General features: G+C 65.3%; 54 protein-coding genes and 1 pseudogene (1 of these 55 only partly in view). 28 read left to right on the forward strand and 27 right to left on the reverse strand.

What is annotated here, in order from left to right; genetic code table 11:
• The 5 genes and pseudogenes from CT676_RS45330 to CT676_RS23905 all read left to right on the forward strand — a co-directional run.
• Positions 1 to 124: pseudogene (locus CT676_RS45330) on the forward strand (chemotaxis protein CheW); the annotation flags it as partial.
• A gap of 71 nt (positions 125 to 195) precedes the next feature.
• Entirely contained in the window at positions 196 to 561 is a 366-nt protein-coding gene (locus tag CT676_RS23890; protein ID WP_007600538.1) for a response regulator, read from the forward strand.
• Positions 562 to 635: 74 nt separating this feature from the next.
• A complete protein-coding gene (locus tag CT676_RS23895; RefSeq protein WP_085403219.1) occupies positions 636 to 1,829 on the forward strand; it encodes a chemotaxis response regulator protein-glutamate methylesterase in 1,194 nt (397 codons plus the stop codon).
• Positions 1,826 to 2,698: a protein-glutamate O-methyltransferase CheR gene (locus CT676_RS23900; protein ID WP_085403220.1), complete on the forward strand. Its 873-nt coding sequence runs from the start codon at positions 1,826 to 1,828 to the stop codon at positions 2,696 to 2,698. Before CT676_RS23895 ends, CT676_RS23900 begins: the two co-directional genes overlap by 4 nt.
• A gap of 273 nt (positions 2,699 to 2,971) precedes the next feature.
• On the forward strand, positions 2,972 to 3,436 hold the full coding sequence (locus tag CT676_RS23905; RefSeq protein ID WP_244623260.1) for a hypothetical protein: 465 nt from the start codon (positions 2,972 to 2,974) through the stop codon (positions 3,434 to 3,436).
• 56 nt (positions 3,437 to 3,492) lie between these two features.
• Here CT676_RS23905 and CT676_RS23910 read toward each other — a convergent pair whose 3' ends face one another.
• The 4 genes from CT676_RS23910 to CT676_RS23925 all read right to left on the reverse strand — a co-directional run bounded on the left by CT676_RS23910 (position 3,493) and on the right by CT676_RS23925 (position 6,409).
• Complete coding sequence (locus CT676_RS23910) at positions 3,493 to 4,653, reverse strand: glutathionylspermidine synthase family protein (protein WP_085403221.1); 1,161 nt, start codon at positions 4,651 to 4,653, stop codon at positions 3,493 to 3,495.
• Between the two features lie 85 nt (positions 4,654 to 4,738).
• The gene (locus CT676_RS23915) at positions 4,739 to 5,131 is read right to left on the reverse strand and encodes a hypothetical protein (protein ID WP_085403222.1); all 393 of its coding nucleotides are present in this window, start codon (positions 5,129 to 5,131) and stop codon (positions 4,739 to 4,741) included.
• A 1-nt stretch (position 5,132) separates the two neighbouring features.
• Complete coding sequence (locus tag CT676_RS23920) at positions 5,133 to 5,537, reverse strand: DUF350 domain-containing protein (RefSeq protein ID WP_014497691.1); 405 nt, start codon at positions 5,535 to 5,537, stop codon at positions 5,133 to 5,135.
• Positions 5,538 to 5,707: 170 nt separating this feature from the next.
• On the reverse strand, positions 5,708 to 6,409 hold the full coding sequence (locus CT676_RS23925) for a response regulator transcription factor (protein ID WP_008138878.1): 702 nt from the start codon (positions 6,407 to 6,409) through the stop codon (positions 5,708 to 5,710).
• 431 nt (positions 6,410 to 6,840) lie between these two features.
• Between CT676_RS23925 and fliI the strand changes: the two genes are divergently transcribed.
• The 6 genes from fliI (at position 6,841) to CT676_RS23955 (ending at position 13,023) form a co-directional block, all read left to right on the forward strand.
• Positions 6,841 to 8,166, forward strand: a complete 1,326-nt coding sequence (gene fliI, locus CT676_RS23930) for a flagellar protein export ATPase FliI (RefSeq protein ID WP_085403223.1) — start codon at positions 6,841 to 6,843, stop codon at positions 8,164 to 8,166.
• Positions 8,167 to 8,287: 121 nt separating this feature from the next.
• The gene (gene fliJ, locus CT676_RS23935) at positions 8,288 to 8,707 is read left to right on the forward strand and encodes a flagellar export protein FliJ (RefSeq protein ID WP_008138882.1); all 420 of its coding nucleotides are present in this window, start codon (positions 8,288 to 8,290) and stop codon (positions 8,705 to 8,707) included.
• Between the two features lie 180 nt (positions 8,708 to 8,887).
• Positions 8,888 to 9,433 (forward strand): sigma-70 family RNA polymerase sigma factor, encoded by a 546-nt coding sequence (locus CT676_RS23940; RefSeq protein WP_041955015.1) that lies wholly within the window; start codon positions 8,888 to 8,890, stop codon positions 9,431 to 9,433.
• 37 nt (positions 9,434 to 9,470) lie between these two features.
• A complete protein-coding gene (locus CT676_RS23945; RefSeq protein WP_085403224.1) occupies positions 9,471 to 10,532 on the forward strand; it encodes an anti-sigma factor in 1,062 nt (353 codons plus the stop codon).
• A 195-nt stretch (positions 10,533 to 10,727) separates the two neighbouring features.
• On the forward strand, positions 10,728 to 11,687 hold the full coding sequence (locus CT676_RS23950) for an AraC family transcriptional regulator (protein ID WP_135215541.1): 960 nt from the start codon (positions 10,728 to 10,730) through the stop codon (positions 11,685 to 11,687).
• A gap of 115 nt (positions 11,688 to 11,802) precedes the next feature.
• Positions 11,803 to 13,023 carry an NAD(P)/FAD-dependent oxidoreductase gene (locus CT676_RS23955; protein ID WP_135215542.1) on the forward strand — a complete coding sequence of 407 codons (1,221 nt, stop codon included), beginning with the start codon at positions 11,803 to 11,805 and terminating at the stop codon, positions 13,021 to 13,023.
• A gap of 270 nt (positions 13,024 to 13,293) precedes the next feature.
• Here CT676_RS23955 and CT676_RS23960 read toward each other — a convergent pair whose 3' ends face one another.
• The 8 genes from CT676_RS23960 to CT676_RS23995 form a co-directional block, all read right to left on the reverse strand.
• A complete protein-coding gene (locus tag CT676_RS23960) occupies positions 13,294 to 13,497 on the reverse strand; it encodes a hypothetical protein (RefSeq protein WP_014497685.1) in 204 nt (67 codons plus the stop codon).
• A 295-nt stretch (positions 13,498 to 13,792) separates the two neighbouring features.
• The gene (gene flhA, locus CT676_RS23965) at positions 13,793 to 15,934 is read right to left on the reverse strand and encodes a flagellar biosynthesis protein FlhA (protein WP_071916417.1); all 2,142 of its coding nucleotides are present in this window, start codon (positions 15,932 to 15,934) and stop codon (positions 13,793 to 13,795) included.
• A 414-nt stretch (positions 15,935 to 16,348) separates the two neighbouring features.
• On the reverse strand, positions 16,349 to 16,651 hold the full coding sequence (locus CT676_RS23970) for a copper-binding protein (RefSeq protein WP_085403227.1): 303 nt from the start codon (positions 16,649 to 16,651) through the stop codon (positions 16,349 to 16,351).
• Between the two features lie 14 nt (positions 16,652 to 16,665).
• Complete coding sequence (locus CT676_RS23975; protein ID WP_028149531.1) at positions 16,666 to 17,121, reverse strand: cupredoxin family protein; 456 nt, start codon at positions 17,119 to 17,121, stop codon at positions 16,666 to 16,668.
• A gap of 32 nt (positions 17,122 to 17,153) precedes the next feature.
• Positions 17,154 to 18,485 (reverse strand): copper oxidase, encoded by a 1,332-nt coding sequence (locus CT676_RS23980; RefSeq protein WP_085403316.1) that lies wholly within the window; start codon positions 18,483 to 18,485, stop codon positions 17,154 to 17,156.
• A gap of 13 nt (positions 18,486 to 18,498) precedes the next feature.
• Entirely contained in the window at positions 18,499 to 19,923 is a 1,425-nt protein-coding gene (locus CT676_RS23985; protein ID WP_085403228.1) for a TolC family protein, read from the reverse strand.
• Positions 19,924 to 19,932: 9 nt separating this feature from the next.
• Complete coding sequence (locus CT676_RS23990) at positions 19,933 to 20,217, reverse strand: hypothetical protein (RefSeq protein WP_085403229.1); 285 nt, start codon at positions 20,215 to 20,217, stop codon at positions 19,933 to 19,935.
• 79 nt (positions 20,218 to 20,296) lie between these two features.
• The gene (locus CT676_RS23995) at positions 20,297 to 20,734 is read right to left on the reverse strand and encodes a hypothetical protein (RefSeq protein ID WP_167768135.1); all 438 of its coding nucleotides are present in this window, start codon (positions 20,732 to 20,734) and stop codon (positions 20,297 to 20,299) included.
• Positions 20,735 to 20,884: 150 nt separating this feature from the next.
• Here CT676_RS23995 and CT676_RS24000 point away from each other — a divergent pair, with 150 nt between their 5' ends.
• Entirely contained in the window at positions 20,885 to 22,150 is a 1,266-nt protein-coding gene (locus CT676_RS24000; protein ID WP_071916413.1) for an MFS transporter, read from the forward strand.
• On the opposite strand, the gene CT676_RS24005 is transcribed toward CT676_RS24000, so the two are convergent.
• Positions 22,147 to 22,554: a DUF4864 domain-containing protein gene (locus CT676_RS24005; RefSeq protein WP_085403231.1), complete on the reverse strand. Its 408-nt coding sequence runs from the start codon at positions 22,552 to 22,554 to the stop codon at positions 22,147 to 22,149. The two genes, CT676_RS24000 and CT676_RS24005, sit on opposite strands and share 4 nt — an antisense overlap.
• Before the next feature lie 65 nt (positions 22,555 to 22,619).
• Positions 22,620 to 23,270, reverse strand: coding sequence for a TetR/AcrR family transcriptional regulator (locus CT676_RS24010; protein ID WP_193560905.1), 651 nt, complete (start codon positions 23,268 to 23,270; stop codon positions 22,620 to 22,622).
• 252 nt (positions 23,271 to 23,522) lie between these two features.
• On the opposite strand from CT676_RS24010, the gene CT676_RS24015 reads away from it, so the two are divergent.
• The 3 genes from CT676_RS24015 to CT676_RS24025 are packed head-to-tail and all read left to right on the forward strand — an operon-like array spanning position 23,523 to position 27,326.
• The gene (locus CT676_RS24015) at positions 23,523 to 24,020 is read left to right on the forward strand and encodes a 2Fe-2S iron-sulfur cluster-binding protein (protein WP_085403233.1); all 498 of its coding nucleotides are present in this window, start codon (positions 23,523 to 23,525) and stop codon (positions 24,018 to 24,020) included.
• Positions 24,017 to 25,072, forward strand: coding sequence for a xanthine dehydrogenase family protein subunit M (locus CT676_RS24020; protein ID WP_085403234.1), 1,056 nt, complete (start codon positions 24,017 to 24,019; stop codon positions 25,070 to 25,072). The genes CT676_RS24015 and CT676_RS24020 overlap by 4 nt, the downstream gene beginning before the upstream one ends.
• Positions 25,065 to 27,326: a xanthine dehydrogenase family protein molybdopterin-binding subunit gene (locus CT676_RS24025; RefSeq protein ID WP_135215545.1), complete on the forward strand. Its 2,262-nt coding sequence runs from the start codon at positions 25,065 to 25,067 to the stop codon at positions 27,324 to 27,326. Before CT676_RS24020 ends, CT676_RS24025 begins: the two co-directional genes overlap by 8 nt.
• A gap of 43 nt (positions 27,327 to 27,369) precedes the next feature.
• Here CT676_RS24025 and CT676_RS44240 read toward each other — a convergent pair whose 3' ends face one another.
• Entirely contained in the window at positions 27,370 to 27,522 is a 153-nt protein-coding gene (locus CT676_RS44240; RefSeq protein WP_166082130.1) for a hypothetical protein, read from the reverse strand.
• Positions 27,523 to 27,669: 147 nt separating this feature from the next.
• Entirely contained in the window at positions 27,670 to 28,218 is a 549-nt protein-coding gene (locus tag CT676_RS24030; protein WP_014497670.1) for a cupin domain-containing protein, read from the reverse strand.
• A 149-nt stretch (positions 28,219 to 28,367) separates the two neighbouring features.
• On the opposite strand from CT676_RS24030, the gene CT676_RS24035 reads away from it, so the two are divergent.
• Together CT676_RS24035 and CT676_RS24040 are read left to right on the forward strand one after the other, a co-directional pair.
• A complete protein-coding gene (locus CT676_RS24035; RefSeq protein ID WP_085403317.1) occupies positions 28,368 to 29,696 on the forward strand; it encodes an aspartate aminotransferase family protein in 1,329 nt (442 codons plus the stop codon).
• A gap of 70 nt (positions 29,697 to 29,766) precedes the next feature.
• Positions 29,767 to 31,032, forward strand: a complete 1,266-nt coding sequence (locus CT676_RS24040) for a D-amino acid dehydrogenase (RefSeq protein WP_135215546.1) — start codon at positions 29,767 to 29,769, stop codon at positions 31,030 to 31,032.
• 266 nt (positions 31,033 to 31,298) lie between these two features.
• Here the strand turns inward: CT676_RS24040 and CT676_RS24045 are convergent, their stop codons facing one another.
• Positions 31,299 to 31,940, reverse strand: a complete 642-nt coding sequence (locus tag CT676_RS24045; protein ID WP_167768136.1) for an XRE family transcriptional regulator — start codon at positions 31,938 to 31,940, stop codon at positions 31,299 to 31,301.
• Positions 31,941 to 32,119: 179 nt separating this feature from the next.
• On the opposite strand from CT676_RS24045, the gene CT676_RS24050 reads away from it, so the two are divergent.
• The 4 genes from CT676_RS24050 to CT676_RS24065 are packed head-to-tail and all read left to right on the forward strand — an operon-like array spanning position 32,120 to position 35,585.
• A complete protein-coding gene (locus CT676_RS24050) occupies positions 32,120 to 32,878 on the forward strand; it encodes an ABC transporter substrate-binding protein (RefSeq protein WP_085403237.1) in 759 nt (252 codons plus the stop codon).
• 26 nt (positions 32,879 to 32,904) lie between these two features.
• On the forward strand, positions 32,905 to 33,558 hold the full coding sequence (locus tag CT676_RS24055) for an amino acid ABC transporter permease (protein ID WP_014497665.1): 654 nt from the start codon (positions 32,905 to 32,907) through the stop codon (positions 33,556 to 33,558).
• Positions 33,555 to 34,286: an amino acid ABC transporter ATP-binding protein gene (locus CT676_RS24060; RefSeq protein ID WP_085403238.1), complete on the forward strand. Its 732-nt coding sequence runs from the start codon at positions 33,555 to 33,557 to the stop codon at positions 34,284 to 34,286. The genes CT676_RS24055 and CT676_RS24060 overlap by 4 nt, the downstream gene beginning before the upstream one ends.
• 12 nt (positions 34,287 to 34,298) lie before the next feature.
• Positions 34,299 to 35,585: an FAD-binding oxidoreductase gene (locus CT676_RS24065; RefSeq protein ID WP_085403239.1), complete on the forward strand. Its 1,287-nt coding sequence runs from the start codon at positions 34,299 to 34,301 to the stop codon at positions 35,583 to 35,585.
• Between the two features lie 56 nt (positions 35,586 to 35,641).
• Here CT676_RS24065 and CT676_RS24070 read toward each other — a convergent pair whose 3' ends face one another.
• Positions 35,642 to 35,872: a hypothetical protein gene (locus tag CT676_RS24070; RefSeq protein WP_041955033.1), complete on the reverse strand. Its 231-nt coding sequence runs from the start codon at positions 35,870 to 35,872 to the stop codon at positions 35,642 to 35,644.
• A gap of 91 nt (positions 35,873 to 35,963) precedes the next feature.
• Positions 35,964 to 37,553: a gamma-glutamyltransferase gene (locus tag CT676_RS24075; protein WP_085403318.1), complete on the reverse strand. Its 1,590-nt coding sequence runs from the start codon at positions 37,551 to 37,553 to the stop codon at positions 35,964 to 35,966.
• Positions 37,554 to 37,672: 119 nt separating this feature from the next.
• Between CT676_RS24075 and CT676_RS24080 the strand changes: the two genes are divergently transcribed.
• Positions 37,673 to 38,446 carry an enoyl-CoA hydratase-related protein gene (locus tag CT676_RS24080; protein WP_135215548.1) on the forward strand — a complete coding sequence of 258 codons (774 nt, stop codon included), beginning with the start codon at positions 37,673 to 37,675 and terminating at the stop codon, positions 38,444 to 38,446.
• Between the two features lie 21 nt (positions 38,447 to 38,467).
• Here CT676_RS24080 and CT676_RS44245 read toward each other — a convergent pair whose 3' ends face one another.
• Both CT676_RS44245 and CT676_RS24085 read right to left on the reverse strand, forming a co-directional pair.
• Entirely contained in the window at positions 38,468 to 38,644 is a 177-nt protein-coding gene (locus CT676_RS44245) for a hypothetical protein (RefSeq protein WP_167768137.1), read from the reverse strand.
• 9 nt (positions 38,645 to 38,653) lie between these two features.
• Positions 38,654 to 38,887, reverse strand: a complete 234-nt coding sequence (locus CT676_RS24085; protein WP_014497658.1) for a hypothetical protein — start codon at positions 38,885 to 38,887, stop codon at positions 38,654 to 38,656.
• A gap of 207 nt (positions 38,888 to 39,094) precedes the next feature.
• Between CT676_RS24085 and CT676_RS24090 the strand changes: the two genes are divergently transcribed.
• From CT676_RS24090 to CT676_RS24100, 3 genes are all read left to right on the forward strand, one after another.
• Positions 39,095 to 41,161: a PQQ-dependent sugar dehydrogenase gene (locus tag CT676_RS24090; protein ID WP_135215549.1), complete on the forward strand. Its 2,067-nt coding sequence runs from the start codon at positions 39,095 to 39,097 to the stop codon at positions 41,159 to 41,161.
• A complete protein-coding gene (locus CT676_RS24095) occupies positions 41,118 to 42,059 on the forward strand; it encodes an SMP-30/gluconolactonase/LRE family protein (protein WP_085403241.1) in 942 nt (313 codons plus the stop codon). Before CT676_RS24090 ends, CT676_RS24095 begins: the two co-directional genes overlap by 44 nt.
• A gap of 128 nt (positions 42,060 to 42,187) precedes the next feature.
• Positions 42,188 to 43,213 carry a histone deacetylase family protein gene (locus CT676_RS24100; RefSeq protein ID WP_085403242.1) on the forward strand — a complete coding sequence of 342 codons (1,026 nt, stop codon included), beginning with the start codon at positions 42,188 to 42,190 and terminating at the stop codon, positions 43,211 to 43,213.
• A gap of 156 nt (positions 43,214 to 43,369) precedes the next feature.
• On the opposite strand, the gene CT676_RS24105 is transcribed toward CT676_RS24100, so the two are convergent.
• Both CT676_RS24105 and CT676_RS24110 read right to left on the reverse strand, forming a co-directional pair.
• Positions 43,370 to 44,209 (reverse strand): Crp/Fnr family transcriptional regulator, encoded by an 840-nt coding sequence (locus CT676_RS24105; RefSeq protein WP_135215550.1) that lies wholly within the window; start codon positions 44,207 to 44,209, stop codon positions 43,370 to 43,372.
• A gap of 87 nt (positions 44,210 to 44,296) precedes the next feature.
• Positions 44,297 to 44,551, reverse strand: a complete 255-nt coding sequence (locus CT676_RS24110; RefSeq protein ID WP_094184283.1) for a hypothetical protein — start codon at positions 44,549 to 44,551, stop codon at positions 44,297 to 44,299.
• Between the two features lie 19 nt (positions 44,552 to 44,570).
• On the opposite strand from CT676_RS24110, the gene CT676_RS24115 reads away from it, so the two are divergent.
• The 3 genes from CT676_RS24115 to CT676_RS24125 are packed head-to-tail and all read left to right on the forward strand — an operon-like array spanning position 44,571 to position 47,576.
• Positions 44,571 to 45,935, forward strand: coding sequence for an ABC transporter substrate-binding protein (locus CT676_RS24115; RefSeq protein ID WP_094184296.1), 1,365 nt, complete (start codon positions 44,571 to 44,573; stop codon positions 45,933 to 45,935).
• Between the two features lie 4 nt (positions 45,936 to 45,939).
• Entirely contained in the window at positions 45,940 to 46,740 is an 801-nt protein-coding gene (locus CT676_RS24120; RefSeq protein WP_085403243.1) for an ABC transporter permease, read from the forward strand.
• Positions 46,737 to 47,576: an ABC transporter ATP-binding protein gene (locus tag CT676_RS24125; RefSeq protein WP_085403244.1), complete on the forward strand. Its 840-nt coding sequence runs from the start codon at positions 46,737 to 46,739 to the stop codon at positions 47,574 to 47,576. The genes CT676_RS24120 and CT676_RS24125 overlap by 4 nt, the downstream gene beginning before the upstream one ends.
• Here CT676_RS24125 and CT676_RS24130 read toward each other — a convergent pair.
• From CT676_RS24130 to CT676_RS24140, 4 genes are all read right to left on the reverse strand, one after another.
• Positions 47,573 to 48,553 carry an LLM class flavin-dependent oxidoreductase gene (locus tag CT676_RS24130; protein WP_085403245.1) on the reverse strand — a complete coding sequence of 327 codons (981 nt, stop codon included), beginning with the start codon at positions 48,551 to 48,553 and terminating at the stop codon, positions 47,573 to 47,575. The genes CT676_RS24125 and CT676_RS24130 overlap by 4 nt on opposite strands.
• Positions 48,550 to 49,281, reverse strand: coding sequence for a 4'-phosphopantetheinyl transferase superfamily protein (locus CT676_RS24135; RefSeq protein ID WP_085403246.1), 732 nt, complete (start codon positions 49,279 to 49,281; stop codon positions 48,550 to 48,552). The genes CT676_RS24130 and CT676_RS24135 overlap by 4 nt, the downstream gene beginning before the upstream one ends.
• A gap of 233 nt (positions 49,282 to 49,514) precedes the next feature.
• Positions 49,515 to 49,685: a hypothetical protein gene (locus CT676_RS44250; RefSeq protein ID WP_014497648.1), complete on the reverse strand. Its 171-nt coding sequence runs from the start codon at positions 49,683 to 49,685 to the stop codon at positions 49,515 to 49,517.
• A gap of 142 nt (positions 49,686 to 49,827) precedes the next feature.
• On the reverse strand, positions 49,828 to 55,521 hold the 3' portion of the coding sequence (locus tag CT676_RS24140) for a non-ribosomal peptide synthetase (protein ID WP_135215551.1). Its footprint extends 750 nt past the window's final position; only the last 5,694 of its 6,444 coding nucleotides appear in the window; the start codon falls outside the window, past its right edge; its stop codon occupies positions 49,828 to 49,830.

Genomic DNA, 55,521 nt, shown 5'->3' on the forward strand with positions numbered 1-55,521 from the left:
CGTCAACCTCGATCCCCGCATGGCCAAGCTCGCCGGCGGCGTCCACCGCCTCGACGGCCAGCTCATGGTCGTCCTCGACGTCGATCGCGTCCTCGAGCTCGCGCCCGAGATGATGGCGGCCTGATACGGCGGCATCGCCGCCGACGGACTCGCAATGGAAGTACCCCCACAAGGGGGTAGGAAGCAGAGGTTCACATGCGCACTTGTCTCGTCGTTGATGATTCCAGCGTCATCCGCAAGGTTGCGCGCCGGATCCTGGAGGGCCTCGACTTCCAGATTCTCGAAGCCGAGGACGGTGAGAAGGCACTGGAGGCCTGCAAGCGCGGCTTGCCCGATGCCGTGCTGCTCGACTGGAACATGCCGGTCATGGACGGCTACGAATTCCTTGGCCATCTCCGGCGGATGCCCGGCGGTGACCAGCCCAAGGTGGTGTTCTGCACCACCGAGAACGACGTCGCGCACATCGCCCGTGCGCTGCACGCCGGCGCCAACGAATACATCATGAAGCCCTTCGACAAGGACATCGTGACGGCGAAATTTCAGGAAGTCGGACTTATCTGAGCGAACATCCGGAGGCTGAACGGATCCTTCGGCGATTGTTTCAACTGAACCGTTTCAGTCTGAGTTGGTGAGTAATGAGTGTTGCGTTCGCAGGTAATTCGACCACGGGTCCGTCGCGCGACGCCGGGCCGCTGCGGGTGATGGTCGTCGACGACTCGGTCGTCATACGCGGTCTGATCTCGCGCTGGATCGGTGCCGAGCATGACATGGAGGTCGCGGCCTCGCTGCGCACCGGGCTCGAGGCGGTCAACCAGCTCGAACGCATCAATCCCGACGTTGCGGTGCTCGACATCGAAATGCCCGAGCTCGACGGCATCTCGGCGCTGCCGCAACTGCTGGCGAAGAAGCGCGATCTCGTCATCATCATGGCCTCGACGCTGACCCGCCGTAACGCGGAGATCAGCTTCAAGGCGCTGTCGCTCGGTGCGGCGGACTACATTCCGAAGCCGGAGTCGACGCGCGAAGCGTCGGCCGCGGACATCTTTCATCACGATTTGATCCAGAAGATCCGTCACCTCGGCGCGCGGCTGCGCCGCAGGCCCGCAGTCGCGAGCCCGCCGCTGGCGCCCGCGACCCCGGCGCCGGCTGCACGTGCACCGGCTGTCGTGCGGCCCGCCGCGCCCGTACCGGCTCTGCATGCGCCGTCGTCGGGGGCGCTGTCCACGCGCCCGTTCTCGGCCCACGCACCGAAGGTGCTGCTGATCGGCTCCTCGACCGGCGGTCCGCAGGCGCTGATGGCGCTCGTCACCGAGCTCGGCCCGGTGATCGACCGCTTCCCCGTGCTGATCACCCAGCACATGCCGCCGACCTTCACCACCATTCTCGCCGAGCACCTGGCGCGCGCGAGCCGCAAGCCGGCGGCCGAGGCGGTCGACGGCGAGCCGGTGAAGCCGGGACGGATCTACCTCGCGCCCGGCGGCAAGCACATGCGTGTCGTGCGCAGTGGCGCGGACGCGGCGATCGCGCTCGACGACGGTCCTGCCGTCAATTTCTGCAAGCCCGCGGTCGATCCGTTGTTCACCTCCGCCATCGACATCTGGCACGGTAACATCCTCTCGGTGATCCTGACGGGCATGGGCTCGGACGGCATGCGCGGCGGCAAGGACATCGTCGCCGCCGGCGGCAACGTGATCGCGCAGGACGAAGCCTCCAGTGTGGTCTGGGGCATGCCGGGCGCGGCGGCCAATGCCGGCATCTGCGCGGCGATCCTGCCGCTCAACCAGATCGGCGCCAAGGTCAACCGCCTGTTCGCGGGAGACCGCTCGTGACGCCGGTCGACTACGAATATCTGCGCAAGTTCCTGAAAGAGCGCTCCGGCCTCGATCTCTCCGCCGACAAGCAGTATCTCGTCGAGAGCCGGCTGCTGCCGCTTGCCCGCAAGGCGAGCTTGCCCGGCATTCCCGATCTCGTGTTGAAGATCAGGAACGGCGACGGCCGGCTTGCGACCGACGTGGTCGAAGCGATGACCACCAACGAGACCTTCTTCTACCGCGACAAGATCCCGTTCGATCATCTGCGCGAAACCATCCTGCCGGGCCTGCTCCAGGCGCGCGCGGCGCGCAGGTCGCTCCGCATCTGGTCGGCGGCCTCGTCGACCGGGCAGGAGCCCTATTCGATCGCGATGTGCGTGAAGGAGATGGGCGCGGCCTTCGCCGGCTGGCGCATCGAGATCGTCGCCACCGATCTGTCGCAGGAGGTGCTGGAGAAATCCAGGGCTGGCATCTACAGCCAGTTCGAGGTGCAGCGCGGCCTGCCGATCCAGCACCTGATGAAATACTTCACGCAAGTCGGCGAGCTCTGGCAGCTCAATGCCGACATTCGCGCGATGGTGCAGTTCCGCCAGCTCAATCTGTTGCAGGACTTCTCCCATCTCGGCACGTTCGACGTGATCTTCTGCCGCAACGTGCTGATCTATTTCGACCAGGACACCAAGGCCGTGATCTTCGAGCGCATGGCGAAGGGACTGGAAGCCGACGGCACGCTGCTGCTTGGCGCCGCCGAATCCGTCGTCGGCATCACCGACGCGTTCCGCCCGATCACCGAGCGCCGCGGTCTCTATCAGCTCAACCCCGCGCGCTCCGGCCGTCCGATGGGCGGATTGATGCCGCAGCCGCTGAAGGTCGCCGCGGCGAGGTGATTCGCCGAACGACAGGCAATCTCACTGAACGCCGTCGTCGCGAATGATCGGCAACAACTGGCGGATATCGTTCCGTCAGAGTGCGTGACGCTTCACACGCGTTTGAGCATTGCGGATTACTCGACTACCGCGCAATAGAGCTCGTGCCGCGATGCAATGCAATCGCGGCCCTGATCAGCATCTGACGGTTGTGCTATGCTGGCGATGGTCCCGCCGAACCGAGGCGGGATTCCATTCCATCATGAATTGTACTGAGGAGGACATACCATGCGAATGTCTTGTGCCTCGTATTTCTTGTTGGCGGCGCTTTCGTTGCCCGCCACTGCTCTCGCTGGCGAGCAGGTCCTCGAATTCAAGCTTGTCACCAAGCCGATGGACTTAAAGGTCACCGAGGTCGCGAACGTCGAAGGTCAGACGGTCATGTCTGGCAAAATGTTTGGCGTTGCCTTCTTCAAGGACGGCCGCGTTGCGGTGAAGGACTTCGTCCACTCCGCCGACCTGATCAAGGGCTCAGGACCCATCTACGGCTACAGCACCTACACCTTCGACGACGGATCCTCGATCACGGCGCGCTACGCCGGCGCGATCAAGGATGGTCGGGCGAAAGGCGAATACACAATCCTGTCGGGCACCGGGGCGTATGCAAACGCGACGGGCACGGGCGGCTTCGAAAGTGCGCAAGCCGGCTTCAAGGGCGCGGGCCTCTACGACGGGAGATTCATCGTCAAGACACCCTGAGTAAGCACGCAAGTCTCTGCGCTCGCGTCCCGTTCCGATGAGGTCGCGAGCGCATTTCACAAAATCGCGTGCGGCAGAAGCCGCGAGCGGTTTCCCGTGATCGGGCTCTCGTCCTCGCGGATCGACAGGCCGCACGGCTCGTGGTTCACCAGCCAGCTTCCCACCACAACGTAGAAGCCTGAGAAATTCGGCAGCGGTGACAATGCCTGCCGCACGAAGCCTTCTGCGCCGTAAGGTCCTGCCTGCTCGTCGAGCGGCATGCCTCCGGACACCAGCGTGACATTGGCGCCTTCGCGCGACAACAGCGGCTTGCGGACGTAGGAACTGCCGAGCTCGGCTGCCCGCGCGTCGTCCTCGAAGAAGGCCGGCAGCAGATTGGGATGGTTCGGAAACATCTCCCAGAGCAGCGGCAAAATGCCCTTGTTGGAGAGCACCGCCTTCCACGGCGGCTCGATCCAGCGTGTCGGCGCGCTCATCAGCTTGGCGCCGAAGGCGTCGTGGAACATCCATTCCCAGGGATAGAGCTTGAAGGCGAACGCGATGTCGCCGTCGTCGAGATCGACGAAGCCGCCAGGCTCGTCGCGCCAGCCGATCTCCTCGATGTCGAGCATCCTGGTCGAGAGCCCCGCCTGGCGCGCGGTGTCCTCGAGATAAGCGAGCGTGCCGGCGTCTTCCTCGTTGCCGGTGGTGCCGGTGAGATGGACATGGCGGCCTGCGGCAATCTCCTTCCACGCCGCGATCAGCCGCTCGTGGATGGAGTTGAACTGGTCGGCGCGCGCCGGAATGATGCGGCGTTCGATCGCCTGTTCGAGCCAGGTCCATTGAAACACCGCAGCCTCGAAGATCGAGGTCGGCGTATCCGCGTTGTATTCGAGCAGCTTTGCAGGCGACTGTCCGTCGAACTTCAGATCGAGCCGGCCATAGAGGCTGCGATCGTCGCGCTTCCAGCTCTCGGCGATCAAGCTCCAGAACGCCTCCGGAATCTTCAAGCGTCGCAGATAGCGCTCGTCACCGATCACGCGGCCGGCAAGCTCCAGGCACATCGCGTCGATCTCGGCTGTCGGCGTCTCGATGCCGCACTCGATCTCGTCGAGCGTGAAGGCGTAATAGGCACTCTCGTCCCAATAGCGTTCGCCGTCGATGGTGTGGAAGGCGAAGCCGCATTGTTCGGCGGTCTGCCGCCAGTCGTCGCGCTCGGGGCAGACGATGCGTCGCATGTTATTTCCTGCGCATGATCTCCGCGCAAACGCGTTCCGCGTTTGTCGCGAGGGAAAATCGGTGGCCGCTTTTCCGGATCATGCGCTAGCCGCCGCCCGAGAAGCCATGGCCGAACGAGCCGAAGCCGCCACGGCTCACGCTGCTGGAGCCTGAGTCCGAAGAGGTTCCCGATGAGGAATGGCTCGAGGAATCGCTGCTGAAGAAGCTCGATCGCGACGACCAGCGCGAGCTGCTGCCGTCGCTTCCGCCCGATGAACTGCTGCTACTGCTGCACGTCGTGGTCGTCTGGCCCGGCACGGCTCCGGGCGAGGGTTCGCAGTGCTGCCGCGGCATCAGCGTGTAGGCGGTGGTGCCGACCGCGATCGTGCCCATCACCAGCAGCGCGACATGGCCGGAGCGCTTCACAGGCGGACCCGATGGCGGCGCCACGGGCGCCGGCCGGCGCTTGCCGAACTCCTTTTTGGAGGGTTTGGCCATGTCAGTAGATCATGCAGGCGGCGTTCAACAGGCCCGCCGCGAGCGAAGACAGCCCGAGCCAGATCGCCGGCGCAAGCTCGCCTGCGGCAATCCGCGCCGACAGGTTCGGCACCGGGACCTTCACCAGAAAGAGCACGATGATCTGCACGATCAACGCGATGACCGCCCAGATCAGGCAGTCCAGCACATTGGCCGAATGCGCGATCGCGCTGACCAATGGCGCCACGAAGCCGAGCAGGCTGAGGCCGAGCGCGATCGCGGCGGCCGGCTCGTTGTCGCGGATGAGCTGGAACTCGTTGTGCGGGGTGATGCGGGTGTAGACGAACAGATACGCCACGATCGCGATCAGGCCGGTGCAGAAATAAACCAGGAAGGCGGGCAGGCCGGCCAGTGATTGCAGGATCATCGTTCCCCCATCGTGCGGCGACCATTCGTCGGCGGGGGGAGGATAGCGGTTCAATGGCGCAAGGACGATGAGGCCGCGTTGGCGTCCCCAAAAAACAAAACCCCGCCATTTGCGGCGGGGTCCAGGCTGGGAGGAGCGAGCCCCGGGGGCTCGCGACGTAAACTTAGTGATCAGGCGGGAATGCGCTCTTCGTGCTCGTGCGGCTCGCGCAGCACGTAGCCGCGGCCCCACACGGTCTCGATGAAGTTGCGGCCCTCGGAAGCGTTGGCGAGCTTCTTGCGGAGCTTGCAGATGAAGACGTCGATGATCTTCAGCTCGGGCTCGTCCATGCCGCCATAGAGGTGGTTGAGGAACATTTCCTTGGTGAGCGTCGTACCCTTGCGGAGCGAGAGGAGCTCCAGCATCTGGTATTCCTTGCCGGTCAGATGCACGCGCTGGCCGCCGACTTCCACCGTCTTGGTGTCGAGGTTGACGACGAGGTCGCCGGTCTGGATGACCGACTGGGCGTGACCCTTGGAGCGGCGCACGATCGCGTGGATCCGGGCTACCAGCTCGTCCTTGTGGAAGGGCTTGGTCATGTAGTCGTCGGCGCCGACGCCGAGACCCTTGACCTTGTCCTCGATGCCGGCGAGGCCGGAGAGGATCAGAATCGGTGTCTTGATCTTGGAGACCCGAAGCTGCTTGAGCACGTCGTAACCGGACATGTCGGGCAGATTGAGGTCGAGAAGAATAATGTCGTAATCGTATAACTTACCGAGATCGACGCCTTCTTCCCCCAAATCGGTCGTGTAGACGTTGAAGCTCTCAGACTTCAGCATCAGCTCGATCGACTGCGCGACGGCGCTGTCATCTTCAATCAGCAAAACGCGCATGCCAGTTCCCCATAGTCGCCGCTCCTGGGCGTCAGGTCGGCCGCATTCGCGGCACTCAACAAAACGCCTTTGAACAACTGATTCGGATCCTGACAACAGATGGTTAACAAACTCTGATTCTGGAACGCAAGTCCCCCCGGTGCAATTTTTGTCGAATCGCCCTAAGGTCTTGCGCGCGAAGCAGCTTTCGTCACCCCGTACCGTTCAAGTTCCACTTTAAGAGACGGGCCTAACCGACTCCCGCGACTCAGCCTTCTTCTGAAGGGGAGTCACGCTCAGTCACAAAGACAGTGACGCAATGATTAACGATGCGGGTAAACACGAAGTTAAGCGCCGTTCAGAAATATGGCGAAACTTAAGTCTTTCGCCATGAAGCCCGGGATCGGAGGCGATCACCTTATGAAGGTCCTCTTATTAAAGGCGCGCCCCTGATGAAGGCTCTTGCCGAACAGATCGGCGACATCGACGGCGTCAACATCTATGGCCGCGTGGTCGGCGTTCGCGGCCTGATGGTCGAAGTGGCCGGACCCATTCACGCGATGTCGGTCGGTGCGCGGCTCGTGATCGAGACCGGCGCGAACCGTTCCATTCCCTGCGAGGTGATCGGCTTCTCCGGCAACAACGCTGTCGTGATGCCGTTCGCCGGCCTGGACGGGGTGCGCCGCGGCTGCAAGGCCGTCATCGCCAATGCCGCCAATCAAGTGCGTCCGTCGTCGGCCTGGCTCGGCCGCGTCGTCAACGCGCTGGGCGAGCCGATCGATGGCAAGGGGCCATTGCCGCAGGGCCCGGCGCCGATGCCATACCGCAATTCGCCGCCGCCGGCGCATTCGCGCAAGCGCGTCGGCGCCCCGCTCGATCTCGGCGTGCGCGCGATGAACACGTTCCTCACCTGCTGCCGCGGCCAGCGCATGGGCATTTTCGCAGGGTCCGGCGTCGGCAAATCGGTGCTGCTGTCGATGCTCGCGCGCAACGTCGATGCCGCGGTCAGCGTCATCGGGCTGATCGGCGAACGCGGCCGCGAGGTCCAGGAATTCCTGCAGGACGACCTCGGCGAGGAGGGCCTGGCGCGCTCTGTCGTGGTGGTCGCAACCTCGGACGAGCCGGCGCTGATGCGGCGCCAGGCCGCCTATCTGACGCTCGCGGTCGCCGAATACTTTCGCGATGAAGAGAAGGACGTGCTCTGCCTGATGGACTCGGTCACGCGCTTCGCCATGGCCCAGCGCGAGATCGGCCTGTCCGCCGGCGAGCCGCCGACCGCCAAGGGCTATACGCCGACCGTGTTCACCGAGTTGCCGAAGCTTCTGGAGCGCGCGGGGCCGGGCCTCGGTGAGGGCGCGATCACCGCGATCTTCACGGTGCTGGTCGACGGCGACGACCATAACGAGCCGATCGCGGATGCCGTCCGCGGCATCCTCGACGGCCATATCGTGATGCAGCGCTCGATCGCCGAGCGCGGCCGTTACCCCGCCATCAACATCCTCAAATCCGTCTCCCGCACCATGCCGAAATCGGCCGATCCGCAGTTCTGGCCGACCATCCAGCGGGCCCGCCAGGTGATGGCGACCTATGCCGACATGGAGGAATTGATCCGGCTCGGGGCCTACCGGGCCGGCTCCAGCCCCGAGGTGGACGAGGCGATCCGGCTGCACGAGCCGCTGGAGGCGTTCCTGCGCCAGCGCAAGGACGAAAATGCATCACTGGCGGACGGCTACCGCCAGTTGGCGCAAATCCTCGGTGATTTGGAAACGGAACGCTAACTTTGTCAGGTCATCATCCGCTCTCACAGAGTAGCAGAGCCGGTCTTGGCCCTATCAGGGCCTGTGGGGAGACCGGTGACGTCCCACGTGCAGCCAGGGGACTTCTGGGGAGTATGAGTCGATGAAGTCACGTGATACCCTCATCCGCCTGAAGAAATTTCAGGTCGACGAGAAGCGCCGCCGGGTCACCCAGATCGAGACCATGATCGCCGACTTCCAGCGGATGTCGACCGATCTTGAACGCGAGATCACGACCGAGCAGGAGCGTGCCGGGATCAACGATCCCTCGCACTTCGCTTATCCGACCTATGCCAAGGCCGCGATTCAGCGCCGCGAGAACCTGACCCGCTCGGCCGACGAACTGAAGGGCCAGCTCGACGAAGCCAAGGCCGCGCTGGCCGAAGCCTTCGAGGAACTGAAGAAGGTCGAGCTCCTCGACGAGCGTGACCAGGCCCGCGAGCGCGCCGAAGAAAACGCCCGCGAGCAGGCCGACCTCGACAGCATCGGCCTGATGCGCGCCCGCATCGGCGCCGTCGCCTGACGGCGCAGCCAGCGGTCCAACAGCCGAGAATTCGTCGAACCCGGACCCGCAAGGTCCGGGTTTCGCGTTTGCTATCCACAGTGTGGCGCGCCGCCCCTTGGTGATGGGCTTTGCCGCGCGCTATGGTAGCGGAGTGCCAGGGCCTGCGCCGAACGCGACAGGCCGTGCGTGGGGGGCTGAATGCTGACGCCAGCAGAGCTGGTCGGGCTGATTGGGGAGGTCGCCAGGGGCGATCAGGCCGCGTTCGAGCGCCTCTACGTCGCCACGCGCGCGAAACTCTATGGCGTCGTGCTCCGTATCTTGCGTCGACAGGATCTCGCAGAGGAGGTCATTCAGGAGACCTACGTCAAGATCTGGAACGGCGCGGGCCAGTTCAATCCGGCCTTGTCGTCGCCGATCACATGGATGGCATCGATCGCGCGCAACCGCGCCATCGACATCGTGCGCAAGAAGACGGAAGTCTCCATCGAGGAAGAGCCGCAGGCGATGGAAGTCGCTGCCGACAGCCCCGATCCGCTGGCGCGGAGGGAGATGACCGAGGAGTTGAAGCGGCTCCTGGAATGCATCGGCCGGCTCGAGCCGGATCGTCAGAGGCTCGTGCTTCTCGCCTATTACAACGGCTGGAGCCGCGAGCAATTGGCGGAAAAATTCGCCGCGCCCGTCAACACGGTGAAGACGTGGCTCCGGCGCAGCATGTTGGATATCCGCGAGTGCCTCGGACTATGAGGACTTGCATTGTGAGGGTGGTTCTGGACTGGAAGTGATGGCCTACACGGAGGACCATATCGCGCTCGCCGCGGAATATGCGCTCGGTACGCTCGACGCCAGTGAGCGCGCGCAGGTCGAGACCATGATGGCCGTGGACAAGGCGTTCGCCGATGTCGTGCAGGCCTGGGCTTACCGGCTCGGCGTCCTCAACCAGATGGTCGGCTCGGTCGAGCCGCGTCCGATCGTGTGGGAGAACATCCGGTCCGAGCTTGCGCGGACGGACTTTGCGCAGGAGACGCCTGCGCCGGAAGCTTCGCCGCCGCCGCCACCTGTGCCCGAGTCCTCCTCGATCGAAGCTGCACCGCCTGAGCTGGCGCCGGACGCCGTGCCGCAACCGGAGCTGCAGCCTTCCGAAGCAGAGCAGCCCGGGACGGCGCGGCCGGCACCCGATGCGCTTCCCGACATCGCGCCGATATTCATGCCGCAGGTCCATGCACCCGATCCTGACGTCGCGCGCGCGCCGCCGGCGCCGGTTGCCGACAACAGCAATGTCATCCGGCTCGAGGGCCGCGTGAAACGCTGGCGCACGATCGCCTCCGCGGTGGGCGCGCTTGCGGCTGCACTGCTGGTGACGCTGTCGCTTCAGATCTTCCAGCCCGATGCGCTGCCGGGCGGCTTGCGCCCGGCGCCGCGCATCCAGACGGTGGAAGTGAAGACGCCGGCGGCGCCGCTCACGGCTGCTGCGCAGTATGTCGCGCTGTTGCAGGGCCAGGGCGGCGGTCCCGCCTTCATCCTCACCGTCGACGGCGCGACGCGGAATTTCACCGTGCGCAAGGTGGGCGCGACTCCGGAGGCCGGCAAGAGCTTCGAGCTCTGGCTGATCTCCGACAAGCTGCCGCGTCCGCGCTCGCTTGGCGTGATTGGCGCGGGCGATTTCACCGCGCGCCCGGTGCTCGGCTCCTTCGATCCCGAGGTCGTCAACGGTGCGACCTACGCCGTCACCGTCGAGCAGGCCGGCGGCTCGCCCAACGGCCAGCCGACCTCGGCTCCGGTGTTTTCCGGCAAGCTGATCGAGACCGTGCCGCCGTCTCAGCCGCAGGCGCCCGCGAAGAAGTAGGTGTCGTGGCGCCGTAGCCCGGATGGAGCGCACACGGCGCTCGACCGTCGCCAAGGTCCGTCCAGCCGTCGCACCCCGACAAGTCCCGCCGAATCCACTCCCGCGTTGAACCTCCCCGCAATCCACGGCGTCAAATGCCCGGAATTTGCAGTCGGCGCCGCACATCATGGCGCCGGAAAAGGGGCTAGAAGTCAGATGGACGCAGCTAAGACGCCGGGCATCTTCGTCCACCAATATGCGGGCCTTCCGCATGGTCCGGCCTTCGAACATTGGCGCGAGCGGGCCTTCGGTCCCTGCGGCCTCGACGTCGGGCCGAGCCATGGCGACAACATCGATTGCCGGCTCCAGGTCAGCGTGGTCGACAATATCGCGTTGGCCATTCCCGAAGGTGCCTCCGCGCAATACTCGCGCACGCAGAGCCATCTGGCCGACGGCAGCGACGATCTGGTCCTGATCGCCGCGCATGCGGGTCTAGTCCGCGTCGGGCAGAACGGCCACACCGTTGAACTTGCGCCTGCGCAGATGGTGCTTGTCGACATGGGCGTCACCGGCACCGTCGGCCACACCCAGGAAGATCGCTTCACCAGCATCCGCATGCCGCGCCGCGCGCTGCTCGACATCAATCCGCGTGCCGAGGACAAGCTGTCGCAAGTGCTCTCGGACGGCGCGGTGGCCGAGACGATCTTCCGCTACCACGCACTCGCCGCCAACCACGCGCCGCATCTCGACGCCGTCGGCCAGCGCCTGACCGCGCAGCACGTGATCGATCTCGTCGGCCTGCTGCTCGGCACCGATGCGGAGCATGCAAGCCTCGCGCGCGGTCGCGGACATGCGGCGGCCCGTCTCGATCTCATGCGTGCCGACGTGATGGCCGCGCTCGGCCGCAACGATCTCTGTCTGTCCGAGATCGCGACGCGCTCAGGGCTCAGCCCGCGCCAGGCGCAACGCTTGTTCGAGCAGGCCGGCACGACCTTCACCGAATTCGTGCTGGAGCAGCGCCTGGTGCTGGCGCGCAAGCTGCTCGGCGATCCCCGCGCGAGGGCGCGCAAGATCAGCGACATCGCGCATTCCTCGGGCTTCTCCGACCTGTCCTATTTCAACCGCGCCTTCCGCAAGCGTTTTGGCGCGACGCCGTCGGAGCTGCGCGAGGCCTGAGCCGCGATTTTATGCAGCGGAGCGGCGCCGCCGCAGTTGGTCGATCCGGTCGAATGAGCTATATCTGCCTGCGCGGGCAGGCCGCCGGAATTCTTGGACAAAGCAGTAAACGGACATGGCGCGTATCGTCGTGCTCGGCGCGGGGTTTGCGGGTCTATGGGCGGCCATCGGCGCCGCGCGCAGGCGCGACGAGATCGGCGCGGCCGGCCGTGACATCGAGATCCGTGTCGTCGATCGCAATCCCTATCACAACATCCGCGTGCGCAATTACGAGGCCGACCTCAGCGAGGTCGCACTGCCGTTGCCGCAACTGCTCGATCCGATCGGCGTCACTCATGGCATTGGCGAGGTCGAAGCCATCGACCCGGCACGGCGCGAGATTTCGCTCGTCACGAGCGGGGGCGAGGAGACGCTGAGCTACGACCGCCTGGTGCTGGCGCTCGGCAGCGAAGTGATGCGTCCCGCCATCCCCGGCCTTGCCGAGCATGCTTTCGATGTCGATACCTATGCCGCCGCGCTCATCCTCGAAAATCATCTCGTCTCGCTCGGACACAGCGCGCCCTCGCCGGGGCGCTCGACTGTCGTGGTGGTCGGCGCCGGATTCACCGGCATCGAGGTGGCGGCCGAGATGCCGGACAGGCTGGCGCGCGTCGGCATCACCGGCAGCCGCCGCATCGTCCTGGTCGATCCCAACCCTGCGGTCGGCGCCACCATCGGCGCGCATGCGCGTCCCGTCATCGAGACGGCATTGGCCTCGCTCGACGTCGAGACGCGGCTTGGCGTGCGCGTCGTGTCCGTCGAGGCCGCCGGCATGCACCTGAGCTCGGGCGAGTTCATCCCGGCGCAAACCGTGATCTGGTGCGCCGGGATGCGCGCGAGCCGGCTGGCCGAGAGCTTCGCGGGCGCGCGCGATCGCCTCGGCCGCCTGCTGGTCGATCCTTTCATGCGGGTGGCCGATGTGCCGGGCGTGTTCGCCGCCGGCGACGTCGCCTCGAGCGTGGTCGATGGACTGCACCCGACGGTGATGTCCTGCCAGTTCGCCCGTCCCATGGGCCGCTTCGCCGGTCACAACGTCGTAGCCGATCTGGCGGGCCTGCCGATGCTGCCGCTGCGCATCGATTGGTACGTGACCGTGCTCGACCTCGGCGGCTGGGGCGCGCTCTATACCGAAGGGTGGGATCGCGAGGTTCGCACCACTGGCGCGGCCGCAAAGGCGACCAAGCAGACCATCAACTGCAAGCGCATCTACCCGCCGCTCACCGGTAGCAAGGCCGAGCTCTTCGCTGCGGCAGCACCGACGGTCCAGGCGCCGCCGCCGACTTATGGGGCGCGGTAGAATTTGATCGGGGCTGGTTGGAGGATCGCGGCTGTGCCAATTGCTCCGTCATTGCGAGCGTAGCGAAGCAATCCAGAATCTTACCGCGGCGACAGTCTGGATTGCTTCGCTACGCTCGCAATGACGAGGTACCCCAGACATGAGAAAGCGCCCGTGGGGGGCGGGCGCTTTCCGTAGTCGACTTGGGGTTGGGGTCGTCTACATATCCACGTGGCGACTTTGGGGGGCTGGTAAAGAGCCGCGTGAATTCACAAAACTCGTCAAATCTCCTTATCGAACGAGGGATGCGTTCGAGCTGGTGATAACAACCGGCTTGCCGGCCTTGATGACGCGGGCGGTCTGGGTCAGACCTTCGTCCGAACCCGTGCGCGCCGCCGTGATGCCGAAGCCTGCCACCGCGATGCCGGCGACGAGGGCTACGACCACGATTTTCAAGTGGGTCGAGCGATCGGCGCTGTAAATCGAGTGGTTCATGGAAGGCTCCTGCCGCCATCTACCCGAAGTAGTCGCTACCCTGTTGGGGGAGGTTCATGCTTCCGGTCCCCAACAACCTAGTATTGGGGGGATTCGTTCCCAAGGGGCGATCACAAGAGCGTGACAGGACGTGAAAGATCGCGATCGAAAGCGACCCCTCAATCGTTCGATTATATAATTATTTCAAAGGTGTAATGTGCTTGCGAGGCGCCTTGTTTGCATTTGGTCGACAAGGCGCCAGGAACTCAAAAACCATTTGCCTGTGGCCGAAAAACATACGGCTTCTTAAGGCAAATCAGATGCTTCCGACCGTTTTCAATCTCGCCCTGGGGTGGATTTCAGCCTGCGACAGCACCGTCGTCTGGGCCCGGAACCGCTCGACGAGGGAGCGTACGAAGGGACGAATTGCCGCAGACGTGACCAGCACCGGCGCCTCGCCTTCGCGCGCGGCGCGCTCGAAGGCCTCGCGCACGCCGGTCATGAATTCCGACAGCTTCGAGGGCTGCATCGCGAGGCTGCGTTCCTCGCCCTGGCCGATGATGGATTCGGCGAAGGCCTGTTCCCACCGCGCTGACAGCGCGATCAGCGGCAGATAACCGCTGTAGGAGGTGTTTTGCGCGCAGATCTGCCGCGCGAGGCGGGCGCGGACATGCTCGACCATGGTCGCGGGATTGCGCGAGAAGGCGAGCGAGTCGGCGATGCCTTCCAGGATGGTCGAGAGGTCGCGGATCGAGATGCGCTCGGCGAGCAGCAGCTGCAGCACGCGCTGGATGCCGGAGACCGTGACCTGGCCCGGCACGATGTCCTTGACCAGCTCGCCCTGCTCCTTCGGCAGCTCCTTGAGCAGCTTCTGCACCTCGCCGTAGGAGAGCAGGTCCGACATGTTGGCCTTGAGCAGCTCGGTGAGGTGGGTCGAGAGCACGGTCGCGGCGTCGACGACGGTGTAGCCCTTGAGCGAGGCTTCTTCTTTGAGGCTGGCATCGACCCAGGTTGCGGGCAGGCCGAAGGTCGGCTCGGTGGTATGGATGCCGGGCACCTGCACCTGGCTGCCGCCGGGGTCCATGACCATGAACTGGTTCGGCCAGATCTTGCCGGTGCCGGCGTCCACTTCCTTGATCTTGATGATGTAGGTGTTGGCTTCGAGCTGGACGTTATCGAGGATGCGCACGGCGGGCATCACAAAGCCCATCTCGATCGCGAGCGAGCGGCGCAGCGCCTTGATCTGCTCGGTGAGGCGGTCGGTGCCATCAGGGCCGTTGACCAGCGGCAGTAGCGCATAGCCGAGCTCGATCTTGAGATCGTCGATCTTGAGCGCGGCGGAGATCGGCTCTTCGGCCGCAGCGGCGCCAGGTGAACCCGGCGTTCCCGGAGCGGGTGCGGTCTTTGCAACTTCGTCAGCCCTGGCAGTCGCCCGGTTGCGGTTGCGGGCGTGCCAGGCGAGCGCACCGGCGCCGCCGCCGAGCGCCAGGAAGGGGATGGTCGGAATGCCCGGCAGCGCCGCCAGCACCAGCATGACCGCCGCGGACATCGCCAGCGCCTGCGGATAGCCGGAGAACTGTTTCATCAGCGCCTTGTCGGCGGCGCCGGACACGCCGGCCTTGGAGACGAGCAGGCCGGCCGCGGTCGAAACGATCAGCGCCGGCACCTGGGTGACGAGGCCGTCACCGACGGTCAGCAGCGTGTAGCTGCGCCCGGCATCGGCGAAGGAGAGGCCTTGCTGCGCGACACCGATGATCATGCCGCCGACGATGTTGATGAAGACGATCAAAAGGCCCGCGATGGCATCGCCGCGAACGAATTTGGAGGCACCGTCCATGGCGCCGAAGAAGCCGCTCTCGTCCTCCAGATCCTTGCGCCGCTGCTTGGCGACCTTCTCGTCGATCAGGCCGGCGGAGAGATCGGCGTCGATCGCCATCTGCTTGCCGGGCATGGCGTCGAGGTGGAAGCGGGCGGCGACTTCGGCGATACGGCCCGAACCCTTGGTGATGACGACGAAGTTGACGATGATCAGGATGGCGAAGACGATGATACCGATGACGAAATTGCCGCCCATCACGAAGCTGCCGAAGGCTTCGATGACGTGACCGGCGGCATCCGTGCCCTCGTGCCCGTGCGACAGGATCAGGCGGGTCGAGGCCATGTTCAGCGACAGGCGCAGCATCGTCGAGATCAGGAGGACGGTCGGGAAGGCGGAGAATTCCAGCGGCGCCTGGATGAACAGCGACGTCATCAGGATCAGGATCGAGAGCGTGATCGAGATCGCCAGGAACAGGTCGAGCACGATCGCGGGCAGCGGCAGGATCAGCACCACCAGGATGGTGAGGACGCCGAGCGCCAGCGCGATATCGCCGCGCTTGAGGATGTTGCCGATCTCGGTAAGGGTCGGGAAGCCGGCGTTCGTGCTGCCTACGCCCTGTCCCGCGGTGACGTCGACCATGGTAGCTGCTCCCCCGCGCGACTGCCGTCCGCGCGCCCCAAATGTCTGCGCGGCGGCCGAAGGGCCGCCGTTTCGAAAGTGAGGCACCGCACTGGCGTCCACGGGGAACCTCCCGTTCTACGCGGCTGACGACACTCGACTTCACTCGGCAATTCTTGCCGGGTGTATGGTTAGCAAAGGGTTAACGGAGGGTGCGGCAGGAGGTCAGACCGGGGTGTTTCGGGCACCTGGCAGGGACGAAGTCGTCATGCCCGGGCTTGTCCCGCCTGCGCGGCCCAAGCCGCTTCGGCGCGGCGAAGGCCCGGGGATCCCCACGTTCTTCATGTCGCGCCCAAGCCGTGGATGGCCGGGACGAGCCCGGCCATGACGTTGTGGAAGCGTTTGGCGCCGAAATCAGCTGCGGAGGACGTAGCCCTACTGCGCCTTCTGCATCGTCGTTACCGTATACCCCGAGGCCGCCTCCTCGGCCTCGAAGGTCACCTTGTCGCCGACCTTCACCTGCTTGAGCAAAGCGGGGTCCTTGACGCGATAGACCATGGTCATGGGCTCATCCATGCCGAGGCTTTTCGCCGGTCCGTGCTTGAGCGTGATCTTGCCGGCGCCTTCGTCGATCTTCTTGACCTCGCCGCTGATCGCGGCGCCCTGGGCCGCGAAGGCTTCGGCGGCAAGGCCGACGGTCAGCGCCAGCGCTGCGGCGATACGGATGGTGCGGTTCATGGGAGTCTTCCTTGTTACTTCACGGTGACGTGGCCGACCATGCCGTAGTCGCGGTGGTCGGGAATCAGGCAGGAGAATTCGAACGTGCCGGCCTTGCTGAACTTCCAGAGGATCTCGGCCGTCTTGTTCGGTGCGAGCCGGACACCGTTGGGATCGTCGTGCTCCATGTGCGGATGCTTCTTCATCTCCACGGCATGCGCGAGATTCTCCTTCGTCGTGGCGAGCAGGAATTCATGGTCCTCCTTGCCGACATTGCGCAGCACGAAACGAATCTGCTCGCCGCGTTTGACCTCGATCCTGGCGGGCGCGTAGTCCATCTCGTTCAGCAGGATCTCGATCGTGCGCGCGGGCTTCCTGGGATCGCCGGGCTCGCCGGCCGAAAAGGTCCCGTGCCCGTGCTGGTCGTGGGCAAACGCCGGTGCGGTCGAAAGCGCAGCCAGCGCAAGTCCGAGTTTGATCGTCTTCTTCATCTTGTTCTCCAGTTGGTGGTTCATCGAAACGCTCACATCTTCATGTTCTTCATCGGCGCGCCTTGCTGCCGCGCCGGCTCGGCGGACGGCGGCGTGACCTCGTAGGCGACGGTGCCTTGCGGGAATTGGTAGGGGCCGGGATCGCGGTAATCGTCGCGCGCGAGGTCGTCGCGGATCTTCATCACCGTGAACATGCCGCCCATCTCGATCGGCCCGAACTGACCGGTGCCGGTCATCATCGGCAGCGTGTTGTCGGGCGCGGGCATCTCCATGTTGCCCATAGCCATGCCGGTCGAACCCATCGCCATGGCATCGGGCGCGAGCTTGCCGACGGCCCTGGCGAGGTCCTTGCGCGACACGCCAATCAGATTGCGCACCTCGTGCCCCATCGCGTTCATGGTGTGGTGCGACTTGTGGCAGTGGAACGCCCAGTCGCCGGGATTGTCGGCGAGCACGTCGAACACCCGCACCGCGCCCACGGGTACATCGGTGGTCGTCTCCAGATATTGCGCGCTCTCCGGAATCCAGCCGCCATCGGTGCAGGTCACCGCAAAGCTGTGGCCGTGCAGATGGATCGGATGGTTGGTCATGCTGAGATTGCCGATGCGCACGCGCACCTTGTCGCCGAGCCTGACCGGCAAGGGATCGATGCCGGGAAACACCCGCGAATTCCAGGTCCACATGTTGAAGTCGGTCATCTCGTTGACCTGCGGCAGGTATGTGCCGGGATCGACGCGATAGGTGCTCATCACGAAGACGAAGTCGCGGTCGACGGGCCGGAAGCTTTGATCGCGCGGATGCACGACGACCATGCCCATCATGCCCATCGCCATCTGCACCATCTCGTCGGAATGCGGGTGGTACATGAAGGTCCCGCTCTTCTTCATCTCGAACTCGTAGACGAAGGTTTTTCCCGGCTGGATGTGCGGCTGCGTCAGTCCGCCGACACCGTCCATGCCGCTGGGAATGATCATGCCGTGCCAGTGCACGGTGGTGTATTCGGGCAGCCTGTTGGTGACGAAGACACGAATCTTGTCGCCTTCGACCGCCTCGATGGTCGGGCCCGGTGACTGGCCGTTATAGCCCCACAGATTCACTTTCATGCCTTCGGCGAACTCGCGCACCACGGGTTCGGCGACGAGATGGAATTCCTTCCAGTCGCCGTTCATGCGGAACGGCAGTGACCAGCCGTTCAGCGTGACCACGGGGCGGTAGTCCGGGCCGCTGATCGGATGCAGCGGCGGCTGCATCACCACCTTGTCCATGTGAGGCGCTTCCGGAATGGACGCGGCCTGCACACGGCCGCTGACGGCTGACGCGCTGGCAAGCGCGGCGGTGCCCAAAAATCCTCGGCGGGAATACATGTTGGCCTCCATCTCAGTGACCGCCATCGGCAGGCGCTGCCGCGGCGATGGTGGTTGAAGTGTCGCCGCCCGACGCAGGTGCGCCGCCGCCGTTGACGGCAGTCTGGAGGTCGGACTGGGCGAGGAAGAGTTTTTGCTTGGCATCGATCGCGCCGCGCAGCGACGCCAGGCGCTGCCGCGCTTCGGTGAGCAGCGCGAAAATATCGACCTGCATGCTGGAGAAGCGCAGCTGCATCTCCTCGGTGATGATCTTGCGCAGGGGCAGGATCTCGCGCTGATAATGGCTGGCGATGTCGTAGCTGGAGCGATAGGCGCGATAAGCATCGCGCGCCTCGGAGCGAACGTTGACGGCGCGCTCGGTCAGGCGGTTGAAGGCGAGATTGTAGGTCTCCGCCGCTTGCCGCACCCGCACCTCGCCGCCGTCGAAGATCGGGATCTGGAACTGCACGTCAAAACCACGTTCGCGGAACGGCGGGCCCTCGGGATCCTGGGTGCGGCGGGAGATACCGGCGAGGTCGAGCAGCGTGACGAAGCGCGTCGCCTCGGTGAGGTTGAGTGACTTTGCCAGCGCCGTCAGCTCCAGCCGCGCGATCTGAAGATCGATGCGATGGGCCACCGCATCGGCCTCGATCGAGGGCAGTGCCTGCGGCCGGCGCGGCAGCGGCGGCAGTTGATCGGGCAGACGGAAGTCGAGGCCGCCGTCCCACAGCCCCATCAGGCGCGCGAGCCTTTCGCGCGCGCTCGTTGCCGCCTGCCGCGCGGTGGCGAGGTCGGCCGTGGTCTCGGCATAAAACACCTGCTCGCGGGCCTGGTCGAGCTTGTTGATCGAACCGGTGTCGCCGAGTTTGACCGCGAGCTGCGCCGTCGATTCCGCCGTCGCCTTCGCGTCGGTGAGCAGCGCCACCATTTCGTTGCCGGCGACTGCGCGGACATAGGCGCGCCGGACATCCGCGGCCAGCCGCAGCGTCGCCAACGCCGCGCGCAATTGCGCCTGACGGAAACGGTCGCGGGCGATGTCGGAGCGGAACGGCAGGGTGGCCAGCGCGAGGATGTCGCCAACTACCTGACGCTCTATCTCGCTCGCGCCATTGCCTGCGATGCGCGAGATCGAGAACACAGGATTGGGCGGCAGGCTCTGCTCGACCAACTCGGTCTCGGCCAGCGCCAGCTCGTTATAGGTCGCTTGCAATCCCTTGTTGTTGAGCAGCGCGATCTGCACGGCCGTCTCAGTGGTCAGCGTGCGTGCCAGCAAGCGGCGGACGGTCGCGTTGACGGCCTCCGCGCCTTCGGCCGTTCGCACGAAGGCGACGTCCTTGTTGATGGTCTGGCTGGTGAGCTCCGAGACCGTCGTCATGCCTCCGTCCGGAGAGAATGCCATGCAGCCGGAGAGTCCCAGCGCAGTGAGCACGAGCAGGCCCCGCGCAAAATGATGCGTCATGGCGCGCCCCTACCGGTCTTGCTTCGGCTGCGGTGCGACAGCGTCGTTGCGGTCGCGCCATGGCCCCGGCGTCGCGGGCCGCAGGCTGGTATAGGGCGCAATCGTCGATCGATAGCCGACGCGCGCGACCTTCGCCGCCGGATCGGCAGGATCGGCGCCGGCCACGGGCACAGTTGCCGGCATGCAGCCGGACAATATCAATGCGATTGCGGCCAGCAGCGGCCAATTGAATCGAAAGTGTCGTCCACGCGCCGCGGATGCGGCGGCGAACTTCGCCCCGGAAAGCGTAAGCATGAGTCATCCCTGATCTGTCGTAGAGACCACAGGTTCGCGCGCGCGGATGCGCGTGCGGTCCTGACGTCGTCGCGTCAGATCAGGCGATGGGAGGGCGGTAGCGCTGAGGCGGCGCCGCGCTGTGCAGGCTGACCACGATCTCGGGCGCGCAGGCGGAAATCGGCTGCAGCGGCTTGGCGATGCCGGGCAGGTCGGCCGGCAGGGCGGTCACGCACATCATCGCGCAGCACGGGCCAGCCTTGCCGTCATGGTGATGTTGGGCTGGCGCATCCTGTGCGGCAGCCTGGTGATGCGCGTGCAGGCCTGCGTGGTCATGCGACACACCGTCATGCACGTGGCCGGCCTGCATCTCGTGATGCACCGGCACGAGATCGGCGAGGAGCGCGTCGTCGAGGCACGGCGCCGGGCCGCTGCCCCAGGCGAGGGCTGCTGCCGGCGCGAGCACGCAGAACAGATAGGCGAGGGCGATGATCCGCCCCACCCTGATCCGCATCGATCGCGTCAATCGCAACAGCATTCCGCCGATAGGCTCCTCGCGCGGCAATGTTGCACACGCAGATTGCAAACTAATGGCAAAGCGCGGCTTCGCCAAGCATCTTCTTACCGCAGTGCACCGCGCATGCCCAATATCGCGGCACGATGCTTGACCCCAAGGCGGTCAGCGAACATGGTCCGGCCTGTGCACGCGCCAAATCTTCCAGGACAGAGACCGGCCTCATTCACCCCTGATTCGCGTCAGGCTTGGGTGCGGCTGTTGCTTGCGCTGCTGATCGGTTCGATCGGCGGCGTCGGCATGTGGGCGGTCGTCGTGGTGATTCCCGTCGTGCAGACCGAGTTCGCCGCCACGCGAGCAGCGGTGTCGCTGGCCTTCACGCTGATGATGTTCGGCTTCGGCCTCGGCGGCGTGATCGCCGGCAAGATCACCGACAAGTTCGGCATCGTGCCGGCGATGGCGATCAGCATCGCTTTCATTGGCGTTGCCAACGTGCTGGCGGGGCTCTCGACCCAGCTCTGGCAGTTCGTCGCGGCCTATTTCCTGATCGGGCTCGGCACCTCGGCGACCTTCGCGCCTCTGATGGCGGAGGCCTCGCACTGGTTCGAGCGCTATCGCGGACTTGCCGTGACCATCGTCGCGAGCGGCAATTACGTCGCGGGCACGATGTGGCCGCCGCTCATCAGCGAGGGCATGCAGACGATCGGCTGGCGCACCACGCATATCGGCATCGCCCTCGTTTGCGTGGTTTTGATGACGATCCTGGTGCTGGTCCTGCGCGCACAGATGGGCGACGACAAGGTCCGCAATCACGCCAATGCGCGGCCGCCGCAGGTCGATCTCAAGCTTTCGACCAACACGCTGACCGTGCTGCTCTCGATCGCCAGCATCTCCTGCTGCGTCGCCATGGCGATGCCGCAGGTGCACATCGTCGCCTATTGCGGCGATCTCGGTTACGGCGTGGCGCGTGGCGCCGAGATGCTGTCGCTGATGATGGCCTGCGGCATCGTCAGCCGCATCGGCTCGGGTTACCTTGCCGACAAGATCGGCGGCATCCGCACGCTGCTGGTCGGATCGCTGGCGCAGGGCTTTGCGCTGGTGTTCTATCTGTTTTTCGACAGCCTGACTTCGCTCTATCTGATCTCCGCGATGTTCGGCCTGTTTCAGGGCGGCATCGTGCCGAGCTACGCCATCATCGTGCGCGAGGCGATGCCGGCGAGCGAGGCGGCAACCCGCGTCGGCATCGTGATCTTCGCCTCGGTGTTCGGCATGTCCTTCGGCGGCTGGGTGTCGGGCGTCATCTTCGACGCGACGGGCTCCTACGCTGCGGCGTTCGCGAACGGCGTGGCGTGGAATGCCCTCAATGTCGGCATCGTGCTGACGCTGCTGATCCGGTCGCGAATGAACGCGGTCAAGACGGGACCGGGTTTTGCGACCTAGACTTCTCGTCCCACCTTCAGCAGCGAGCAACCGGTGATCTTGTAGCTGCCGTCCGCCTGCTGCTCGAGTGTGTAGAGCGCTTCCCAGGCTTCGCCGTTGGCGTCGATGATGTGGACGTGCTGGGAGATCCAGTTGCCTTCGCTCCTGCTCTCGCCAAACTCAAAGCTCTTGTGCCGGTAGACCGGCGCGTAGCCGTTTTGCACCATGGACATGAAGATGTCAGGGGCGGGGAAGATTTCCCTGATCGCCGGCGCGGCGTGGGAATAGGCCGCGGCCGCATCGTCGCGCGCGAAAGCCTGCTCCTGGGCGCGGATCACGCCCTGTGCCGCAGTAACGTCGGCGGCGCATGCTGGAGCGGCACCAAGGATAATCATAAGGGCGACGAGCAAGGTGGCGATGCGCATGACAGGCTCCGCGTTGAAATCCCGGCGATGCCAATCCTAGCACGCCCTCAGCGAAATACGGCGTGCTATCGCTTCCGTTTCACCGCGGGCTTTGCGGGCTTGGCGGCACGCGCCTTGGCCTTGGTGCCGGACTTGCCGGCCGGCTGCACCCGCAGCCCGTCCACGAACACGTCGAGCATGCGCAGCACCGAGGATTGCCAGCCCGGCTGGTCGTGCATGTAACACATGCCAACGAGTGCCCTGAGCAGATCCTCCGGGCTGACATCGCCGCGCATCTGGCCGGCCGCGACCGCGCGGTCGAGCAGCGAGCCGATCGCCTTGGTGAGCCGGTCCATCGAGAACGCCGCGAGTTCCGACGAGCTCTGGAACGTCAGCGCCAGCGCGGCCGACATGCCCTTTTTTGTGGCAACGAATTCGACATTGGAGCGCAGCCAGCGCCGCAGCGCGTCGACCGGGTCCTTGGCGTTCTTCAATTGCTCAGCGAGCTCGCTGAGCTGCTCGACCTCGCGCCGGTACACCGCCTCGAACAAATCCTCGCGAGTTGGAAAATGCCGATAGAGCGTGCCGATACCGACCCCGGCGCGTTTTGCGACGGCTTCCAGGCTTGCCTCGGGACCGCCCGCGTTGAACACGATTTTCGCCGCCTCGAGCACGCGCTCGCGATTGCGCACGGCATCGGCGCGGGGCTTCCGAATCTGGTCGGTCTGGTCGTCCATGACGGTAATGTAGATCACGAATTGGTTAGATTGAACCCTCGCAATGAACCCTTGCAAGGCTGCATCGCGTTGTCTGCGCATGGGCTTTTGACGAATTCCAAATATTTTTCGGCGACCCTTGTTAAGCGGAGGGTGCCTCCGTATCTTCCTTGAGATGTTGGCTGGGTTCCGCCTGGCCAACGCATATCGACAGCGGCCACGGAGGTGGCGCGCTGGCCGATGACTCATGTCCATATCTGATCGGAGCCTTGTATGAACCACTCCATCAGCCTCACCGTGAACGGTGCGCGGCGCGACTTCGTCCTCGACGATACGCGCGTCACGCTGCTCGATCTCCTGCGTGAGCGCCTCCATCTGACCGGAACCAAGAAGGGATGCGATCGCGGCCAGTGCGGCGCCTGCACCATTCTCGTCGACGGCAAGCGCATCAACTCCTGTCTTGCTCTGGCCATCAGCCATGACGGCGCCGACATCCTCACCATCGAAGGCGTCGCGCGCGGCGACCAGCTTCATCCCGTGCAGGCGGCCTTCATCGCACATGACGGCTTTCAGTGCGGCTTCTGCACGCCCGGCCAGATCATGAGCGCGATCGGCATGATGCAAGAGGCGCAGGCCGGCAACGATCCCGAGCGCATCCGCGAATGCATGAGCGGCAATCTCTGCCGCTGCGGCGCTTATGCCGGCATCGTCGATGCCGTGCTGGAAGCCCAGGCCGGCACGGACGAATCCAATCAGAGGCGCTCCGCATGAAACCGTTCGATTATATCAGGCCGGCCACAGTGGCCGAGGCCGTTGCGGCGGCCGCTAAGCCGGGCACTGCCTATCTCGCCGCCGGCACCAATCTGCTCGATCTGATGAAGGGCGGCGTCAGCCGACCGGATCGGCTGGTCGATGTCACGCATCTCGACGGACTCGATCAGATCGAGACTCTCGCCGACGGATCGTTGCGCATCGGCGCGCTGGTGAGCAACGCCGATCTCGCGCATGACGCAAACTTCGCGAAGTCCTACCCGGCCGTTGCTGAGGCGCTGCTCTCCGGTGCGTCCGCGCAACTGCGCAATGCCGCGACCGTCGGCGGCAATCTGCTGCAGCGGACGCGCTGCGCCTATTTCTACGACACCGCCAGCCGCTGCAACAAGCGCGAGGCGGGCTCTGGCTGCGACGCGCGCGAGGGCGAGAACCGCACGCATGCCGTGCTCGGCTGGAGCGAGAGCTGTATCGCCACGCATCCGTCGGACTTCTGTGTACCTCTGGTCGCGCTCGATGCCGTCGTCGAGATCGAGGGCAGGAACGGCCGCCGCGAGATCGCGCTCGACGCGCTACATCGCCTGCCGGGCAATACGCCCGAGCGTGAAACGGCGCTCGAACCCGGCGACCTCATCGTCGCGGTGCGCCTGCCGCCTGCCGCACGCAGCTTTGCCGCACATGCGCGCTATCTGAAAGTTCGCGAGCGCACGTCTTACGCGTTCGCCGTGGTCTCGACCGCGGCTGCGTTGCGGATCGAGAACGGCAAGATCGCGGAGGCGCGGCTGGCGCTCGGCGGCGTCGCCGCAAAGCCCTGGCGTGCCCGCGCCGCGGAAGATGTGCTCAAGGGCGTCGCGCCGACGAGCGACGCTTTTCAGGAAGCCGCCTGGCGCGCGCTTACCGACGCAAAGCCGTCCGGCGACAACGCCTTCAAGATCGAGCTCGCACGCCGCATCGTCGTGCGCGCGCTGACCCTTGCCGCCGCCGGTACGCCCGCGCGCATCCCCGCGCTGCCGGCCTCTCCCTTTGCCTCGACGTCCGGAGCCATCCATGCCTGAGCTTAATCTGTCCAGCTCTCCCGCCCATCTGCGCCACGGCTCGAACATCGGTCAGCCGCTGACCCGCCGCGACGGCGTCCTCAAGGTCAAGGGGCAGGCGACCTACGCCGCCGACAATCATCCGCCCGGCATGCTGCTTGCCGTGATGGCGGTCGCCAGCATCGCGCATGGCCGCGTCACCTCGCTCGATGTCGCCGCCGCAAAACGCCATCCCGGCGTCGTCGACGTCATGACACCAGACCACAAGCCACAGCTTGCGATCGACCCTGAAATCAAAACCAATCCGTTCGTGTTCCGGATGGAGGTCTTGCAGAGCAATGAGGTCCGCTACGCCAACCAGCCCATCGCCGTCGTGATCGCCGAGACGCTGGAGGCCGCGACTGAAGGCGCGGTGCTGCTGGCGCCGCGCTACGAGACGCTGCCTGCGCTGGTCGGTCTCGATGCCGGCGAGAGTTACGTGCCGCCGGTCGTCGGCGTCGGCAACCCCACCGAAAATCACCTCGGCGATGTCGAGGCCGGCCTTGCCGCGGCCGAGAAGCAGATCGACGCGCTTTACGAAACGCCGCCGCAATATCACAACGCGATGGAGCCGCATGCGATAGTGGCCGCATGGAATGGCGACAATTTGCAGATCGACATGCCGACCCAGGGTCTGATGCTGTCGCTTGCGCGCGTGGCAGAGTTGTTCGGCATCGCGCATGACAAGATCCACATCCGCAGCCCGTTCCTCGGCGGTGGCTTTGGCTCGAAGGGGCTGATGGCCGGTCCGCCGGTCCTCGGCATCATGGCCGCAAAGCTGGTCGGCAAGCCGGTCAAGCTGGTACTGCGCCGTGAGCAGATGTACGGCCCGGTCGGTCACCGTGCACCGACGCGTCAGCGGCTGCGCATTGGCACGGACGGCGAAGGGCGCCTGACTGCGCTCGATCATCACGCCCGGACCGTGTCGAGCACGTTCGACGATTTCTACGAGCCCGCGGCGGACGCCTCGCATACACTCTATGCCAGCCCATCAATCCGCACCTCGCATGACGCCGTGCGCGTCAACACCGGTACACCGCTGTTCATGCGTGCGCCCGGCGAGGCCACCGGCTCGATCGCGCTCGAAAGCGCGATCGACGAAATGGCCTGGGCGTGCGGCATCGATCCGCTGGCTTTCCGCCTGAAGAACTACGCCGAGGTCGAGCCGATCACTGGCAAGCCGTTTTCGTCCAAGGCGCTGCGTGCTTGCTACGAGCAGGGCGCGGCGCGCTTCGGCTGGTCGAAGCGTTCGCTCCAGCCCCGGCAGATGCGTGATGATGCCGGCCTTCTCGTCGGCTGGGGCATGGGCACGGCGACTTTCCCAGCGCTGATGTTCCAGGCCGAAGCGCGCGCGGTCATCCGCCGCGACGGCTCCGGCGCGATGGAAATCGGCGCGCATGACATGGGGCAGGGCGCCTGGACGGCACTCGCCCAGATCGCGGCCGACGAACTCGGGCTCGACATCGACCGTGTCGAGTTCAAGGCTGGTTCATCCGACTTGCCCGACGCCGGCATTGCCGGTGGTTCGGCGCACACCGCGACCGCGGGTGCTGCGATCCATAGCGCCGGTGCGGCCGTGGTCGCAAAGCTCGCCGATCTCGCCACCAGTGACGAGCGCTCGCCGCTGTTCGGTGCCGGCAATGCCGGCGTGATCGCGCGCGACGGCAGGCTGATCCGGCGCGACGACGAGAGCCGCGGCGAGAGCTACGTCGAGATCCTCGCCCGTGCGGGCGTTGCCGAGATCGAGGCCCGCGGCACCGGTGCGCCAAATCCTGCGGCGATGGAGGAGTATGCGATGCACGCCCATGGCGCGGTGTTCGCGGAGGTGAAGGTCGATCCCGAACTCGGCCAGGTCCGTGTCACCCGCATGGTCGGCGCTTTCGCGGCTGGGCGCATCGTCAATCCGCACCTGGTGAAGAGCCAGCTGTTCGGCGGCATGATCTGGGGCATGTCCTTCGCGCTGCATGAGGAAGCCATCACCGACCGCCGCAGCGGCCGGATCATGAATGCCAATCTCGGCGAGTACCACATCCCCGTGAATGCGGACGTGCCGCCGCTCGACGTGATCACGGTCGAGGAGCACGATCCGCATGTGAATGCGCTCGGCATCAAGGGCGTCGGGGAGATCGGCATTACCGGCAGCGCCGGCGCGGTCGCCAACGCGGTGTGGCATGCGACCGGCGTGCGGGTGCGTCGTTTCCCGATCAAGATCGAGGAGTTGCTGACCCAGCGTTGAGGCAAAAAGGCGGGACGAGATCTTCTCGTTCCGCCGCGTCCTGCTAATGCAGTTTCTTGCGGAGCGCCTTCAGCGCTTCTCGCTGCGTCTCGATGTAGTCGGCAATAGCCTTACGCAGCTCCTGCGAATGGAGCTTGTCGGTGTCGCGCTGCACTTCATCGAGCGCAGCCTCTGCATTGGCGAGCGTGATCTTCATCTTCGAGCCCAGTTATGAAGCGGCGCCGGAATGTTTCCTCGGCTTGGGTTCGCAACATATAGAGGATCGACGCGCGGAATTTGAGATGCCTCAAGCTCCGTAAGACACCGGGGCACTCCGTAAGATTCCGGATAATGTCGATGCGCCTCAAAACGTCGGCGGCGTGCAGGCCGAGATCACTTCGCACGGCTTGCCGCCGACGCAGCGGAAGCGATGCGGGCGACGGCTCTCGAAGTAGTAGGCATCGCCGGGATTGAGGATGCGGCGCTCGTCCTCGACGGTGACTTCGAGCTTGCCCGAGATCACGATGCCGCCTTCCTCGCCGTCATGGACGAGGTGAACGCGCCCGGTGTCGCTGCCGGGCTCGTAGCGCTCCTTCAGGATCTGCAGGCTGCGGCCGAACAGATTGTCGCCGATCTGGCGATACGAGATCGGCTTCTTGCCGACCTCGGTCAGCTCCTCCGCACGGTAGAAGATCTTGCGCCGCGACTCCGGCTCCAGCGCGAAGAACTCGGCGAGCCCCATCGGGATGCCGTCGAGGATGCGCTTGAGCGCGCCGACCGACGGGTTCATCTGGTTGGATTCGATCAGCGAGATCGTCGAATTGGTGACCCCGGCGCGCTTGGCGAGCTCGCGCTGCGACAGCTTGTGGTGCGCCCGGATGAATCGCAGCCGTCCACCGATGTCGACGCTCATGCCCCTGGTCCCTGTTGCAGGTGTTGCGGATCGCGCAAATATGGACCGGCAGCCCCAGTGAAATCAATGGCTTGCAGGTGACCAGAAAAGGACTTGTTGCGCTTCCGAAGCCGTGCCTCTGCTATCCGGTCAGCAAAGGAGCGTGGCCCGTGACCCTTCATCAGATTCCGAACACTATCAAGACCGACTCGTTCTGGATGCCGTTCACGGCCAACCGTCAGTTCAAGAAGGCGCCGCGCCTGTTCTCCTCGGCCGAGGGCATGCACTACACCACCGTCGACGGCCGCAAGGTGATCGACGGCTCCGCCGGCCTCTGGTGCGTCAATGCCGGCCACGGCCGCAAGCAGATCGCCGCCGCGGTCGAGCGCCAGCTGATGACGCTGGACTTCGCGCCGTCGTTCCAGATGGGCCATCCGCTGGCATTCGACTTCGCCGAGCGTCTCGCCGAGATCGCGCCGAAGGGCCTCGACCGCATCTTCTTCACCAACTCCGGCTCCGAGTCGGTCGACACTGCGCTGAAGATCGCGCTCGCCTATCACCGCGCCAACGGCCAGGCGAGCCGCACCCGTCTGATCGGCCGCGAGCGCGGCTATCACGGCGTCGGCTTCGGCGGCATGTCGGTCGGCGGCATGGTCGCCAATCGCCGCGCGTTTGCGACCCACCTGCCGGGCGTCGACCACATCCGCCACACCCACGATCTCACCCGCAACGCCTTCGCCAAGGACCAGCCTGAGCATGGCGCCGAGCTCGCCGACGATCTCGAGCGTCTGGTCGGCCTGCATGGCGCCGAGACGATCGCCGCCGTCATCGTAGAGCCGGTGCCGGGCTCGACCGCGGTGCTGCCGCCGCCGAAGGGCTATCTTAAGCGTCTGCGCGAGATCTGCGACAAGCACGGCATCCTGCTCATCTTCGACGAGGTCATCACCGGCTTCGGCCGCCTCGGCACGCCGTTCGCCGCCGACTTCTTCGGCGTCACGCCGGACCTGATGACGACGGCCAAGGGCATCACCAACGGCACCATTCCCTGCGGCGCGGTGTTCGCGAGCCGCAAGGTTCACGACGGCCTGATGGTCGGCCCGGAGAACCAGATGGAGCTGTTCCACGGCTACACCTATTCCGCGCATCCGACCGCCTGTGCCGCCGGCATCGCGACGCTCGACATCTACAAGGACGAGGGTCTGCTCACGCGCGGTGCGTCGATCGCCGGGTACTGGGGCGATGCGCTGCATTCGCTGAAGGGCCTGCCGAACGTCGTCGACATCCGCAATTGCGGCCTGATGGGCGCTGTCGAGCTGTCGTCGCGTGACGGTGCGGTCGGCGCGCGTGGTTACGACGTCATGGTCGATTGCTTCAATCGCGGTCTGTACTTCCGCATGAGCGGCGATAGCTTCGCGCTGTCGCCGCCCCTCATCGTCGAGAAGAGCCATATCGACGATATGGTCTCGATCCTCGGCGACGCCATCAAGCGGGTGGCCTGATAATTGCTCTCGCCGTTGCGGAGTTTGTTCTTGCAGCGGCGAGCGTGATGCCGCGGGAGTTTGACGAAGCGTGAAAGTTCTGATCCTCGGCAGCGGTGTCATCGGTGTCACCTCTGCCTACTACCTTGCGCGTGCCGGACATGAGGTGACGGTCGTCGACCGTCAGCCCGAGCCGGCGCTGGAGACCTCTTTCGCCAACGCGGGCGAGGTGTCGCCCGGCTATTCGTCGCCCTGGGCCGGCCCCGGGGTGCCGGTGAAGGCGATCAAATGGCTGCTGATGAAGCATGGCCCGCTGGTGATCCGGCCGAAGCTCGACCCTGTGATGTGGGTCTGGCTGTCCAAGATGCTGCGCAACTGCACCAGCGCGCGTTACGCGGTCAACAAGAGCCGGATGATCCCGATCGCGGAATACAGCCGCGATTGCCTGCGCGACCTGCGCCGCGACATCGGCATCCAGTATGACGAGCGTTCACAGGGCACGCTGCAGCTGTTCCGTCACCAGGCGCAGCTCGATGGCACCGGTGAGGACATCGCCGTGCTCAAGCAGTATGGCGTTCCTTTCGAGGTGTTGAGCCGGGAGGGCTGCATCGCGGTCGAGCCGGCGCTCGCCGCCGTGAAGGAGAAGTTCGCCGGCGGGCTTCGCTTGCCGCAGGACGAGACCGGCGACTGCCACATGTTCACGCAGGCGCTGGCCAAGCATGCCGAAGCGCTCGGCGTTCGCTTCATGTTCAACACCGGCATCGACCGCATCGTCACGGATGGCGCGCGCGTCAGTGGTGTCGTGACCAGTGCGGGCACGTTGCAGGCCGATGCCTACGTTCTCGCGCTCGGAAGCTGGTCGTCGCGGCTCGTTGCACCGCTTGGCATCTCATTGCCGGTCTATCCGGTGAAGGGCTATTCGATCACGGTGCCGATCAAGGACGCCTCCGGCGCGCCGGAATCGACTGTGATGGACGAGAGCTACAAGGTCGCGATCACCCGCCTCGGCAATCGCATCCGCGTCGGCGGCACCGCCGAGATCTCCGGCTATTCGAGCCAGCTCTACGACGCCCGCCGCGCCACGCTCGATCACTCGCTGACCGATCTGTTCCCGCGCGGCGGCGATCTCTCCAAGGCGACGTTCTGGAGCGGCCTGCGTCCGATGACGCCGGACGGCCCGCCGGTGATCGGCCCGACGCAATACGGCAACCTCCACCTCAACACCGGCCATGGCACGCTCGGCTGGACCATCTCCTGCGGCTCCGGCCGCGTGCTCGCGGACATGCTGTCGGGCAAGAAGCCGGAGGTCGATGTGAGCGCGCTGACGGTGGACCGGTACAAGTATCGGTTCGGCTAAGACTCCATCTGCTCGTCATTGCGAGCGCAGCGAAGCAATCCAGTATCTTTCCGCGGTGGCAGCCTGGATTGCTTCGCTGCGCTCGCAATGACGGTGGAGAGGCATCGCTCACTCACTCCCTCTCCGTCACCCTGAGGTGGCCGCTTCTTCAGCGAGCCTCGAAGGGCGACGGCCCGGCTCTATCGGAGCCGTGCATCCTTCGAGGCTCGCTGCGCGAGCGCCTCAGGATGACAGGACTGGAATTGCGCTCGCGGCGCGAAAAGAAGCTACCCCGCCCCTGTCACGCAATTCACCCACAGCACCACAGCCTTCGCATCCTGTGCCGGATTGGAAAACCGGTGCGGCCTTCGGCTCGCGAACCGAAAACTGTCGCCCGTCTTCAGCGACCACGTCTCGCTGTCCACCGTCAGCATCATCTCGCCTTCGAGCACGAGGCCGGCTTCCTCGCCGTCATGGGTATAGAGTTCGTCGCCCGCGGAGCCGCCGGGATCGATATGCACCAGGAACAGGTTGAGCCGGTTGTCGCTGCCCGCAGCGCTCAGCAATTGCTTCGAAATTCCGCTGCGCCAGAGTTTCAGTTCCGGCCGCTGAAGCCCGCGCGTCACCACCTGGCCGGAGGCGCCGTCGGGACTTGGGCTCGCACCGAACAAAGCGGCCATGCCGACGTCGAGCACGTCGGAGAGCGTTGCCAGCACGCGCAGCGATGGCGACGACAGGCCGCGCTCGATCTGGCTGAGGAAGCCGATCGACAGGTCGGTGCGCGCCGCGACGGTCTCGAGCGAGAATTGTCTGACACGCCTGAGATCGCGGATACGGCGGCCGACCGCGACATCCATCGCGGGCTCGGCCGGCTTGGTGGTAGCCTTGGCTTTCACCTTCGCCGGCTTTGCGGCGGCCGGTTTGCGCATTCTTTTGCCACCGCTCACGTCAAACCGCTTCCTTCATGTGCATGAAAATCGCTTGCATCGCCCGCGAAAGTGTGACCAAATTTTCATATTGGTGAAAATAGGCCGAAACGGCTTGGCCCGCAACGTCTGATCACGACATGCGCGAGCGCCGACATCGGCCAAGCCCAAAGGGGGATGCGATGAAGCGTTTTGGTCTGGCCGCGGTCGCGGCGCTCGCGATTGCAGCGGTGATGCCGGCTTCGGCGCAGCAGGCGTTGAAGGTCGGCTCGACGCCGACAGGCATTCCCTTCACCTTCCTCGACACCAAGACCAACACCATCCAGGGCATCATGGTCGACATCGTCACCGAGATCGGCAAGGACGCCGGCCTCAGCGTGCAGATCGAGCCGATGGCGTTCTCGGCGCTGATCCCGTCGCTCACATCGGGCAAGATCGACATGATTGCGGCGGCGATGTTCATCACCGCGCCGCGCAAGGAGGTCGTCGACTTCTCCGATCCGATCTACACCTACGGCGAAGGCCTGGTGGTCCCGAAGAGCGACACCAAGGCCTATGCCACGCAGGATGATCTGAAGGGCGAGACGGTCGGCGCCCAGGTCGGCACCGCCTTCGTCGATGCGCTGAAGAAGTCCGGCCTGTTCGCCGACGTCAAGGCCTACGACAACATCCCGGACATCCTGCGCGACGTCAACACCGGTCGCCTCAAGGCCGGCTACGCCGACTATCCGATCCTCGCCTACAATCTGAAGCAGGGCGGTTTCCCCGAGGTGCGTCTCGTCGACGGCTACAAGCCCGTCACGGTCGGTTCGGTCGGCATCGGCGTCCGCAAGGGCGAGGCCGCGCTGCTCGGCAAGATCAACGCCTCGCTGGCGAAGCTGAAGGCCAACGGCACCATCGACAAGATCCTCGAGAAGTGGGGTCAGAAGGCGCAGGGTTGATCGACAGAGGCTGGTAAGGCTAACCGATGAAAGGCTTCTGGCACGACGCCGTCGAATTCTTCCCGATCCTGATGAGCGGCGTCGCGCTGACGATCGTCGTCACCATCGGCTCGCTGCTGCTCTCGACGGTGCTGGGTCTGATCTGGGCGATGATGCGGGTCTCCGGCATCAAGGTGCTGTCGATGCTCAGCGCCAGCCTGATCAACGTGATCCGCGGCATCCCGATCATCGTGCTGTTGTTCTATCTCTACTTCGTGATGCCGGATCTCGGCGTCACGCTGTCGGCCTTGCAGGCCGCGATCCTCGGGCTCGGCATCGCCTATTCGGCCTACCAGGCCGAGAATTTCCGCGCGGGCATCGAGGCGATCGACAAGGGCCAGATCGAGGCGGCGCAGTCGATCGGCATGGGCTGGTGGCTGACCATGCGCCGCGTGGTGTTGCCCCAGGCGGTGCGCATCGTGCTGCCGCCCTACGGCAACGTCATGATCATGATGCTGAAGGATTCGTCGCAGGCCTCGACCATCACGGTCGCCGAGCTCGCCCTTCAAGGCAAGCTGATCGCGTCCTCGACCTTCAAGAACACCAACGTGTTCACGCTGGTGGCGCTGATGTATCTCACCATGAGCATCCCGCTGATCCTGCTGGTCCGTCACTTCGAGAAGCGGGCGGGCAAGAAATGATCGAGCTCACCGACGTCCACAAGAGCTTTGGCCAGAACGAGGTGCTCAAGGGCATCACGGCCTCCGTCCAGAAGGGCGAGGTGGTCTGCATCATTGGCCCTTCGGGCTCCGGCAAGTCGACGATCCTGCGCTGTATCAACGGGCTGGAAAGCTACGACCGCGGCGAGATCAACGTCGAGGGACTGAAGGTCGATCGCGATGCGTCCTCCATCGTGAAGGTCCGCACCCAGGTCTCGATGGTGTTCCAGCGCTTCAACCTGTTCCCGCATCGGACCGTGCTGGAGAACGTCGTCGAAGGCCCGCTCTTTGTAAAGAAGGAGCCGCGTGCGCAGGTGCTCGAGCGCGGCCGCGCGCTGCTCGGTCAGGTGGGCCTCGCCGAAAAGGCCGATGCGCATCCGCCGCAGCTCTCCGGCGGCCAGCAGCAGCGCGTCGCCATCGCGCGCGCACTCGCGATGCAGCCAAAGGCGATCCTGTTCGACGAGCCGACCTCGGCGCTCGATCCCGAACTGGTCGGTGACGTGCTCGGCGTGATGCGCAAGCTCGCCGATGACGGCATGACCATGGTCGTCGTCACCCACGAGATGGGCTTTGCCCGCGACGTCGCCGACCGCGTGCTGTTCATCGACGGCGGCGTCATCGTCGAGCAGGGCGCGGCGACGGCCGTCCTCAATCAACCCCAGCACCCGCGCACGCAGGACTTTTTGCGCCGCGTGCTACATCCGCTCTGATCGGTCCTTGTCATGACGACGCGCCTGCCTCTGCCGCCCTCGCTCTATGCCGACACCGCCGTCGCGCCGGTTGCCACGCCGCCGCTCGATGTCGACAAGACCGTCTCCGTTGCTATCGTCGGTGGCGGCTACACCGGGCTGTCCACGGCTTTGCATCTGGCGGAGCAAGGTGTCGAGGCTCTGGTGCTCGAGGCGCAGGAGCCGGGCTGGGGCGCGTCGGGTAACAATGGCGGCCACACCAATCCAGGCCTGAAGCACGACCCCGATCAGATCGAGGCCGATTTCGGCGCCGAGCTCGGCCGCCGCATGATCGACTTCTCCTACGGCACGACCAATTTCACGCACGACCTGATCCGCCGCTACCAGATCCCTTGCGAAGCGCGGCAGAATGGCACGCTGCGCGCGGCCTACAACGAGGCCAGCGCCGCCGCGATCGAGAAGACGGCGGAGCAATGCATCCGCCGCGGCATGCCGGTGCAATATCTGAACCGCGAGCAGTTGCGCGAGATGACCGGCACGGACCGCTACATCGGCGCGATGCTGGACACGCGCGGCGGTGATCTCCATCCGCTCAGCTACGCCCGCGGTCTTGCGCGCGCTGCGATCTCCGCGGGCGCGAAGGTCCATGGCGAGACGCCGGCGCTGTCGCTCCGTCGCGACGGCGCGCGCTGGCGCATCGAGACGCCGCACGCGGTGGTGCATGCCGACAAGGTCCTGCTCGCCACCAACGGCTTCACCGACGATCTCTGGCCGGCGCTCCGCCGTACCATCGTGCCGGTATTCTCCTCGATTGCCGCCACCGCGCCGCTCTCCGACGCGGTCGCCCGCTCGATCATGCCGACACGGCCGGTGCTCTACGAGAGCGGCCACATCACGGTCTATTACCGCATCGATCAGCACAACCGCCTGCTGATGGGCGGCCGCGGCCCGATGCGCTGGATCAAGTCGCCCAACGACGTCGCCTATCTCATGCGTTATGCCGAGCGGCTATGGCCGCAGCTCAAGGGCGCCGCCTGGACGCACGGCTGGAACAGCCGGCTCGCCATCACCAAGGATCATTATCCCCATGTGCACGAGCCGACGGAGAGCGTCCTGATCTCGCTCGGTTGCAACGGCCGCGGCGTCGCGCTCTCGACCGCGATGGGCGCGCAGCTCGCGCGCCGGCTGATCGGCGGTGCCAAGGCCGAGATCGACATGCCGGTCACAGGCATCAAGCCGATCCCGATGCACGCGTTCTGGCCCTTGGGGGTTACGACTGCTGTGATCGCGGGCCGGGTGCGGGATCGGCTGGGCGTTTGAAGAAGAAGGCGCCGCCCCGTCAGGAGCGACGCCTTGCATGACTTGCAGATAGGGCGTCAGCAGCGGCCCTGTTTCCACAGGCCGGGCGGGCAGCCCCTGCCGCGCCAGCCGACCTTGCGCCCGTGATGCCATCCGGGAGGAGTGGCATGGCGATGTCCATGGTATCCGCCATGATGGCCGTGACCATGGCCATGACCATGTCCGTGGCCGCCCCTGGCGAATGCGGCGTTTGGCATGGTGAAGCCGGCCGCGATGATCAGTGTTGCGGCGAGCGCAAGTTTCTTCATCCGAAATCTCTCCTGTTAGGCACGCATCTGTCCGTTCGACGAACGAACATCGATCGCGGTGTCGCGTGCAAATGCGGAGGAGTCGTGACGCTCAGGATTCGGCGACAGCGTCGGCCCAGGGCTGGAAGATCTCGACCGCGCCCGAATTCGTATCGCCCTCGCGCATCACCACGCTGGGGCAGGCGAACTTCTGCGGCACGGCCTGCACTTGCGTCTCTTCATAATCGAAGCGTGCGGCAAGTGTCTTGCGTACGTCCGCCGGCAGTCTGATGTCGCCGATCACGACCGCGCCTTCGCTGGCGTCGATCCGCGGCTGGTGGATGGCTGTATCGAGGTCCATGCCGAAATCCATCGCAAAGGACACGAGCTGCATCACCGACGGCAGGATGCGGCGGCCGCCGGAGGCGCCGACCGCGAGACGCTTGCCGTCCTTCGTTTCGGCGATGACGGGCGTGTAGTTGCAGAGGCAGCGCTTGCCTGGTGCGAGCGAGTTGGTGGTGCCCGGCGTCGGGTCGAACCACATGATGCCGTTGTTCATGGCGATGCCGGTGTGCGGCGTCACGTATTTCGAGCCGAAGGATGAGAGCAGGGTCTGTGTGACCGCTGCGATATTGCCGTGGCGGTCGACCACGGAGAAATGCGTTGTGCAGGCGGGCGCCAGATATTCGGCGCCGAGCGAGCGCTTGCCGTCGGCATCGCCCATGTCCTTGAGCCGCTCGCGGAAGGCCGCTTGCAAGGCGAGCGCATATTCGCTGTAGGTGGTCGCGTCGGGTGCGCTTCCCGGCTTCAGACTCTGCTGCAACAGCCGCAGCGCATGCGCCATTGTCGGTCCGGCCGTGAGCTCCGGCGTCGCATACACCTTGCCGTCGCGATAGGGGATCGCCAGCGGCTCGCGCAGATGGGCGCGAAACGCGGCGAGATCCTCCACCGACAGCGAGCCGCCGTCGGCCTTGATGTCGGATGCGATGCTTTTGGCGAGGTCGCCCTGGTAGAAATCGCGCGGACCGGCAGCGGCGAGGTGTGACAACGTCGCCTTCAACGTGGCCAGTGGCAGCCGCGTCTCGGACTTGATGCCCCACGGCGCGCTCGGCGGCAGGCCATCCTTCAGGAACGCGGCCGCGCTCGCGGGATAGCGCCTGAGATCGGCTGCCGATGCCGCGATCGTCAGCGTGGTCCACCAATCGACCAGCAGGCCTTCGCCGGCGAGCGCGGCAGCCGGTGCGACCAGGTCTTTCCACGGCATCTTGGCGTAGCGGCGATGCGCCTCCTCCATGCCGGCGACGACGCCGGGCACGGCGACCGAGCCGGGGCCGTGGATGTTGCGATCGTCCTTGACCCGCGGCCACGGAAACAGATCGGAGGCCGCGCCTTCGCCGCTGAGCGGGTAGTCGGTGGTGCGCAGGCTCTGTGGCGCGCACATGCCGTAGTCGATCACCTCGGTGCGATTTTCCTTGGCACGGTACAACACCATCGCGCCGCCGCCGCCGATGCCGCTGTTCCAGGGCTCCAGCACGTTCAGCGCAAAGGTGGTCGCGACGATCGCGTCCACGCAGTCGCCCCCTGCCGCCAGCACTTGCGCGCCCACTTCGGCCGCCCGCCGCGATTGCGAAGCGACAATGCCGCCCTTGGATGTGACGGCGGGTTTGCGGACGGCTTGGGCGAGGCTGAACTGATGAGGCATGATGTCGTCTTGATCTCTGGATTCGGTTGTTCTGGCTTCACGCGGAAGCTGCAGCATTGGCGGGGCGCGCGAAGGATGGCACATTGCCGCCAACGAGAAAATCCAAAGGGAGACGCGGCATGGCAGGTGTGAAACAGGCGCGGGATGGCGCGGTTGGGATCTTGACGCTCGACGAGCCGGCGAGTCTGAACGCGATGACGCCGGACCTGCTCGGCGCGCTCGCTGCCGCCGTCGCCGAGATGACTGGGGATGAGGGCATTCGCGCACTGATCCTCACCGGCGCGGGGCGCGGATTTTGCTCAGGACAGAATTTGAAGGCATCGGAAGCGCTGGGCGAGGACATCGCCGCCGGCGTGATGCGGTTCTACTGGCCGGCGTTCAAGGCGTTGCGCGAATGCCGCGTGCCTGTCGTCGTCGCCGTCAACGGCGTCGCGGCCGGCGGCGGCTTCAGCCTTGCGATGGCCGGCGACATGATTGTTGCGGCGCGGTCGGCGAGCTTCATCCAGGTGTTCAGCCGGATCGCCCTGGTGCCTGACCTCGGTTCGACCTGGCTGCTGCCGCGGCTGGTCGGCCGGCAGCGCGCGCTCGAGCTGATGTTGCTGAACGAGCCCCTGACGGCCGAACGCGCGCAGGAGATCGGCTTGGTGCGGCAGGTCGTCGACGATGCGAAGCTGATGGACGAGGCGCTGGCCCTGGCGCGCCGTCTGGCGGACGGCCCGACGCGCGCTTTGGTCGCAACGCGTGCGCTTGTCGAGGAGAGCGAGCATGCGGCTTACGAGGCGCAGTTCCGCCGCGAGATCGAGGTTCAGGCCACGATCCGCAAGAGCGCCGACGCCATCGAAGGCCGCACCGCCTTCGTCGAGAAGCGCAAGGCGAAGTTTACGGGGAGGTAGGGGAGCAGCCGCGGACTGCGCTCAGAGCCTGCGATCCAGCCGGCTGGCCCGATATTTGGCGTGCCATTTCGGGCCAGGCCCGCGCATGTAGTGAAGCTCGGGGCGGTAGGGGTTGCCTGCGATCCGCACCAGCTTCTGCCAATTGGTGGCGACGAGGTTGAGGGGCTGGCAGAGCAGGGTTAATGAAGCGAACAGCACGACATCACCTCAATGCGGCTTGCCGAGCATGGCGGTGAAGGGAAGGTCGAAGATCTCCTCGCCGTCGGAGCCGCTGACATGGATCACCCAGTCGCGCCAGTCTTCGGCACCCGGGGTGTAGATCATCGAATGCATGATCTGGGCCGCACGGTCACGCGCCTCGGTCAGGCTGGCCACCGCGGTGCCGCTGCGATCGATCAGCGTGCCTTCGGTGTTGGAGCAGTGAAAATAGACCTGGACCATATGCGTCTCCTGTCGGGAGCGACTGGGATGGCAAATCGATACCACCCGAGGCCTTTGCGAAACATTCGGGGCGAGCCCGGTAAGGGAATCTACGGAGATTGGTCGCTGCGAAGGCCCGAGCGGGTTTGATCACAGGGGGGTGATGATCAACTGGACGGCGTTCCCATGGCATGGAACAACTTTGGACCGAAAGTCCGGGGGACCGCCGTGAACCAGCTCACATTCTGGCATGAACGCCGAAGCCTGCTTGCGGCGATCGTCGCCGGAGCGCTGTTCGGTCTTGCCCCGGGAGCCTCCTCCGAGCCGGTGAGGAAAAGCGGCTACGCGATCGGCACGGAAACCTGTGGCAGCGGCGATCTCGCCTTTCCCAGAATCCAGATCGACATGAAGGCGGGATTCTGCGCCGGCCTCGTCGCCAGCGAAGAGGATCGCCTGAAATTTCCGCGCTCGATCATCCAGGTGCCGGGCCGTGACCTGTTCGTGGTCGCCGACATGGGCGGCTGGGGCCACACCGATGGACGGCTGCTGCTGCTCGATCCCCGCGCGCCCCAGGGGCAGCGGTTCAAGGAGTTGCTGACCGCCATCGAATATCCGTTCGGCCTCGTCATTGGCCCGGACAAGAAGCTGTACGCCTCGACCGCGGAGACGATCTTCCGGTTCGATCCGCTCGCCGACAATCCCCGCAGCACGGTCGAGACCATCATCCGGCACATGCCCGGCCGCCGGATCACATTGCCCGACGGCACCAGGCTCGACGAGAGCGCGCATCCGCTCAAGCAGTTCGTCTTTGACAGGAACGGGCGGCTGTTCGTCAATGTCGGCTCGCACAGCGACGACTGCATCACGCCGGCGCCGATCACAAGGCCATGCGCGGCGGCCGAGGGCGCGTCCGCGATGGCCTCGATCTGGCTGTTCACACCGCCCGCGGGCGGCACCTTCCCGGCGCTGAAGCCGGCCGATCCCGACCCGCCGCACACCGTCTACGCGCGCGGCCTGCGCAATTCGATGGCGCTGGCGCTGCATCCGAATTTTCCCGATGCCGGCTACGCCTTCCTGCAAGGCGAGAACGGGCGCGACCTGCCCGACATCTTCAAGCCGAACGAGGAGATCAACGCGATCGAGCAGGGCAGGCACTATGGCTGGCCCTATTGCTACGACCTGTCGACGCCGAGCCCCGAATTCAAGCTCGTGCTGCAATCCGGGGTCTACAAATCGCTCTGCACGGCCAATGCGCTCTACAAGGCGCCGTTCTCGCTGATGCCGCCGCACGGCGCGCCGCTCGCGATGCTCTATTATCACGGCGCGAAATTCCCGGAACTGGAAGGCAAGCTGCTGGTCGGCCTGCACGGCTATCGCCCGACCGGCAGCCGCGTCCTCGTCTATGACGTCGACGACCATGGCTTCCCGAAGCCCGCCCCGGCGCCGGTGCGTTACCACGTCAGTTGCGCGGCAGATCCGACCCACAGCTTTCAGACCGACGCCGGCGACGTCGCCGCCGCGCCGTTCGACGAGCTGATCGCAGGCTGGCACCGCGTCAACGGCGCGCGGCCGCAAGGAGCGCCCGTCGGCATGACGGTCGCGGAGGACGGCGCAATCTGGCTGGTCGAGGACAAGAACCAGACGGTAATCCGCATCGATCGCGCTGCTGGCGATCCGCCGCCGTTGCCTTGCGACATGCGCAGCCAGGCGCTGATCGATCAGCTTGCCGCCTTCGTCGCAAAAGACGCGCAGAACAGCATCCGGCTCACCACGCTGCGTAAGGGGCTCGTCGAAAAGCACTGCGTCGGCTGCCATTCGGATTTCGGCCTGAAGGCAGGGCAATCGGATGCGGAAAAGGACGCGACGGTGCTACGCTTCATGCTGTCGCAGGACGGCTGGATCTATCCGGGCGATCCAGGCTCCGGCAAGCTGCGCACGCGGCTGCGCGGTATCGGCGCCGAAAAGCTGATGCCGCCGGGCGGCGAAAGCCTGCCCAGGACCGAACCTGGCTACACGCGCGTGCTCGATACCGCGGACCTGCTGGTTGCGAAAATGGTTCCGGGCACGCGGATGCAGATCAAGTCCGGCCCGCCGCAGCGCAAGTTCTTTGGCAAGACCAATAAGGAATGCGGCGAAATACCGGCCGCCAAGGTCGTTGTCGTGACACAAAGGAGCGCTGTAGACAAACCCGGCTTCAGCCGATTCTTCCGGCCTGCCGATCCCTATCTGAATGGCGAGTGCAGCGACGACGATGGCTATTACATTCGGCAGGAATTTCTGGTGCCTGTGCAGTAGCCTCCTTCTCGTCATCGCGGCATCGCCGGCCCATGCTGAAACAAAGCTGTTCGAAAGCGTGCAGGTGACGCCGTCGGGCGAATACACCTTCGGCATCGAAGGGCCGGCGGCCGATCTCGACGGCAATCTCTTCGTGGTCAACTTTGGCAAGCCCGGCACCATCGGCAAGCTGCCGGTGGGCGGCGCGGCTTCGGAGCAGTTTACGGCACTGCCCGCGGGCAGCGTCGGCAACGCCATCCGCTTTGCGCGTGACGGCACCATGTTCATTGCCGACTACAAGAAGCACAACATCTTCGCTGTCCCGAAGGGCGCGAGCGAGCCCGTCGTCTGGTTTCATTCCGACGAGATGAACCAGCCCAACGACATCACGGTCGCGCGCGACGGCACGATCTATGCGAGCGATCCGAACTGGAAGGGCAGGGAAGGCCACATCTGGCGCATCGCCAAATCTGCGGACGGCACGGTGCAGGGGCAGGTGATGCCCGCGCCGCGCGCGATGGGCACCACCAACGGCATCGACCTCAGCCCTGACGGCAAGACGCTCTATGTCGGGGAATCCAGCAGCGGCGAAATCTGGTCCTACACCGTCCGCGGTAACGAGCTCACCGGCGCAAAACTCGTCAAAGCCTTCCAGCCCGACACCGTCGACGGCCTGCGCACCGACGTCGCCGGCCGTCTCTATGTCGCGCGCATCCTCAAGGGCACCATCGCGCTGATGAAGCCCAATGGTGCTGTCGAGCGGGAGATTGCGCTGAAGGGCAAGGAGCCGACCAATCTCGCCTTCGGCGGCAGCGACGGCAAGACCGTCTTCGTCACCCAGCGTCAGGGCGGCTTCGTCGAGTCCTTCCGCACCGACCAGCAGGGCCGCGAGCACTGCCTCCAGCGCGGGCGCTGCTAGAGCATCACGGGCGGTCTGCCTCCGGCGCAGAGCAGCACCAAAGCGGCGGCATTCTTCTTGCTTGCATCTGGCCGCCGCAGGCATTTAGACATCTGTGGGCACCGTCAACGCGACCACGGAGTGTTTGAGTGAAAGCCGTCCATACCGAACTGCATCGCAGCCACGATCCGCAATTCTTCCTGGTTCGCGGTGTCGTCAAGCGCACCACAGAGCAGCCCGAGCGCGCCGATCGCCTGCTCAAGGGGTTGAAGGACGGCAAGCATCAACTGGTCGAACCGACGACATTCGGACAGGGGCCGCGTGCGCGGATTCACAGCCCGGAATATCTGTCGTTCCTCAGCGAAGCCTGGGACGCCTGGACCGCGCTCGGCGATTCCGGCCCGGAGATGATCGGCAACATCCATCCCGTGCGCCATGCCGCGACCTATCCGACCCACATCGTCGGCAAGCTTGGCTGGCACACCGCCGATACCGCGGCGCCGATCGGTCCCGGCACCTGGGCCGCGGCCTGCGCTGCCACCGATGTTGCGGTCACGGCAGCGCAGATGGTGATGGACGGCGAGGATGCGACCTATGCACTCTGCCGTCCGCCCGGCCATCACGCCTACCGCGACATGGCCGGCGGCTTCTGTTTCCTCAATAACAGCGCGATCGCCGCGGCGCATCTGCGTCTGAAGCACGAGCGCGTCGTGATCCTGGACGTCGACGTCCACCACGGCAACGGTACGCAAGGAATCTTCTACGCACGCCCTGACGTCTACACGGTGTCGATCCACGCCGACCCCATCGCGTACTATCCTTATGTGTGGGGCTACGCGCATGAGCGCGGCGAAGGACCCGGCCTCGGCGCCAATCTCAACGTCCCCCTGGCCATCGGCACCGGCGACGACGGCTACATCCAGGCGATGGATGTCGCGCGCAGGGCGATCGAATCCTTTGCCCCCGGCGCCCTCGTCATCGCACTCGGCTTAGATGCCTCCGAGCATGATCCACTGAAGGGCCTCGCCGTCACCACGCCGGGCTTCCGGCGCATCGGCCAGGCGATCGCGAAGATGGGCCTGCCGACCGTGTTCGTGCAGGAGGGCGGCTATCTCTCGGATATTCTGGGCGCGAACCTGACCTCGGTGCTGGCGGGATTCGAAGAGGCGCGGTGAGCTTCACCTCTCCCCGCGTAGGTCGTCATGCCCGGGCTTGTCCCGGGCATCCACGTTCTTTGCGCCGAGGGGTGAGACGTGGATGGCCGGGACAAGCCCGGCCATGACGCTGAGGGTGCTTCAACGCCCAAAGCGCTGGCGCTGGAGAGGCGAACCTCAGTCCTTGAAAAGGATCTGCTCCAGCAGGTCGATCCGCCTGATCTGGATGGTGCTGCCGTCGATGGCGATGATGCGGCGGTTCTGGAAACGCTTCAGCATCATCGTCACCCATTGCCGGGTCGAGCCCACCATGGCCGCGATCTGGTCATGGGTGATCTTGCGGTTGATGATGATGGTGTCGCCGTCGGCCGTGCCGTGCAACTCCGACAGCGTGAGCAGGAACTGCGCCAGCCGCTCGATCACCGAGCGCGTGCCGAGGATCTGCGCCATCGAGGAGTAGCATTTGCCCTTGGCGATGAGGCCGTCGATCAGCGCCAGCGCGAAGCTCGGCATGCCGGTCAACAGCTTCTCGAGCGCCGGCCCGGAGAGTGTCGTGATCTCGCAGGCCTCGATGGCGATGCCCGACCACATGTGAATGCCACCGCCGGATATCTCGGGGCCTCCGATGAAATGTCCCGGCGTCCAATAGGCGAGCGTGATCTCGCGTCCCGACGGCGCGGTGTAATAGACCCGCACCTGTCCGCGGCGGATGATGAAGATGCCGTCGTGGCCATCGCCCTGGCTGAATACCATTTCGCCCTGCGGCACCGAGATGATGCGGCCGGCCGCGTGCACGCGCGCCTGCTCCGACGCGGACAAACGGTCGAGGAAATGCGCGCCGGCATTCAGCCCGTCGATCGTCTCGCTCATGAACAGCGCCGAGCTTGCGGGCCTTGCACGTGTGCTGCGGACCCGCCGCGTCTTCTTGTGGTCGATCCAGTCGAACGGAACGCCTGCATGAGGCCGGTCGGCGAAAGCGGCAGGCTCGATCGCGGCAGCTTCCTTGAGTATGGTCATCGCAATCCGTCAGCTCTCCAGGGGCCTGCGAATAGGTAAGTGCGGCGATGGTGCGATGTCCATCTCTTTGCGATCGTTCCAAATCACTTAGCAAAGCTTGATACGCGCGGCGATCGGCAGTGGAATGATTCCTCTGTCCATGGCTCCGTCCTGAGAAAATCCTTTGCGTCGTTGCGCGACGGAATCATGGCGCGAACGTCCTGCGACAGCGATGCAAGTAATTGCTTCAAGCGTTGCGCCGCGCCTTCGATAGTGCCGGCCAGCGTTGTCGCCGGCACGCGCCCGGCCTCCCGAGGACAGTTCGATGATCGAATTCAGCTCTTTGAGATTCAGTGTGGCCATTGTGGCCATCACCGTTGCGATGTTCGCGCCGGCCCAGGCGGAGACGATCCGTGTGGCGGTCGGGACGCAGGACACGACGATCAATTGCGCGACCGGCGGACTGCTCATCCGCGAGCTCAAGCTGCTTGAGAAATTTTTGCCCCATGATGGCAAGTACAAGGATGTCACCTACGACATCCAGTGGAAGAATTTTACGAGCGGCGCGCCGCTCACCAACGAGATGGTCGCAGGCAAGCTCGATTTCGGCGCGATGGCTGACTTTCCGGGCTCGCTGAACGGCGTGGCGTTCCAGAAGGCCGGACGCCGCAGCCTCTTCATCAGCGTGCTGTCCGGCAGCACCAAGGGCAGCGGCAACGGCATCGTGGTGCCGTCGAGCTCGCCGGTGCAATCGCTCGATGAGCTCAAAGGCAAGACCATCTCGGTTCCCTTCGCCTCGACCTCGCACGGCATGCTGCTCCGCGCGATCGAGGCCAAGGGCTGGAATCCCGAGACCGACGTCAACATCATCACGCAGGCGCCGGAGGTTGCGGGGCCGGCCTTGCAGGCAGGCAAGGTCGAGGCGCATGCCGACTTCGTTCCGTTCGCCGAACTGTTTCCGTGGCGCGGCTTCGCGCGCAAGATCTTTGACGGCGCGCAGGCCAATGCCCCGACATTCCACGGTGGGTTGGTCGACGCGGAATACGCCGAGAAATATCCCGAGATCGTCGTCGCCTATCTGCGCGCAGCGCTGGAAGCGGATCGCCTGATCGCTGAAGAGCCGGAGAAGTACAGCGAGCTGATCGCGAAGGTGACCGGCATCGAGGCGGAGGTCGATTACCTCTTTCACGGACCGCTCGGTCTCCAGACCCGCGATGTGACCTGGAAGCCGGAGTACCGCCAGGCGGTCGCAACCTCGATCAAGACGCTGAAGCTGCTCAAGCGCGCGGACAGCGATCTCGATATCAACCAGTTCGTCACCGACAAGTTCATCCGTATCGCGGCGGCGCAGGCGGGGCGCGATTACGACTCCGAACTGAAGAACTATGCGCAGCTTCCGCTTCGCGCCAAGGACGCTGCGACGGGCGCCGAGATCAACGACTACAGCCGCGTCGCGCAGATCTGGGTCAAGGACGAGGCTCATGTACGCCACTATGCCTCGCCCGAGAACGCGCTGAAGGCGCTCGCCGGCCTCGAGAAGGACGGCAAGACCATCCGCGTCGTCTACGCTCAGGATCGCGAGAGCGGCATCAAGCTGTTCGCAAACCAGGCCTGGTTCGTGCGGTCATCCAAGGGCGAGCTGAGCGCGTTCCTGCTCAAGCAGGCGGCCGAGGGCTGGTCGAAGAAGAACGGTGGCGCGGTGCTCGACTTCGCGGCCGCGCGCGAGTCCCTCGTCGCGAGCCGGTGAGGCGATGGCCACCGCTATCAAGGCGCGGCCTGCGGGCATCCGCTGGATGGTCCGCGGCCTTTCGATCCTGGCCTGCATTGCCCTTTGGCAGGTCGCTTCGACCACGCATCTCAATCTGGGGATCGTGACCTTCCGCAACGTGCCGCCGCCGGTCGAGGTCGTTCAATCCGCGCTCGCCCTGTTTCGTTCGCCGAAATTGACGGCACATATCACCAGTAGCCTCTGGCGGGTGTTCGCGGGCTACGGGGCGGCGGTCGTGATCGGCGTGATCCTTGGTTTTGCCATCGGCCGGTCACGCGCCGCGAGCGATCTTTTGCTGCCGCCGCTGGAATTGCTGCGGCCGATACCGGCGGTGGCATGGATACCGCTGTCGATCCTGATCTTTCCGTCGTCCGAACTCTCGATGATCTACATCACCTTCATCGGTGCCTTGTTTCCGATCGTGCTGAACACCGTCCACGGTGTCGCGAATGTCGACCGCCGGCTGGTTGCCTCCGCCCGCAGCCTCGGCGCGGGGGAGTTGGCGATCCTGAGGGAGGTCGTGCTGCCGGACGCCGCGCCCAGCATCGTCACCGGGCTTGCAATCGGCATGGGCACCTCGTGGTTCTGCCTCGTCACCGCGGAGATGATCTCAGGCCAGTTCGGCATCGGCTATTACACCTGGGAAGCCTACACGCTCCAGAACTACGCCGACATCATCGTCGGCATGCTGATCATCGGTCTGCTCGGCATGGGATCCAGCTGGCTGCTGACGACGGCCGGGCGGCTTCTGATGCCCTGGCGGAGCCCGAAGGTGGCGCGATGAACATTCGGGTCGCGGATATCGGCACGAAGAGCGTCGGTCGGATCGACTTCGCCGATGTCTCGATCTCGCTCGGAGCGGGCGGTGATGCATTCGAAGCGGTCAGCGGTCTCGATGTCGCGATTGCGCCGGGCGAGCTCGTCTGCGTCCTCGGTCCCTCCGGCTGCGGCAAATCCACGCTGCTCGGCGCGCTGGCCGGGCATTTGCCGATCACGGCTGGACGTCTCACGGTCGACGGCCAGCAGGTCCAGAGTCCGAGCCCGGACCGGGGCATGGTGTTTCAGCAGCACACGCTGTTTCCCTGGAAGCGGGTGCGTGACAATGTCGCCTTCGGCCCGAAGATGCGGGGTCTCGCGAGGAGGGAGCGCGACCGCGCCGCCGACGCGATCCTGAAGCTGGTCGGCCTTTCCGGCTTCGAGGCGTTCTATCCGACGCAATTGTCGGGCGGTATGCAGCAGCGCGTGGAAATTGCGAGGGTCCTGATCAACCAGCCGCGGGTGCTGCTGATGGACGAGCCCTTCAGCGCGCTCGACGCGCAGACGCGCGGCATGATGCAGGAGGTCCTGCTCGACATCTGGAGCAAGATCCCGACCACAACCGTCTTCGTCACCCACGACATCGACGAGGCATTGTTCCTCGCCGATCGTATCGTCGTGATGAGCGCAAGACCCGGCCGGGTGATCGAGGATGTCGTGCTGCCTTTCGCGCGGCCACGCAGCCACGATCTCGTGACCGAACCCGAGTTCGTACGCCTGAAGCGTCATGTCATGCAGCTTTTGCGACGGCCGGAGGGCAGCGAGCCGTTGGCACGGCTCAGTCCGCTCGGCGTGACGTCCTAGAACATCCCGCTCGCCGCGAGCGCCTTGCGGACGTGCTGCATCTCGGCCTCGTCGGCGACCATGTCGAGCATGATCGTGGTCAGGCCCTTCGCCGCAAAATCCTTCAGCTTTGCGCCGATCTCGATGTAGTTGCCGACGAGATAGGGGCAGTCGGCCTGGAAGGTGAGGTACGGCAGCAGCCAGTAGCCATTGTCAGCGAGCTCGCCGCTCTGGCCTTCATACAGCCGCCGCTTCCACACGGAATCGCTGTTCTCCACGGTGAGCGCGAGCAGCTCGCGGTCATCGGCATTGTCACGGAAACGCGCCGTTGCCGCCTGCCGTGCCTCGTCGCGTCCCTCGCGGGCGAAGATGCCAAAGTTCATTCCGGGCGCATCGAGGCCGCGATCGAGATCGGGCGGCAGCATCTGCATCTTGATGCAGCCGGTCTCCTTCGCCACGCGCTGCGCGGCCTCCGACTGGCCCGCGACCAGGAATTCCGGCATCAGCTCCGCCGGCAGGCGCGGGCGAAGTTGCAGATTGCTCGCGCGGTAGAACCGGCCCTCGAAATTCACCGGGCGAGGGCTTTCCAGCAATTGGCGCATCAGCGCGACGAATTCGCCGAGCCGGACGTAGCGGTCGGCATGCGACTGCTCGTCGCCCAGCCCCTGCAAATCGCTGACCGCGGTCCCCGTGATCATGTTGAGATAGACCTTGCGGCCGTGGAGCTGCGCAAAGGACGAGACGAATTTTGCCGCGGTGAACGGGTGCATGTAGACCGGATTGACCGCGATCAGCGGCGAGCTTCGCGCGGTCTCACCCATGATGTGTTGGGCCATCGCCCAGGGCTCGACGAACACGTCGTTGCCTTCGAACAGCAGGATGCCTTCGAAGCCGTTACGGTCGGCGAACTGTGCCACCCGCATCAGCTCGCCGACATATTTCTTGGGATCGCGGTTGCGCGAGATCGCGGGAAAGACGCGCAGCCGCGGGGGCGTCATTCAGCCGCTTCCTGGAACGGCCAGGAATTGCGGGTGATGGGAAGGCCGCCGTCCGCGCGGGAGCCGTCGGCGATCGCGAGGCGATGCGAGGGCGACGGCGAGCACAGCGAGAAGCGCCATGCATGCGGATCGTCGGCGATATCGGGCTTGAAGCTGATCTCGATGGCCTCCCGGGACACCTGCATCGCGAAAGCGTCGAGCGGCAGATTGAGCCCAAACCCCCTTGCCTTCAGATAGGCCTCCTTGAGCGTCCAATAGTCGAAAAAGCGCTCGATCGCGGCGGGCTCCGGCAGTCCGCGCAACGTTTCGACCTCCTCCGGCGCAAAGAAGCGAAGCGCAGTGGACAGGGGCGCGACACGCCGTGACACGGTTTCGACGTCGACGCCGACGGTCTCATGCCCGGACACGACGCAGGCAACGCAGCCATCGGCATGGGACAGGCTGAAATGCAGCGCGGTCGAGGTCGCGGGCGCCGCGACAAACGGCCGCCCGTAGCGACCGGCCCCGAAGGACCAATCGGTGGGTGCGACGTCCGGCGCGGCCTGCGACAGCGCCAGGCGCAGCATCGCGTGCGCGAAGATATACTGCCGCCGATGCCGCTCGAACATGAAGCGATCGGCGCGGATCCGTTCGTCGACCGAGAGCAGGCGCCGGCACGCATCGACTGCGCCCGGAGCGTCAATGGTCTCGATCAGTCCGACAAACAGTTCAATTCTGTCGTCTGCCATCAATAAGGCCCATGGCGTCAGGCGGAGGCCAAGTCTCCGGCCCTGACGGAAGAATCAACTGAGCAAGAATCAACTGAGCGGACCGCTTCTAACGGTCCACCCGGGCAATTTCTTGTCGATTTGCAGGCCGGTTTACAGGCGCAAGCTTGTGCGAGACCCCAACTCGACAAGCGAGCGGCCCATATCCGGAAAATGAAGCCTGAGGATTCGTGCGGCGTCCCGGCCGACGATCCTTACTTCTTCTTCTTCTTGGCTTTCTTCGCTCCGCCCAGCATCGAAAGGCTGGCGTCGACATCCTTGAGCGCGGACTGGAGCTTCTTCTTCTCGGCGCCCAGCAGCTTTTGCAGGGCCTTGCGGTCCTTGTCGCTCAACGAGGTACCCTTGGTAAATTTGATGAAACCCATAACATACTCCCCCGGTTGAAAATAATCGTCCAAATCAAATCGAGGGAATAATCTTGCGCGCTGGCGCCAAATAATCAAGATGCAACTTGGTCATTCACAGCTTTGGCGAGTGAACCTGTGTTCTCCCGTCCCGTACAGCCGGTCATGCCGCCCTGCGAGCGAGTAATCGGCCGAGCGGCGTGTTGGGGTGGGCGACGGCCGCATCCAGCAGCGCGACGAGATTCGCCATCCACTCACGGACCCTGCGGCCATCAAGCAGCTCGCCCTTGTAATTGCATGAGCCGGTGATTCCGGTGGGGCGCTCCTTGAGCATCAGCGACAGCCAGGTCTGGTCGATCGGCAGCACCGGCTGGCCTTCGCGCGCGACGTTGCCGATCGATTCGATCGTGACGTCAGCCAGATCGAGCGGCTGGCGCAGCGGATTTTGCAGGGTGAAATAGACCTGCAGCAGCGAGGCCGGTTCGATCCCCTCCTGCTCCAGATGGTCGGCAAGGATGTTGAACGGCAGCTCCTGGCGCGCATGCGCGTCGAGCACGCTCTGGCGTACCCGGGCCAGGGCTTGCGCGAACGACAGCTCCGGCGTGATTCGGGTACGGACGATCACCGTGTTCTCGAACGGACCGACGACCCGGTCGGTATCCGGCTGGGCGCGATTGGCCATGGCGGTGGCGACCGAAATGTCGCTGCGGCCGCTCTGCGCCAGCAACAGGGCTTTCAGGCCGGTGAGAAGGCACATGAACAGCGTGCTGTTATGCCGGCCGGCGAACGCCGTGAGCCGGCCGATCAGCTCGCGCTCGAGGCTGACGGGGTGATGCCCGGTGGACGCGCCGGGGCTTGCTTCGCCGTCGAAGACGGGGGCCGCGCCGCGCAGATTCTCCGTCCAGTCGGCGGCCTGGCGGCGGGCGGCGTCGGTGCCGCACCACCAGCGCTGCCAGCGGGCGACGTCCGAAAAGGCGAGCGGCAATTTCGGCAGCGGCACGGACGGACGTCCGGCCAGCGCCGCATAGCGGTTGGACAGCTCCTCGAACAGCACGCCGATCGACCAGCCGTCGGCAATGGCATGATGCAGCGTCAGCAGCAGCACATGATCGTCGGCATGGAGCCGCAACAGCCGCGCCCGCAACAGCGGCGGCCGCGCAGTGTCGAACGGGGCGTAGGTCTCCTGCTCGATCAGGAGATCGATCTTCCTGAGTTCGAGGGCTTTGCGCCGCTTGTTGTCGTGGGGACGTCCGTCGCCGATGACCTCGATCGTGAGGGCCGGTCCGAGTTCACCGGGTGTCGCGATGCGGCTGACGGGCTCTTCGCCGCTCCGGCCGAACCCGGTCCGCAGTGATTCGTGGCGGCGCACGATGTCGCCGAACGCCTGCGCGAGGGTGGTCGGATCGAGCGGGCCCTGGAGGCGGAAGGCAAAGGGCAGGTTGAACAGCGGCAGGCCCGGCAGGTTCTGCTCGATCCGCATCATCTGGTCCTGTGCGATCGAGAGCGTTGGGAGCCCGCTTTCAGCAGGCCGCAACATGCCTGTTGCCGGCTTGCGCGGCTTTGCTGCCACGGCCTCGTCAACCCGCCGGGCGAGTTCTTCGATCGTCGGAGCCTCGAAGATGGTCTTGATCGGTAAGGACACGCCGAGCGCACGGGCGACGCGCGCCATCGCCTGGCCCGCCAGCAGCGAATGGCCGCCGAGATCGAAGAAATTATCGGTCACGCCGAGGCTCTCGACCTTCAGCAGGTCGACCCAGATGTCCGAGAGCACTTTTTCGGTGAAGTGCCGCGCCGGCACGGCGGCGTCCGGTGGGGAGATGTCCTGCTGCGCGGGCGCCAGCAGCGCCGACCGGTCGATCTTGCCATGGGCATTGAGCGGTATCTGGTCCAGGAACAGGAATGCGGACGGGATGGCATGGCCCGGCAACCGGCTCTTCAGGAAGTCGCGCAGCGCGCTGGCGCTGCTCTGGCTGCCGGCCCTTGCGACGATATGGGCGATCAGCCTGACATCGCCGCTCGCCTCGCGGCGCGGCTCGACGATTCCGGCGCGCACCGCAGGATGGTCGGCAAGCGCGTTCTCGATCTCCTTGAGCTCGATACGGTAGCCCCGGACCTTGACCTGATGGTCGGCGCGGCCGAGGCATTCGATGGTGCCGTCGGCGCGGCGGCGTGCGAGGTCGCCGGTCCGGTACAGCCGCGCGCCTTCCTGGCGCGAGAACGGATCGGGCAGGAAGCGCTGCCGGCTCTGCGCGGGATCGTTGATGTAGCCGCGGCCGACGCCGGCGCCGCCGATGCAAAGCTCTCCGATCACGCCGACCGGCAGCGGCTGGAGGTTTTGATCGAGCACATGGAGCTGGGTGTTGGGCAGCGGCGCGCCGACCGGGACGTTGCTCGTCGCCGCCGCCGGCGCTTTGTTCAGGCGATGCAGCGAGACGTCGTCGGAACATTCTGATGCGCCATAGGCGTTGATCAGCGACACCTTCGGGCAGCGGGCGAACCAGCTGCGGCAGAGATCGACCGGCAGCGGCTCGCCGGTCGAGATCAGGAGCCTCAATCCCGCAAAGGCGCGCTGGACTTGCGCGTCGTCCATGCGGTCGAGGATCACCCGCAGTAGCGACGGGACGATCTCGAGCACGCTGATCCCTTCACGCTCGATCTCCCGCGCGAGCAGGATCGGGTCCTGCACGATTGCGTTGTCGCAGACATGGACGCGCGCGCCGACCATGGGACCGGCAAGGAACTGCCAGACCGAGATGACAAAGCTCTGCGGCGCAGTCTGGGCGATCACGTCCCTGGCCGTAAGGCCGAGCTCGGAAATGAGCGACGGCAGATGGTTCGACAGCCCGCGCTGCTCGATCATGACGCCCTTCGGCGCGCCGGAGGAGCCGGATGTGTAGATGAGATAGGCGAGGCTCGCGGCCGCGCGCCGCGCCGCGCGGGCCGGCCTGGTCGATCCGGGTGCGATCGCGTCCTCGAGCTCGGCGACATGGATGCGCTCGACCAGCGGCTCGAGCAGCGCCTCGACCATGGCCGACTGGGCGCGCCCGGTCAGCAGCATGCGGGCGCAGCTCGATCCGAGGATGGTCGCAAGCCGCGCCGGCGGCTGGTCGGGATCGAGATTGAGGAAGGCTGCGCCCACGCGCTGCGCGGCGATCATCGCGGCGAGCAGGTCGGGCCCGCGATCTGCAAGCAAGGCGACAACGCTCTCGGCGCCAACACCTTCGCGCGCGAGCCAGCGTGCGGCCGCCTGGCTGCGGCGGGCGAGCTCCCGATAAGTCAGGGAGGTGCGGCCGTCGGAGACGGCGATCGCGTTTGGTGTCTTCTTCGCCTGGCGCTCGAGGCGTTCGCAAAGATTGCCGCGCGTGGTGAAATTGGCCACCACGCCCTGGCCTTTCGCCAGCAACTGCCGGCGTTCGGCCTCCGTCAGGAGCGGCAGGCGCGAGATGCGCTGCTCCGGATTGGTGATCACGGCCTTGAGCAGGGTCTTGAATTGAGCGGCCATGCCTTCGATGGTCGCAGCGTCGAACAGATCGGTGGCGTATTCGAAGAAGCCCGTGAAGCGGCCGTCGGCCTCGACCAGTTCGAGCGTGATGTCGAAGCGCGCGACTTTCGGGTCGACCTCCAGCCGCCGCGTCGACAGGCCGGGGAAACGCGCCGCCTCGATCGAGGCGTTCTGGAGAATGAACATGATCCGGAACAGCGGGTTGCCGTCGCTCCGGCGCGCGATCTGCAGCGCGCGCAGCACTTCCTCGATCGGGAGGTCCTGGTTGCGGTAGGCATCCAGCGTGACCTGCCGCACCCGCCGCAACATTTCGCCAAAACCCGGATCGCCGCCGAAATCGTTGCGCAGGATCAGGGTGTTGGCGAACAGCCCGATCAGTCGCTCGCTCTCGATCTGGTTGCGGTTGGCGATCAGCGATCCCGTCGCGACATCCTCGTGTCCGGTGTGGCGGAACAACAGGCACTGGAAAGCCGCGAGCAGCGTCATGAAAGGCGTGACGCCCTGGTCCTGGCTCAGCGCGCGCAGATCGGCCGACAGTGCCTTGGAGAATTCGAGATAGTGACGGGCGCCGTGACCGCTCCAGACCTCCGGGCGTGGCCGGTCGGTCCGCAGCGGCAGTGTGGTGACACCGTCGAGCTGGGTCCGCCAGTAATCGAGCTGCTCCTTCGCCGCCGGCGTCCGAGCCCAGCTCTGCTGCCATAGCGCAAAGTCGCGATACTGGAAGGCGGGCGAGGGCAACGTCACCGCGCTTGCCTTGCGCGCAGCGGCATAGTGGGCGGCAAGCTCCTCCCAGAACAGCCGTTGCGACCAGCCGTCGGTGACGAGGTGATGGACGTTGACCACCAGCGCGTGGCTGGATTTGTCGAACGACAGCAGGGTGACCTTCAGCGGCGGCTCGCGCGCGAGATCGAACGGATATTGCGCGAGCACGAGCGCCTCGCGCCGGATGATTGCGCCCTGCTTGTCCGCGGCGCAGGGCTTGAGCTTGATCCGCTCGAATCGCGGAGGTGATTGCAGCACCCGCTGCGCCGGCTCGCCCTCGCGTTCGGTGAAGACCGAGCGCAGCGCCTCGTGGCGCGCGCAGATCGAGGCGAGGCTCGCAGAAAGCGCGGCGACGTCGACCAGGCCCTTGAGAACGGCGACTTCGACGACGTTGTAATTGTAGCGGGTCGGATCGAGCCGCGAGAGCACATACATCCGCTGCTGCTGGAACGACAGCGGCGCGTCTGCCGCAGCCGCCTGGCGCCATGCGGGCACCATCGTCTCGCGATGGGTTGTGGCGGTCTCGATCCGGGCCGCAAGCGCTGAGACCGTGGCGCAATCAAAGATATCCTCGAAGGAGAAGTCGACATTGAAGCGTTCGCGCAAGCGCGAGCGCATCTGCGTCGCCGCGAGCGAGTCTGCGCCGAGCGCGAAGACATCCTGGTCGATGCCGACCTGCGGCAGCTCCAACAGACCGGCCCAGATCCCCGCGAGCTGGGTCTCCAGCGCGTTGCGCGGCAATTGCGCTTCGACGCCATGCTCCGCGGTTGCGATCAGATCGGCCAGCGCGTTGCGCTTGACCTTGCCGCTCGCGCCTTTCGGCAGTGCGGCCACGCCGCGGATCAGGCTCGGCACCTTGTAGGCCGCAAGACGTTTGCGCGCGAACTGCCGAAGCTGGTCCGGAGTTGCTTCGGAATTCGGGCGCAGCACCACGACGGCGGCGACGTTTTCGCCGAGCTTCTGGTGCGGGACGGCGAACACGCCGGCCTCCAGCACCGCCGGATGGCTCAGCAGGACCTCTTCGACCTCCAGGGGCGAGATCTTCTGCCCGCCGCGGTTGATGACGTCCTTGATGCGGCCGACGATGAAGAGATAGCCGTCGGCGTCGAGATAGCCGAGGTCGCCGGTCCGGAACCAGCCGTTGCGGAAGGCGGTCCGTGTCGCGGCCTCGTCATTATAATAGCCGCGGCTCATGTTCGGCCCGCGCAGCATGATCTCGCCATGCTCGCCGCTCGCAAGCGTGCGGCCCGCCCCGTCCATGATCGCGATCTCGGGGCCCGCAGCGCGGCCGACCGATCCGACCTTGCGCAGCTCGAACGGATTGGCGGAGATCTGCGAGGCCGCTTCCGTCATGCCGTAGGTCTCGAGCACGGGAACGCCGAACATCGCCTCCAGCCCGTTCAGGATCGCGGGCGCGAGCGAGGATGAGGCCGAGCGGATCACGCGCAGCGACGACGAGCGGGCGCGGTCCGGGTCGGCCTCGGCCGCCGTCAGCAGCGCGCGATGGATGGTCGGCACCGCCGTGTACCAGGTCGGTCGCAGCTCCCGCATCCAGCCGAAGAAGGACAATGCGTCGAAACCGTTGGTGCAGAT

The organism is Bradyrhizobium sp. MOS001, from assembly GCF_004634465.1.
Taxonomy (GTDB): Bacteria; Pseudomonadota; Alphaproteobacteria; order Rhizobiales; family Xanthobacteraceae; genus Bradyrhizobium; species Bradyrhizobium barranii.

What these genes read in the sequence shown, in the direction of transcription:
- CT676_RS24065 (WP_085403239.1), top strand. Translation starts at nt 34,299, where the DNA reads ATGACGACGCGCCTGCCTCTGCCGCCCTCGCTCTATGCCGACACCGCC.
- CT676_RS23950 (WP_135215541.1), top strand. Translation starts at nt 10,728, where the DNA reads ATGGACGCAGCTAAGACGCCGGGCATCTTCGTCCACCAATATGCGGGC.
- CT676_RS24075 (WP_085403318.1), bottom strand. Translation starts at nt 37,553, where the DNA reads ATGCCTCATCAGTTCAGCCTCGCCCAAGCCGTCCGCAAACCCGCCGTC.
- CT676_RS24070 (WP_041955033.1), bottom strand. Translation starts at nt 35,872, where the DNA reads ATGAAGAAACTTGCGCTCGCCGCAACACTGATCATCGCGGCCGGCTTC.
- CT676_RS23890 (WP_007600538.1), top strand. Translation starts at nt 196, where the DNA reads ATGCGCACTTGTCTCGTCGTTGATGATTCCAGCGTCATCCGCAAGGTT.
- CT676_RS24015 (WP_085403233.1), top strand. Translation starts at nt 23,523, where the DNA reads ATGAACCACTCCATCAGCCTCACCGTGAACGGTGCGCGGCGCGACTTC.
- CT676_RS23990 (WP_085403229.1), bottom strand. Translation starts at nt 20,217, where the DNA reads ATGCTTACGCTTTCCGGGGCGAAGTTCGCCGCCGCATCCGCGGCGCGT.
- CT676_RS23895 (WP_085403219.1), top strand. Translation starts at nt 636, where the DNA reads ATGAGTGTTGCGTTCGCAGGTAATTCGACCACGGGTCCGTCGCGCGAC.
- CT676_RS24060 (WP_085403238.1), top strand. Translation starts at nt 33,555, where the DNA reads ATGATCGAGCTCACCGACGTCCACAAGAGCTTTGGCCAGAACGAGGTG.
- CT676_RS24105 (WP_135215550.1), bottom strand. Translation starts at nt 44,209, where the DNA reads ATGACCATACTCAAGGAAGCTGCCGCGATCGAGCCTGCCGCTTTCGCC.
- CT676_RS24000 (WP_071916413.1), top strand. Translation starts at nt 20,885, where the DNA reads ATGGTCCGGCCTGTGCACGCGCCAAATCTTCCAGGACAGAGACCGGCC.
- fliI (WP_085403223.1), top strand. Translation starts at nt 6,841, where the DNA reads ATGAAGGCTCTTGCCGAACAGATCGGCGACATCGACGGCGTCAACATC.
- CT676_RS23920 (WP_014497691.1), bottom strand. Translation starts at nt 5,537, where the DNA reads ATGATCCTGCAATCACTGGCCGGCCTGCCCGCCTTCCTGGTTTATTTC.
- CT676_RS24120 (WP_085403243.1), top strand. Translation starts at nt 45,940, where the DNA reads ATGGCCACCGCTATCAAGGCGCGGCCTGCGGGCATCCGCTGGATGGTC.
- CT676_RS23955 (WP_135215542.1), top strand. Translation starts at nt 11,803, where the DNA reads ATGGCGCGTATCGTCGTGCTCGGCGCGGGGTTTGCGGGTCTATGGGCG.
- CT676_RS24045 (WP_167768136.1), bottom strand. Translation starts at nt 31,940, where the DNA reads ATGCGCAAACCGGCCGCCGCAAAGCCGGCGAAGGTGAAAGCCAAGGCT.
- CT676_RS24005 (WP_085403231.1), bottom strand. Translation starts at nt 22,554, where the DNA reads ATGCGCATCGCCACCTTGCTCGTCGCCCTTATGATTATCCTTGGTGCC.
- CT676_RS23905 (WP_244623260.1), top strand. Translation starts at nt 2,972, where the DNA reads ATGTCTTGTGCCTCGTATTTCTTGTTGGCGGCGCTTTCGTTGCCCGCC.
- CT676_RS23975 (WP_028149531.1), bottom strand. Translation starts at nt 17,121, where the DNA reads ATGAAGAAGACGATCAAACTCGGACTTGCGCTGGCTGCGCTTTCGACC.
- CT676_RS23915 (WP_085403222.1), bottom strand. Translation starts at nt 5,131, where the DNA reads ATGGCCAAACCCTCCAAAAAGGAGTTCGGCAAGCGCCGGCCGGCGCCC.
- CT676_RS24095 (WP_085403241.1), top strand. Translation starts at nt 41,118, where the DNA reads ATGGCTATTACATTCGGCAGGAATTTCTGGTGCCTGTGCAGTAGCCTC.
- CT676_RS23985 (WP_085403228.1), bottom strand. Translation starts at nt 19,923, where the DNA reads ATGACGCATCATTTTGCGCGGGGCCTGCTCGTGCTCACTGCGCTGGGA.
- CT676_RS24130 (WP_085403245.1), bottom strand. Translation starts at nt 48,553, where the DNA reads ATGACGCCCCCGCGGCTGCGCGTCTTTCCCGCGATCTCGCGCAACCGC.
- CT676_RS24050 (WP_085403237.1), top strand. Translation starts at nt 32,120, where the DNA reads ATGAAGCGTTTTGGTCTGGCCGCGGTCGCGGCGCTCGCGATTGCAGCG.
- CT676_RS23945 (WP_085403224.1), top strand. Translation starts at nt 9,471, where the DNA reads ATGGCCTACACGGAGGACCATATCGCGCTCGCCGCGGAATATGCGCTC.
- CT676_RS23960 (WP_014497685.1), bottom strand. Translation starts at nt 13,497, where the DNA reads ATGAACCACTCGATTTACAGCGCCGATCGCTCGACCCACTTGAAAATC.
- CT676_RS44250 (WP_014497648.1), bottom strand. Translation starts at nt 49,685, where the DNA reads ATGGGTTTCATCAAATTTACCAAGGGTACCTCGTTGAGCGACAAGGAC.
- CT676_RS44240 (WP_166082130.1), bottom strand. Translation starts at nt 27,522, where the DNA reads ATGAAGATCACGCTCGCCAATGCAGAGGCTGCGCTCGATGAAGTGCAG.
- CT676_RS24020 (WP_085403234.1), top strand. Translation starts at nt 24,017, where the DNA reads ATGAAACCGTTCGATTATATCAGGCCGGCCACAGTGGCCGAGGCCGTT.
- CT676_RS24010 (WP_193560905.1), bottom strand. Translation starts at nt 23,270, where the DNA reads ATGGACGACCAGACCGACCAGATTCGGAAGCCCCGCGCCGATGCCGTG.
- CT676_RS23970 (WP_085403227.1), bottom strand. Translation starts at nt 16,651, where the DNA reads ATGAACCGCACCATCCGTATCGCCGCAGCGCTGGCGCTGACCGTCGGC.
- CT676_RS23995 (WP_167768135.1), bottom strand. Translation starts at nt 20,734, where the DNA reads ATGCTGTTGCGATTGACGCGATCGATGCGGATCAGGGTGGGGCGGATC.
- CT676_RS24135 (WP_085403246.1), bottom strand. Translation starts at nt 49,281, where the DNA reads ATGGCAGACGACAGAATTGAACTGTTTGTCGGACTGATCGAGACCATT.
- CT676_RS24110 (WP_094184283.1), bottom strand. Translation starts at nt 44,551, where the DNA reads ATGGCCACACTGAATCTCAAAGAGCTGAATTCGATCATCGAACTGTCC.
- CT676_RS24085 (WP_014497658.1), bottom strand. Translation starts at nt 38,887, where the DNA reads ATGGTCCAGGTCTATTTTCACTGCTCCAACACCGAAGGCACGCTGATC.
- CT676_RS24055 (WP_014497665.1), top strand. Translation starts at nt 32,905, where the DNA reads ATGAAAGGCTTCTGGCACGACGCCGTCGAATTCTTCCCGATCCTGATG.
- CT676_RS23940 (WP_041955015.1), top strand. Translation starts at nt 8,888, where the DNA reads ATGCTGACGCCAGCAGAGCTGGTCGGGCTGATTGGGGAGGTCGCCAGG.
- CT676_RS24115 (WP_094184296.1), top strand. Translation starts at nt 44,571, where the DNA reads ATGTTCGCGCCGGCCCAGGCGGAGACGATCCGTGTGGCGGTCGGGACG.
- CT676_RS23925 (WP_008138878.1), bottom strand. Translation starts at nt 6,409, where the DNA reads ATGCGCGTTTTGCTGATTGAAGATGACAGCGCCGTCGCGCAGTCGATC.
- CT676_RS23980 (WP_085403316.1), bottom strand. Translation starts at nt 18,485, where the DNA reads ATGTATTCCCGCCGAGGATTTTTGGGCACCGCCGCGCTTGCCAGCGCG.
- CT676_RS23910 (WP_085403221.1), bottom strand. Translation starts at nt 4,653, where the DNA reads ATGCGACGCATCGTCTGCCCCGAGCGCGACGACTGGCGGCAGACCGCC.
- CT676_RS24080 (WP_135215548.1), top strand. Translation starts at nt 37,673, where the DNA reads ATGGCAGGTGTGAAACAGGCGCGGGATGGCGCGGTTGGGATCTTGACG.
- CT676_RS24030 (WP_014497670.1), bottom strand. Translation starts at nt 28,218, where the DNA reads ATGAGCGTCGACATCGGTGGACGGCTGCGATTCATCCGGGCGCACCAC.
- fliJ (WP_008138882.1), top strand. Translation starts at nt 8,288, where the DNA reads ATGAAGTCACGTGATACCCTCATCCGCCTGAAGAAATTTCAGGTCGAC.
- CT676_RS24125 (WP_085403244.1), top strand. Translation starts at nt 46,737, where the DNA reads ATGAACATTCGGGTCGCGGATATCGGCACGAAGAGCGTCGGTCGGATC.
- flhA (WP_071916417.1), bottom strand. Translation starts at nt 15,934, where the DNA reads ATGGTCGACGTCACCGCGGGACAGGGCGTAGGCAGCACGAACGCCGGC.
- CT676_RS24025 (WP_135215545.1), top strand. Translation starts at nt 25,065, where the DNA reads ATGCCTGAGCTTAATCTGTCCAGCTCTCCCGCCCATCTGCGCCACGGC.